Origin of the sequence: Saccharothrix saharensis (genome assembly GCF_006716745.1) — a bacterium.
Classification (GTDB): domain Bacteria; phylum Actinomycetota; class Actinomycetes; order Mycobacteriales; family Pseudonocardiaceae; genus Actinosynnema; species Actinosynnema saharense.
In genome coordinates this window covers 7,656,812-7,713,225 of the sequence record NZ_VFPP01000001.1, presented here as the reverse complement: position 1 = coordinate 7,713,225, position 56,414 = coordinate 7,656,812, and the positions used below count along the sequence as shown (strand labels likewise).

Sequence of the window (56,414 nt, the reverse complement as noted above, 5' to 3'; positions counted from 1 at the left end):
GCTCGACGGCGTCGCCCGCGCCTTCCCGTCCCCGCTGGAGCACCCGTTGCCCGAGGTGACCGGCGTGGACGGCATCCCCCAGCCACGCCTGGAAGCCGACCCGAACGGCCCGCTCGTGGCCGAGGTCGTGCGCACGGCGGTGGACTCCTACGTGGGCCGCGTGTCGCTGGTGCGCGTGTTCTCCGGGACGCTGCGCCCCGAACGCCCGGTGCACGTCTCGGGCCACGGCATGGCCGACCGCGGTCACGAGGACCACGACGTCGACGAACGGGTCGCGCACGTCTACTCGCCGCTGGGCGCGAACCTGCGCGAGGTGCCGTACTGCGTGGCGGGCGACCTGTGCGCGTTGACCAAGCTCGGCTCCGCCGAAACCGGCGACACGGTGTCCGCCCCCGAGAAGCCGCTGCTCGTGGCGCCGTGGGAGATGCCGGAACCCCTGCTGCCGGTCGCCGTCGTCCCGCGCAGCCGCAGCGACGAGGACAACCTGGCCCGCAACCTCGGCAAGCTCGTCGCGGGCGACCCGACCCTCCGGCTGGAGCGCAACGCCGAGACGCACCAGCTCGTCCTGTGGTGCATGGGCGAGGCGCACGCGGACGTCGTCCTGGCCCGTTTGCGCGCCGGTGGCGCGGAGGTCGACACCGAGCCGGTGCGCGTGGCGCTGCGGGAGACGTTCGCGGTCCAGGCGAAGGGCCACGGCCGGCACGTGAAGCAGTCCGGCGGCCACGGCCAGTACGCCGTGTGCGACATCGTCGTCGACCCCCTGCCCCGCGGCTCGGGCTTCGAGTTCGTGGACAGGATCGTCGGCGGCGCCGTCCCCCACCAGTTCATCCCCAGCGTCGAGAAAGGCGTGCGCGCCCAACTGGAACGGGGACTGCAAGGCGGCCACCCGGTCGTGGACGTCCGCGTCACCCTCGTGGACGGCAAGGCCCACTCCGTCGACTCCTCCGACGCCGCCTTCCAGACCGCCGGCGCCCTGGCCCTGAAGGACGCCGCCACCACCGGCCGCACGTGCCTGCTCGAACCCCTCGACGAAGTGACCGTGCGCCTGCCCGACGACCACCTGGGCACCGTCCTGGGCGACCTCTCCAGCCGCCGCGGCCGCGTCCTGGGAACGGAAGCCGAAAGCCCCGGCTACACCCTCATCCGCGCCGAGGTCCCCGCCACCGAACTGCTCCGCTACGCCGTGGAACTGCGCTCCCTGACCTCGGGCACGGGCACCTACACCCGCCGCTTCAGCCGCTACGACCCCCTCCCCCAAACCCTCGCCACCCAAGCCAAATGACCCTCACACACCAACCGACCGCACGCGCCCACAAGGCTCGATTCGACATGGCTTCGGCCGGCCTGAAGTGCTCGTCAGGGCCCCATGTCGAATCGAGCCGGACTCGCACCGAGCCCTGAACGTTGAACTCACACGTCCTGAACGTAGGACTCTCGGGACCTGAGCGTTCGACACTCGGGACCTGAGCGTTCGACACGCCGGGTGGTCAGGTGTTCTGGGGGAAGCCCAGGTTCACGCCGCCGTGCGAGGGGTCGAGCCACCGACCGGTGACCACCTTCGTGCGGGTGAAGAAGTGCACCCCCTCCGGCCCGTACGCGTGCGAATCCCCGAACAGCGAGTCCTTCCACCCCCCGAACGAGTAGTACGCCACCGGCACCGGGATCGGCACGTTCACCCCCACCATCCCGACCTCCACCTCGTTCTGGAACCGCCGCGCCGCGCCACCGTCGTTGGTGAAGATCGCCGTCCCGTTCCCGTACGGGTTCGCGTTGACCACCTCCAGCGCGTCGTCGTACGTCGCCACCCGCAGCACCGACAGCACCGGCCCGAAGATCTCGTCCCGGTAGATCGACATCTCCGTGCCGACGTGGTCGAACAGCGTCGGGCCGAGCCAGAACCCCTCCGCCGCCCCGTCGATCGCGTGCGATCGGCCGTCCACGACCAACGAAGCACCTTCCGACCGCCCAGCGTCCACATAGGACAGCACACGATCGCGGTGCGCACCCGTCACCAACGGCCCCATCTCGCACCCAGGACGGCGGCCGTCCCCCACGTGCAGCACCCGCACGCGATCCACGATCTTCGCCACCAGCTCGTCCCCGACCGGGTCGACCGCGACCACCACCGAGATCGCCATGCACCGCTCGCCCGCCGAGCCGAACCCGGCCGACACCGCCGCGTCCGCCGCCAGGTCCAGGTCCGCGTCCGGCAGCACGACCATGTGGTTCTTCGCCCCACCCAACGCCTGCACGCGCTTGCCGTGCCGCGTGCCCGTCTCGTACACGTACCGCGCGATCGGTGTCGACCCCACGAACGACACCGCCTTCACGTCCGGGTGCGCCAGGATCCGGTCCACCGCGACCTTGTCGCCGTGCACGACGTTCAGCACGCCGTCGGGCAACCCGGCCTCCGCGAACAGCTCCGCGATGAAGTTCGCCGCCGAGGGGTCCTTCTCCGACGGCTTGAGCACCACCGCGTTCCCGCAGGCGATCGCGTTCGGCACGAACCACAGCGGCACCATGGCGGGGAAGTTGAACGGCGAGATCACGCCCACGACGCCCAGCGGCTGCTGGATCGAGTACACGTCGACCCGCGTGGACGCGTTCTCGCTGAACCCGCCCTTGAGCAGGTGCGGGATGCCACAGGCGAACTCCACGGCCTCCAGCGCGCGCTGCACCTCCCCGGCCGCGTCGGACAGCACCTTGCCGTGCTCGGCGGTGACGATCGCGGCCAGGTCGCCCTTGCGCGCGTTCAGCAGCTCCCGGAACGCGAACATCACGTTCGACCGCTGCGCCAACGATGCGTTGCGCCACGACGCGAACGCTTCGGCAGCCGTCGCGACCGCGTCGTCCACCACGGACTCGTCGGCGAAGTCGACCCGGCTCGTCACCTGCCCGGTGGCGGGGTCGTACACGTCACCGGAGCGCGCGCTCTCGCCGTTCCACGGCTTGCCGCCGATACGGTGCGTAACGGTGTTCACAGCACGTCCTCCAGGATGCCGAGCGCTTCCTCGACCTCGTCCTCGGTCAACGTCATCGGCGGCGCGAGGCGGATGACGTTCCCGTACAGGCCGCCCTTGCCGACCAGCAGGCCCCGTTCCCGCGTGCCCTCCAGCACCGCGACCGCCCCCGCCGGGTCGGGCGCGCCGTCCGGGCCGACCATCTCGATGCCGATCATCAGGCCCTTGCCGCGCACGTCACCGACCGCGGGCCGGTCCGCCGCGATGTCGCGCAACCCGTCCAACAGCCGTTCGCCGAGCTTGGCGGCGTTGGCCTGCAGGTCGTGGTCGAGCAGGTAGTCCAGCGTGGCCAGCGCGCCGGCCGTGGCGATCGGGTTGCCGCCGAACGTGGACAGCGAGTTGGCCGTGAGGCAGTCCATCACCTCGCCGCGCGCCACCACGCCACCGATCGCCAGGCCGTTGCCCAGCCCCTTGGCGAACGTCATCGCGTCGGGCGTCACGCCGTGCGCCTGGATGCCCCAGAAGTGCTCTCCGGTGCGTCCCCAGCCGGTCTGCACCTCGTCGGAGACGAGCAGGATGCCGTACTCGTCCAGCACTTCCTTGAACGCGCCGAACAGCCCGTCCGGCGGCGAGGAGAACCCGCCCACGCCCTGGATCGGCTCGACGATCATGCACGCCACGTCGCCCGCGGTCGTCGTCTCGATCACCTCGCGCAAGTCCGCCACGCACGCCTTGACGTAGTCGGCGTCGGACAGGTCCTTGAACGGGCTGCGGAACCGGTAGCCGCCGTGCACCCAGCTGACCTTCACCGGGCTCAGCGAGGACGCCGACCAGCCGCGGTTGCCGGTGATCGCGACCGTGGCGAACGCGCGGCCGTGGTAAGAGTTGCGCAGCGCGAGGACCTGGTCGCTGCGGCGGTACCGGGTGGCCAGCATGAGCGCCGTCTCGTTGGCCTCGGTGCCGGAGTTGGTGAAGAACACCTTCGCGTCCGGGATGCCGGACAGCCCGGCGATCTTCTCGGCCAGCTCGACCTGCGAGCGGATCAGGTAGAGCGTGGAGCTGTGCAGCACGCCGGTGGACAGCTGGGACCGGATCGCGTCGGAGATCTCGGCGACGTCGTAGCCGACCGCGTTGGTCAGGATGCCGGCGAAGAAGTCCAGGTAGGTGCGACCTTCGCGGTCCGTGACGCGGCGTCCGCTCGCGCTCGCGAGCTCGATCGGCCGCTCGTAGTAGAGGGCCATCCAGTCGGGCATCACCGCGCGGTGCCGGGCCAGCAACTCCTCGTGTTGTCCCATCGCGTCCTCCGGTCGTAGGTCCCTGAAGGAGGAGTGTGGTCGGCGGTGCCGGGGGCCGCCATGGACAACCTGTACCCCTTTCCGGCCGGGCGCATTACGTTGTGTCCATGTACCCCACGGTCGCCGAAGCGCTCGCCCTGCCCGTGGTCCGGCGCGGCGAGCCCGCCGTGGTCGCGGGCGCGGGCGGGATGGGCCGCCGGGTGCGGTGGGTGCACGTCGCCGAGGTCGCCGACATCGCCCACCTGCTGCGCGGCGGCGAGCTCGTGCTGACCACCGGCATCGCGCTGCCCGACGACCCGGACGGGCTGCGCCGCTACGTCGCCGATCTCGCGTCCGTGGGCGCGTCCGGGCTGGTCGTGGAGCTGGTGCGGCGGTGGAGCGACGAGGTGCCCGGCGCGCTGGTGGCCGCCGCCGAGCAGCACGGGCTGCCGCTGGTCACGCTGGCGCGGGAGACCCGGTTCGTGTCGGTGACCGAGGCCGTGGTGTCGTTGATCGTGGACGCGCAGCTCGCCGAGCTGCGGGCGGCCGAGCAGGTGCACGAGACGTTCACCGCGTTGACCGTGGCGGGCGCGGAGCCCGCCGAGGTGCTGCGCGAGGTGGCCCGGACCGCCGGGCTGCCGGTGGTGCTGGAGACGCTGGGGCACGAGGTGCTGGCCTACGACGCGGCCGGACAGGACCCGACCTCGGTGCTGGCCGACTGGGGTCAGCGGTCGCGAGCGGTGGCCGTGCCGGAGCGGACCGCGTACCACGAGCAGGCCGGGTGGCTGGTGACCGTGGTCGGCGCGCGGGGCGCGGACTGGGGTCGGCTCGTGCTGCTCTCCCCGGAACCGCCGCCGCACCGGCACGTGGTGGTCGCCGAACGGGCCGCGTCGGCGTTGGCCGTGCACCGGTTGGTGGCGCGGGACCGGGAGTCCTTGGAGCGGCAGACGCACCGCACGCTGCTCACGCAGCTCCTCGGTCAGCCGCCGCACGACCTGCCGACGCGGGCCGCGGCGCTCGGCGTGCCCCTGGACCGGCGGCAGCTCGTCGGGGTGGCGATCCGGCCCGGCACGGCGAGCGTGCCCGCGCAGGCGTTGGCGTCGCAGGAGGTGCTGCGGGACCTGGCCGAGGCGACGGCGTTGGCGGCCCGGCGGGTGACCGTGCCCGCGCTGGTCGGCGTCGTGGACGACACGAGCGTGCGGGCGTTGCTGTCGTTGCCGCCGCAGGCGGGGCTGGACGGCGTGCTGCGGCGGTTGGCGCGCGAGGTGCACCGGCGGGCGGCGGCGACGCAGCACGCGTTGCCGGTGGTGGTGGCCGTCGGCACGACCGTGACGGCGTTGCCGGACGTGCGGCGGTCGCTGGGCGAGGCGGCGCACGTGGCGGGCGCGGCGCTGCGCTCGTCGGGCACCCGGCTGTACCACCGGCTGGACGACGTGCGGCTGCGCGGCCTGCTGCACCTGCTGCGCGAGGACGAGCGGGTGGTCGCGTTCGCGGATCGCGAGTTGGGGCCGTTGCTGGCGCGGGACGCCAACCAGGGCACCCGGCTGGTCGAGCTGCTGCGGTGCTTCTGCGAGCACGGCGGCAACAAGTCCGCCGCCGCAGCCGCCGCCCACCTCTCGCGGACCGCGTACTACCAGCAGTTGAGCCGGATCGAGCAGGTGCTCGGGGTGTCGCTGGAAGACCCCGAGTCGGTGCTCTCGCTGTACGTGGCGCTGTTGGTGCACGAGATGGGCGAGCGGGACCCTCAGCTGCCCCGCCCGCCCACGTCCGCGACTTAGCCGACCGGCAGCTTGCCCAGCTCGCCGCCGAGGTCGGGCGCCTGGCCCACCGAGGCCGCGGGCGCGATGGGCAGCTCCGGGACGCCCGGGAGCTGCGGGACGCCGGGGACCTCGGGCAGGGCGCGACCGTGCGGCGCGAGCGCGTCGGCCGCCACCGGCAGCGGCGGCGCGTCGGGGACCTGGAGCGCGGCGGGCGCGGCCACCTGCGGCGCCCGGACGTCCGACGCGCCACCGGGCAGCGGCGCGGGCAGCTTCACGGCCTGACCGCTGAGCAGGTCGGTGACGGGCTTGGTGGCGTCGACGCCGACCTCGGGTGCGTTGCCGACGGTGCCGATGGTGCCGTCCACGATCTCGGCGGGGCCTTCGGCGGCGGACGCGGCGGACGCGAGCAGCGGAGAAGTACCCACGGCGAGCAGGGCGGCGGCACGCAGGAGTCCGCGCGTGCGGTATCCGGACACGGTTTTCCTAACCTGGTTGGGGACCTGCAAGTTGACCTACTCCCCATCGACCACCCCACCCCCACCCCTTGACCGCTCGATCAGGTGACTGACGCTCCGTGTCCCAGTCCCACCCGATCGAGTCACACTGACCGGGTGGCCGAGTTACTCAACGGGGTGAACGGGCCGGTGCACGGCCCGGTCGTGCAGGCGGGAGCCGTCCACGGCGGCGTCCACGTCCACCCCGCACCCCAGCCCTCGTCCCCGATCAACCAACTGCCGCCCGCCGGGCCGCACTTCGTCGGCCGCGAGCACGCCCTCGACCTCCTGTCCGCGCGGGTGGACCGCCAGGCCACCCTGCTGATCACGTCGATCGTCGGCGCCGCGGGGATCGGGAAGACGACGTTGGCCGTGCACTGGGCCCGCCGGGAACGCGCCCGGTTCCCCGACGGTCAGCTCTACGTGGACCTGCGGGGCTTCGACCCGGCCGGCCCGGTCGACCCGGCCACGGCCGTGCGCGGCTTCCTCGACGCGTTCCAGGTGCCCGAGGAGCGCATCCCGGTGGACCTGGCGGCCCAGGTCGCGCTCTACCGCAGCCACGTCGAGGGCAGGCGGATGCTGATCCTGCTCGACAACGCGCGCGACCCCGACCAGGTCCGACCGCTGCTGCCGGGGAGCCCCACCTGCGTCGTGCTGGTGACCAGCCGCAACCGCCTCGGCGGCCTGGTGGCGCGCGAGCAGGCGACGCCGCTGGCGCTGGACTTCCTGTCCGTCGCCGAATCCCGCGAGCTGCTCTCGGCCTACCTGGGCGCCGATCGCGTCCGGGCGGAGCGCGAGGCGGTCGACGCGCTGGCCGAGCGCTGCGCGAGGTTGCCGATCGCCCTGGCCATCGCGGGCAGCCGGGCCGCCACGGAGCCGTACCTGGAGGTCGACGAGCTGGTGACCGAGCTGGCCGAGCTGTCCACCGGGGACGGCCTGGACGTCCGGGCGGTCTTCGACTCGTCCTACCGGACCCTGTCCGCCGAGCCGGCGAGGCTGTTCCGCCTGCTGGGCCTGCACCCCGGCGCCGACATAGGGGTGCCCGCCGCGGCGAGCCTGGTGGGCCTGCCGGTGCGACGGACCCGGCGGTTGCTGGACGAGCTGACCGGCGCAGCTCTGCTGGAAGTGCGCTCACCCGGCCGTTACCGACAGCACGACCTGCTTCGCGAGTACGCCGCCGAGCGTGCTGCGGAGGAGGAGACGACGGAGGCCAGGCAGACGGCGATCACGCGGGTCCTCGACTGCTACCTGCACACCAGTTTCGCCGGTGAACGGCAGCTCTACCCGTACCGCGACGCGATACCGCTCGATCCCGCCCGGGCGGGCGTGGTGCTGCCGGAGGTGCCGGACCTGGCCGCGGCCTGGGACTGGTTCACCGCCGAGCACGGCAACCTGCTCGCGGCGGTCGACCTCGCGGTCCGCGAGGGCTTCACCGGTCACCGGTGGCGGCTGCCCTGGACCTTGTCGTCGTACTTCGGGCGCAGCGGCCGGTGGCGGGACTGGGAGGCCACCCAGTTGGAGGCGTTGACGGCCGCCCGCGCGTTGGGCGACCGGGAGGTCGAGGCGTTGGCGCTGCGCGTGCTCGGGCGCGTGCACACGCTCAGCGGGCGTTACGGGGACGCGGTCGACGTCCTGGACCGGGCGCTGGCGATCCCCGTCGGGGACGCCGGCCGGGCGCACGCCCACGAGGCGATCAGCCTGGCGCACGAACGGCGCGGCGCGATGGACGACGCCCACTCCCACGCCCGGACCGCCGTCGCCATCGCCGACGCGACCGGGCACCGCGCACGCCGGGTCAACGCCCGCATCCAGCTCGGCCGAGCGCTGGTCGGGCTGGGCCGGCTGGACGAGGCACGCCACCGCCTGGGCGAGGTGGTCGACATGACGGCCGGCTCGGGTGACCGGATCGGCCATGCCGACGCGACGGAAGGGCTGGGGCGCGTCCGCCACCGCCTGGGTGACTTCGAGGGCGCGGTACGACGGTTCGGGCAGGCGCTCGAGTGCTACCGGGACTTCGGCGACCGCTGGTCGCAGGCGTACGCGCTGTGCCGCCTCGGCGACTCGCACGCGGCGCTCGGCCGGCACGGCGACGCGCGGCGCGCCTGGCGGGAGTCGTGGGAGCTGTTCACCAGGATCGGCCACCCCGAGGCCGAGTCGGTGCGCGGGCGCACGTGAAAGCCCCGCGGTCCGGCGTTCGGGTGCCGGGAACCGCGGGGCCGCCCGCCCCCTTGGCGGATCGTGGGCCGCGCGGGCCCGTGTCGGGGAGACGTTAGGGCGACACGGGCCCGCGGCGGCTTCTTCCCCCCGGAAGGGCTAGGGGTTCGTGACCCCCAGCGTGTAGCTGCCGGAACCGCTGTACGCGTGCACGCGGTAGCGGTAGTAGCCGGCGGTGCCGTTGTAGTTCACGGTCTCGTTCGCGGCCGGGCTGTCGCCCTTGGCCACGACCGACCAGGCGCTGCCGCTCCACTTCTCCAGGTACAGGTCGAAGTCGGCGCCGCTCGGGCCCACCAGGCAGCCGACGTGCGCGCCGGACACCGTGGACTGGTAGTAGCTGTTGTTCGGCTGGTACGCCTGGCCACCCGCGGCCAGGGAACCCCGGTAGGTGGTCTCCGAGCCCTGGCAGCCGGTCGGCGGGTCGGGGTTGCCGCCGCCACCGGTGATCAGGGACAGGCCGTAGACCTGGAGGATCTCGTTGACCGGCTGGAAGTAGGTGGTGCCGCCGGTGCGGCAGTTGCCGGAACCGCCGGAGGTCACGCCCTGCGCCTGCGTGCCGGCCAGCAGCGAGCCGCCCGAGTCGCCGGGCTCGGCGCACACGGTGGTCTGGATCAGGCCGGTCACCGTGCCCTGCGGGTAGCTGACCGACGAGTTGCGCGCCTGGATCGTGCCGCAGTGCCAGCCCGTGGTGGACCCGGAGCGGCACACCGCCGCGCCGACCGGCGCGTCCTGCGAGCCCGCGACCGACACCGTGCCGCCGGAGTAGTTGTTCACCAGGCCGCGCGGGGTGTTGCCGGCCGCGACCTGCACCCACGCGTAGTCGTTGCCGGGGAAGCTCGACCCGCGGAACGTGCCGCTGGGGTTCGACGTCGTCGCGCCGGTGGAGCCGCAGTGCCCGGCGGTGACGAACCCGCCGTTGACGGAGAAGCCGACCGAGCAGCGCGAGCCGCTGCCGATGTTGTAGGCGTTGCCTCCGATCACGTCGATCAGCGGGCGGGGCGCCTCGGTGGTGGCGGTGTAGCGGACGGCCGACGCGGAGACGCCGGCGGACGCGACGAACGCGCGTGCGGCGGCGAGCCGGCCGGGCTGCGACTTGACCACGACGGTGTTGGTGGGCAGGTCGACGTACCAGCCGGGCACGGACTTCGGCGCCTTGGCCACGTTCGCGTCCAGCGCCGACTTCACCGCGTCCAGGTCGCTCTCGCTGCGCTGGACGAGCGTCGTGCGCACGCCGCCCTGCTTCGCGTCGGCCGCACGGGTCACGCCGACGGTCAGCGTGCCGGACGAGTCGATCCACGCGCCGCCGAACGTGCCGTCCAGCCGCTTGCGCAGGGAGCGCGCGGTGTCGGCGGAGCGTTCGTCGGCGGCCAGCCGGGCACGCGCCCGGTCGGCGTCCAGGCCGAGGTCGCGCTGGATCGCGGCCAGGATCTCCGCGTCCTGGCCGGCCGGCGCGGCCTGGGCCGCGGTCGGGTGCAGGAGTCCCGCCGCGACGAGCGCCGCGGCGAGCGCCAGGGGTCTCAACAGTGCTGACATGGGGAATTCTCCTCGAGGGAGGGCAGGGATTCCCCGTGAAACTAGGTCCGCTCGACCTGTCGCGGTAATACCGGTTTGGTCATAAGACGGGGTGATGGTCGCCGCCGCACGGCGTCACGAACCGACGGCGACCACCGCGGGTGACGCGGATCAGACCAGCGCTTGATGCGGCACCGCGCCGTACTCCGGGTGCCGCGGGAGCCAGTCCGCGTAGCGGGTGCTGCGCTCGGCCGTCTCCCGGTAGGCCTCGGCGGCGTAGCGCAGCACCTGCGGCCCGAACGCGGCGGCCGGGCCTTCCGGGTCCCAGCCCATCAGGTGCCGCCAGCGCAGCGGCGCGCCCGCCAGCGGCATCGAGACCAGGCCGGGCGTGCGGCGGAACGTCGGCTGGCACAGCGCGACCGCGTCACCGGTCGACGCCAGGTCGATGCAGCTGTTGATGTCGACCTCGTACATGGTCCGCGGGGTGAAGCCCGCCCGGCTGCAGGCGGCCACGAAGCAGTCGCCGAAGCACCCGTCACCCGGTACGACCGCCCACTGCGTGTCCCGCAACGCGCCCAGCTCCACCTCCTCCAGCACGGTGAACGGGTGGTCCTCGGGCATCAGCACGAACACCGGCTCGACCGCGATCACGTGCCAGGTCAGCCCGTGCTCCGACGGCGGCGGCGCGTCGCCGCACACGCCGACCAGCACGTAGTCCAGCCGACCCGCGGCCACCATCGCCGACAGCTCCTCGCCCGACCACGACACCTGGGTGGAGACGTGCGCGCCGGGGTGCGCCTCGGTCAACCGGTGCACCAGCCCGCCGAGCATCGGCCCGTTCACCGCGCCGACCCGGTACCGGTCGCCGGGCACGGTGTCGTCCACGAGGCGCAGCGCGTCCTCCTGGAGCCGGGAGAACGCGGGCAGCAGCACGCGTGCCCGTTCCAGCACCAGCTCGCCCAGGGCGGTCGGGCGGGCGCCCCGGTGGTCGCGCTCGAACAGCCGGCCGCCCAGCAGCGCCTCGATCCGGTGCAGCTGGGCCGTGAGGGCGGGTTGCGCCAGGCCCAAGGAGGAGGACGCCTTCGACAGGCTGCCCGCCTCCGCGATCGCGCAGACGACCCGCAGGTGCCGCAGTTCGAGCTTCATCCACCGGACGTTAGGTCACCGCTCGCCCGCCAGTCGAGAGCCGGCCGCGGCCCTCCGCACCGGCCCGGACCAGTGGCCGGAGTGGCAATGGACAGAGTGTGCCTTGATCATGGCAAGCGTGGACACTTTGCCACTGCCGACGCGCGCGGGCCGACCGGAGGATGCCGGGATGGAAATCGCGCCGATCCGCCCGCACGAAGGGTGTTTCCCGAGCGTAACAGGGAAGTGACCGATGGCCCTTGACTCCGCAACCCAGGTCACAGCCGATTCCGACGGCCGCGTCGAGCTGCGTGATCATTCCGCGATCGCGGACAGCCCGCACTACAACCCCGACCTGGCGCCGGTGCCGCTGGAGCGGCGCACCTGGTCCACGTACAACTTCTTCGCGCTGTGGATGGGCATGGCGCACAACATCCCCAGCTACACGCTGGCGGCGTCGCTGGTGGCACTGGGGATGGACTGGGTGCAGGCGTTCCTGACCATCACCCTGGGCAACCTGATCGTGCTGGTCCCGATGCTGCTCAACAGCCACGCGGGCACGAAGTACGGCATCCCGTTCCCGGTGTTCGCCCGCGCGTTCTACGGGGTGCGCGGCGCGAACCTGGTGGCGCTGCTGCGGGCGTTCATCGCGTGCGCCTGGTTCGGCATCCAGACCTGGGTCGGCGGCAAGGCGCTGCACGTGATCGTGGGCCGGCTGGCGGGCGACGGGTGGGTGAACGCGCCGGTCGTGCTGGGCCAGGTGTGGACGCTGTGGCTGTGCTTCCTGGCGTTCTGGGTGGTGCAGATGCTGATCATCTGGCGCGGCATGGAGGCGATCCGCCGGTTCGAGAACTGGACCGCGCCGCTGGTCAGCGTCGGTTTCCTGGTCCTGCTCGGGTACGTGGCGGTGAAGGCGGGCGGGTTCGGCCCGATCCTGTCGGAGCCGTCGAAGCTCGGCTGGGGCGCCGACTTCTGGAAGGTGTTCTTCCCGTCGCTGATGGGCATGATCGCGTTCTGGTCGACGCTGTCGCTGAACATGCCGGACTTCACCCGGTTCGGCGGCAGCCAGCGCAAGCAGGTGGTCGGCCAGATCCTGGGGTTGCCCACGACGATGTCGTTCATCGCGATCGTGGCCATCCTGACCACGTCCGGCGCGATGGCGCTGTACGGCGAGGCGATCTGGGACCCGGCGGAGCTGGCGAGCCGGTTCGACAGCACCGCGGTCGTGCTCGTCGCGTTGGTGGCGCTGGTGCTGGCGACGGTGTCGGCGAACCTGGCGGCGAACGTGGTGAGCCCGTCCTACGACTTCTCCAACGCCTTCCCGAAGAAGATCACGTTCGCGGTCGGCGGCCTGATCACCGGCGTGATCGGCATCGTGATCCAGCCGTGGCGGCTGATCTCCGACCCCGGCATCTACATCTTCGCCTGGCTGGGCTTCTACGGCGGCCTGCTGGCCTCCGTGGCGGGCGTGTTCGTCGCCGGCTACTGGGTGCTGAACAAGACCCGGCTGGAGCTGCCCGACCTGTACCTGGCCGGGCGGGGCGCGTACTGGTTCACGGCGGGCTGGAACTGGCGGGCGGTCGTCGCCACGCTGGTGGGCTCGGTGCTCGCGGTCGGCGGCGCGTACAACGGGCCGTTCCCGGCCGACGGCCTGATCCCGTTCCTCAAACCGCTCTACGACTACAACTGGGTCGTCGGCCTGGTCGGCGGCATGCTCGTCTACCTGGCGCTGGCGCCACGGAGGGAGAACGCGTGAGCAACGTCATCCGAGCCGGTCTGGTGCAGCAGAAGTGGACCGGCGACAAGGGGTCGATGATCGCGAACGCGGTCGAGGCGGTCCGCTCCGCCGCGTCGCAGGGCGCGCAGGTGGTGTGCCTGCAGGAGTTGTTCTACGGCCCGTACTTCTGCCAGGTGCAGGACGCGGACTACTACTCCTACACCGAGGGCATCCCCGACGGCCCGACCACGGACCTGATGTGCGAGCTGGCCGGGCAGCTGGGCGTGGTGCTCGTCGTGCCGATGTACGAGGAGGAGCAACCGGGGGTCTACTACAACACCGCCGCGGTGATCGACGCCGACGGCACCTACCTCGGCAAGCACCGCAAGAACCACATCCCGCAGGTCAAGGGGTTCTGGGAGAAGTTCTACTTCAAGCCGGGCAACCTCGGCTACCCGGTGTTCGACACCGCGGTGGGCAAGGTCGGCGTCTACATCTGCTACGAGCGGCACTTCCCGGAGGGCTGGCGGGCGCTGGGGCTGAACGGCGCCCAGATCGTGTTCAACCCGTCGGCGACCAGCCGCGGCCTGTCGGAGTACCTGTGGCGGCTGGAGCAGACCGCGGCGGCGGTGGCCAACGAGTACTACGTCGGCACGATCAACCGCGTCGGCGTGGAACCGCTGGGCGACAACGAGTTCTACGGCCAGTCCTACTTCGCCGACCCGCGCGGCCAACTGGTGGGCGAGGCGGCCTCCGACACGGAGGAGGAGATTGTGGTCCGCGACCTGGACATGGACCTGCTGGCCGAGGTGCGCGACCTGTGGGCGTTCTACCGCGACCGCCGCCCCGACACCTACGAGGGCCTGGTGAAGCCGTGAGCACTCTGATCAAGGGCGGCACGGTGGTCAACGCCACCGGCGCCGTGGCGGCCGACGTGCTGGTGGACGGCGAGAAGATCGTCGCGCTGCTCGCGCCGGGCTTCCCGGTGCAGGCGGACGCGACGATCGACGCCACCGGCAAGTACGTGATCCCCGGCGGCATCGACGCGCACACCCACATGGAGATGCCGTTCGGCGGCACGTTCTCCGCCGACACGTTCGAGACCGGCACGATCGCCGCCGCGTGGGGCGGCACCACCACGATCATCGACTTCGCCGTGCAGCCCAAGGGTTCCTCGCTGCTGTCCACCCTGGACAAGTGGCACGGCAAGGCGGACGGCCGGTGCGCGGTCGACTACGGCTTCCACATGATCGTCTCCGACGTCACGGACACGTCGTTGAAGGAGATGGAGTCCTGCATCGACGCGGGCGTGAACACGTTCAAGATGTTCATGGCCTACCCCGGCGTCTTCTACGCCACCGACGGCGAGATCCTGCGCGCGATGCAGAAGGCCCGCGAGACCGGCGCGACGATCATGATGCACGCGGAGAACGGCATCGCGATCGACCAACTGGTCGCGCAAGCGCTCGCGCAGGGCCGCACGGACCCCGTCGAGCACGGCCTGACGCGGCCCGCCGAGCTGGAGGGCGAAGCCACCTCGCGCGCCATCACGCTGGCCAAGGTCACCGGGTCGCCGCTCTACATCGTGCACCTGTCCGCCGCGCAGGCGCTGGACGCGGTGACGAAGGCGCGCGACACCGGGCAGAACGTGTTCGCCGAGACGTGCCCGCAGTACCTGTACCTGTCGCTGGAGGACCTGGCGAAGCCGGACTTCCAGGGCTCGAAGTACGTCGCCTCTCCCCCGCTGCGGCCCAAGGAGCACCAGTCCGAGCTGTGGCGGGGCCTGCGCACCAACGACCTGTCGGTGGTGTCGACCGACCACTGCCCGTTCTGCTTCAAGGACCAGAAGGAGCTGGGCCGGGGCGACTTCTCCAAGATCCCCAACGGGATGCCGGGCGTCGAGCACCGGGTGGACCTGCTGCACCAAGGCGTGGTCGCCGGTGAGATCACGCTGGAGCGGTGGGTGGAGATCTGCTCGACCACGCCCGCGCGCATGTTCGGCCTGCACCCCCGCAAGGGCGTCATCGCGCCCGGGGCGGACGCCGACATCGTCGTGTACGACCCGAGCGCACAGCAGGTCATCTCCGCGGCCACGCACCACATGAACGTCGACTACTCGGCGTACGAGGGCATGGAGATCACCGGCAAGGTCGACACGGTGCTGTCCCGCGGCCGGGTGGTCGTGGACGCGGGCGGGTTCCACGGCGCGGCCGGGCACGGGAAGTTCCTGGCCCGCGAGCTGAACCAGTACCTGGTGTGAGGGGTGGACGTGGACTTCGGGGTAGTGCTCCAGACCGACCCGCCCGCGCGGGACGTCGTGGCCGGCATGAAGGCCGCCGAGGACAACGGGTTCCGCTACGGCTGGACGTTCGACTCGGTCGTGCTGTGGCAGGAGCCGTTTGTCATCTACTCGCAGGTGCTGGCGGCGACGAAGGACCTGGTCGTCGGGCCGATGGTGACCAACCCGAGCACCCGGGACTGGTCGGTGACGGCGTCGTTGTTCGCCACGCTGAACGACATGTTCGGCAACCGCACGGTGTGCGGCATCGGGCGCGGCGACTCGGCGCGCCGGGTGATCGGGCAGAAGCCCGCCTCGCTGGCCGCCCTGGGCCGGGCCATGACGGTCATCAAGGACCTGGCCGAGGGCAAGGAGGTCGAGCACCACGGCACGCCGGTGCGCATCCCCTGGGTGCGTGACGGCAAGCTGGAGGTGTGGATGGCCGCGTACGGGCCGAAGGCGTTGAAGATGGTCGGCGAGCAGGCGGACGGGTTCATCCTCCAGACCGCGGACGTGGACATCGCGCGGTGGACGATCGGGAGCGTGCGCGAGGCCGCGGTGGCCGCGGGCCGCGACCCGTCGACGATCACCATGTGCGTGGCCGCACCCGCGTACGTGGGCACGGACCTGGCGCACCAGCGCGACCAGCTTCGCTGGTTCGGCGGCATGGTCGGCAACCACGTGGCCGACCTGGTCGCCCGGTACGGCGACTCGGGCGCGGTGCCGACCGCGCTGACCGACTACATCAAGGGCCGGGAGGGCTACGACTACAGCCACCACGGCAGGGCCGGCAACCGGTCGACGGACTTCGTGCCGGACTCGATCGTGGACCGGTTCTGCCTGCTCGGCCCGGCGTCCGCACACGTGGACCGGTTGCAGGAGCTGCGCGAGGTCGGCGTGGACAACTTCGCGCTGTACCTGATGCACGACGACAAGGACAAGACCCTCGGGGCCTACGGCGACGAGGTGGTCGGCCGGGTGTGACCGAACGCCGGTGAGGAGAGGAAGGCGCGCCACGCGGTCGGTGTGAAGGCCAGGCGTGGCGCGATCTTCTTCGAGTCCCGCACGCCGACGACCTCCGGGGCGAACGCCACCTCCACGCACTCCGTGTTCCCGCCGCCGCTGTAACTGCTCTTACGCCACTGCCGGGCCTCCGGAGCCACGCTGTTCCTCCCGCAGTCGGTCAAAGCGATCCGCCCACTCGGCGAACACCGACCGCGATTGTTCCTCACTCAACGCCACCCGGTCGAGGTCATTGCAGGCGCGCTCGAACTGGATGGTGGTCTCGACCTCGTCCGAGAACAGCGACACCGGCCCGCTCTCCACGTACGACACGGGTGAGTGCTCGGTGAAGGTCATGAAGGTGAAAGCCGCGATCAGCGATGCGGGTAGCTGACGCGCGAGGGTCACGAGCCGCACCCCGCCGCGGAACAACAGTTGCAGCATCTGCTCGTACATCACCTGTGGACCGCCCACCACGTTGTGCAGCGCCGGTTCGAGGATGAAGAAGCGCCCTTCCGGTGGCCGAGGCCGATCGAAGATCCGTTGGCGGGCCATCCGCTCGGCGACGCCGTGCTCGGAGTCGGGCGAACCGATCAATGCGGCGGCGTAGTCCACGGTCTGGAGCAGCCCTGGGATGGTGACGAGCTGGTACGACCAGATGACCTGGGCCGTCTGCTCGTGCAGCAGGAGCGCACGCAGGCTGTCGGGCATCGCGATCTTGTGCGGCCGGACGAGGTGGCCCGTGTTCCGCTCCTCGGCCAACTCCATGATGTGGTCGTAGGTCGCCTGGTCGGACCGGAGGTGGCCGACGTAGCGGGCGATGTCCAGCGGGCTCGTGCCGCGCAGCCCGCGTTCCACCTTCGAGATCCGGGCTTCCGACCAACCCAGCTCCTCGGCCAGGTCCGTGAACCTCACCGTCGACCGGCGGCGGGCTCGGCGGAGGGCATCGCCCAGCTCGCGGCTGAGCGCGTTCGACGCGCGTGACTCCATGCGGGCACGCTAGGGCGTCCTACGAGCCGGTTCCAGCCAGGACGCGGGCATTCCGCCCAAGAGGTCAGGGCGGTACCGGCGGGCCACGGTTGACCCGATCGGGTGGTCTCCCGAGCGCGGGAGCACCCGGGATTGTCGGACCCCGTTGCTAGCGTCGCCGCATGATCCTCCCCACCGAGACCGAAGAGGCCCGATTCTGGGCGATGCTGGAAGACGCGTGGGCTTCGCTCGGCCCGGAACCGAACGAGGTGCGCCGGGCGCTGGCCAAGCGTGACGTGTCCGAGGACGCCTTCGAGGAGGCCGCCGAGCTGGAAGGACACCTCGAAAGCGTGCTGCGGGCGTTGGCTCAGGCGTGCGAAGGGTTGTCCGCCGAGGAGCTGACCGCGCTGGACCGGGTGGCCGAGCGCAAGCTGTACGAGATCGACCGGGCCGACCTCCAAGAGGTCACCGACGGCTCGGACGACGGTTTCCTGTACGCGCGCGGCTTCATCCTCGCGCTGGGCCGGGAGTTCTACGAGGCCGTGGCACGCGATCCTCGCGTGGCGGTGGTGGACGCCGAGTGCGAGGAGTTCTGCTACTTCTTCGCCCACCTGCACGACGCACGATTCGGGGGTTACCCGGAGACGGGGTCGGGGATCTCCCGGGAATCGGTGTCGAACCCGGCGGGGTGGCCGCGGTAGCGGGTACCGTCGAACGCGTGATCGACTTCGAGAAGCAGTCCGTCTTCAAGCTGGCGCCGTGCCGGCCCGAGGACATCGCGTCGCAGGTGTCGCCGATCCTGATCCAGGGCGAGCAGATCGTGTCGAGCTTCAAGACGGTGCGGGACTTCGTGGTGTTCACCAACAAGCGGGTGATCGCGGTGAACGTCCAGGGCATGACCGGCCGCAAGAAGGACTTCACGTCGCTGCCCTACAGCCGGGTGCAGGCGTTCTCCATCGAGACGGCGGGCACGTTCGACATGGACGCCGAGCTGGACCTGTGGTTCAGCGGGCTGGGCCAGGTGCGGCTGGAGTTCAAGGGGCACGCCGACGTGCGGCTGCTCGGGCAGATGATCGCCACGTTCATCCTCTAGCGGGCGGGTTCGCCGGCGCGCGACCGGGAACCCGCCCACGCCGAACCACCCGGTCGCGGTGTGGCGGGCCCGTCACACCTCGTGCGGCAGCGAGTTCCAGGCCTCGACGAAGACCTCGCGGGGGATCGGCTTGACCGGGTCGTCGTGCGGGTCGATCGGCTCGTCGGTGAGGCCGCCGAACGCGTCCTCCATCCGCCGCCACGAGTAGCGGTGCACGCCGCCCGCCGAGGGCAGCTCGATCTGCCGGATCGCGATCAGCTCGCCCTCGTGCTCGACGGTCTCGTAGAGCGCCCGCGCGCCCTCGTCCACCCAGCCCTCGACGTCCACGAACTCGAAGTACGCGCGCGGCCGGTCCGACTCCTCCAGGGCGCGGTAGAACGAGACGACGTCGTCCATCCGGCTCGAGATCCCGATCATCGGACCGAACGGGTCGTGCCGTCCCACCCGGCCGACGCGCCGGGCAGCAGGTCGGCGAGCTGGACCGGGTACACGGTCGCGTCGGTCGACGCGAGCTCCTGCACCGTCCACCACCTGTGCCTGCGGATCGTGCGCTGCTCGATCTCGTTGAACCGCGAGGTGTCCACTTCGACCGCCTCCACCTTCCCGATGAAGAACCACTCGACCGCCGCGTAGTTCAGCCCGTCGAAGGCGAACACGGCGTGCCTCTTCCACACCGGACCCACCAGCTCGTCGCCGGAGACCTCCAGACCGGTCTCCTCGTGCAGCTCCCGCACCGCAGCGGCCCGGACGTCCTCCCCCGGCTCGACCCCACCGCCGACCGTGAACCAGAACAGCTCGTCCGGTCGGGTCGGGTCGAAGCCCTCGAACAACAGCACCCGGTCCTGCGCGTCCAGCAGCACGACCCGCGCCGACACGCGCTGGGTCAACGCGGACGCCTCGACGTCGCCGCCGGGTTCGGCGATCTCGAAGTAGGACGGCGTGGGCGCGGTCCCCGCGAGCCGCAGCCACCGCACGGACCGCCGCCGGCGCAACGCCAACGTGTCGCGCACGGCGTCGTTGTGCACCCGCCGGGCCAGCACGACCCGCTGCTCGGCGTCGGACAGCTCGGCCGCCAGCTCCGGCTCCAGCACGGACCGGTCCAGCCCCTCCAGCAACGCCGAGAGCCGGTTCTCCGCCGCCTCCCGGTCCGGCCTCGCCGCCCGCTCGGCCCGGTCCGCCGCCGCCCGCAGGTCGGGCTTGCCGCACACCGCGGCCACCGCCCGCGTCACCACGGCGCGCCGCGCCAGGGCCGCGTCGAGCGCCGCCCAGGCCGCGTCCGTGCGCACGTGCAGCCGGTCCAGCCGGTTGGCCGTGCCGAGCGTCCACGGCCCGACCAGCACGGCCACCGCCAACAGCACCAGGAACGTCGTCGCGACGCCGGAACTGGTCACGCCTCACCCACCCGACGGGGGTCTGCCGCCATGGCGGTCTCATACACCCGCAGCACCTGGTTCGCGACCACCGACCAGTCGAACATCATCACCCGCTGCCGCGCCGCGTCCACGTAGTCGGCCCGCCGCGCGGGGTCGGTCAGCAGCTCGCGCAGCGCCCCGGCCAGCGCGGACGGGTCGCCGACCGGGGTCAGCACGCCCGCCTTGCCGTCGTCCAGCACGCGCCGGAACGCGTCGAGGTCGCTGGCCAGCACGGCCGCGCCCGCCGACATCGCCTCGGTCAGGATGATCCCGAAGCTCTCCCCACCGGTGTTGGGCGCGCAGTAGACGTCCACACTGCGCAGCGCGCGCGCTTTCGTCTCGTCGTCCACCATGCCGAGGAACACCATCCGCGACGCCAGCTCCGGCCCCGCCTGCTTGCGCAGCTCGTCGGCGTCACCGCGCCCGACGACCAGCAGCCGCGCGTCCGGCAGGTCGAGCTCGCGGAACGCGTCGAGCAGCACCGGCATGCCCTTGCGCGGCTCGGTGAACCGGCCGACGAACCCGACCGTGCCGCCGGGGCGCGGGTAGCCGTCCAGGGGCGCGGCGTCGGCGAAGAACCCGACGTCCACCCCGTTGGGGATCTCCACCGCGTCGCCGCCCAGGTGCTCCACCTGCACCCGGCGGGCCAGCGCGGACACCGCGATGCGGGCGGTGACCTTCTCCAGGAACGGCTGCAGCACCGCCTGGAACGCCGACAGCATCTTCGACCGCGGCGTGGAGGTGTGGAAGGTCGCCACGATCGGCCCGTCGGCCACCATCAGCGCCAGCATGGACAGCGAGGGCGCGGTCGGCTCGTGCAGGTGCAGCACGTCGAAGTCGTGCTCGGCGATCCAGCGTCGGACCCGGGCGAACGACACCGGGCCGAACGACAGCCGGGCCACCGACCCGTTGTAGGGGATGCCGACCGCGCGGCCGGCCGCCGTGACGAACTCCGGCACCGGCGTGTCCTCGTCGGCGGGCGCCAGCACGTCCACCTCGTGCCCCAGGCCGCGCAGGGCACGGGCCAGGTCGACCACGTGCGCCTGCACGCCCCCCGGTACCTCGAAGGAGTACGGGCAGACGATGCCGACCCTCACGCGGACTCCCCCCGGCGGGCCAGCACCCGGCGCAGCGCCTTCTGCCTGCTCTCGGGCAGGTCGGCCAGCCACAGCTGCTGCATCATGTGCCAGTCGGTGGGGTGCGCGGCGATGTCGGCGGCGAACACGTCGGCGATCTGCTGGGTCGCCGCGGCCACGCCCGCCGTGCCGGGGACGCGGATCGGCGGGTGCAGCCGGATCACCCAGCCGTCCTCGGTGAACCACAGGCCGGCCGGGATCAGCGCCGCCCCGGTGGTCGCCGCCAGGTGCGCGGGACCGGCGGGCATCAGGGTGCGCTCGCCGAAGAACGTCACGGGCACGCCGCCGGCGGTGAGGTCGCGGTCGGCGAGCAGGCAGACGACCTGGTTCGCGCGCAGCCGCTCGGCCAGCACGAGCGCCGGGTTGCGGTCGCCGCCGGTCAGCGGTACCACCTCGAAGCCCAGGCTCTCCCGGAACGCGATGAACCGCCGGTACAGCGACTCGGGCTTGAGCCGCTCGGCGACGGTGGTGAACGTGCCGCAGTGCCCGACCAGCCAGACGCCCGCCATGTCCCAGTTGCCGCAGTGCGGCAGCGCGATGACCGCGCCCCGGCCCTCGTTCAGCGCCGCGTCCAGGTTCTCGACGCCGGTCATCGTGCGGTCCAGCTCGGCGTAGAGCTCCTCCTGGTCCAGCGACGGCATCCGGAACGCCTCGCGCCAGTACCGCGCGTACGAGCGCACGGCCAGCCGGACCAGCTCGTCCAGCTCGGCCTCGCCCGCCTGCGGCACGACCCGCCGCAGGTTCGACCGCAGCTGCCGCACCCCGCCGCCGCCGCGTGTCGCGGCCCGGTCGGCGGCCGCGTCGAACAACGCCCGCGCCACCTTCTCCGGCAGCAGCCGCACCAGGCGCCACCCGGCCGCGTAGCCGAGGTCCGCCAGGCCGCCCTTGAGGTCCCGAGCCTTCACTTCCCGAGCTCCTTCGCGGCGCGGCTCACGGCCAGGATGCGCTGGAGCACGGTGATCGTCACCAGCGCGGCCAGCAGGTACAGCGCCACCGGCAGGATGTAGGGCACGCCCAGACCGTGCAGGCCCACACCGACCAGCGCCACGATGAACCGCTCCGCGCGTTCGGCCAGCCCGCCGTCGGCGGAGAGCCCGGACGCCTCGGCGCGCGCCTTCACGTACGAGGTGACCTGCGCGCCGACCAGCGACACCAGGGTCGCCGCGGCCAGGCCGTGCTCGTCCGCGCCGAACGCCCACCAGGCGATGGCGGCGAACAGCGCGCCGTCGGCGATCCGGTCGCAGCTCGCGTCCAGCACGGCGCCGAACTTCGTGCCACCGCCCTGCGCGCGCGCCATCGCGCCGTCGATCAGGTCGAACAGCACGAACGCGGTGACCAGCGCCGCGCCGGTGAAGAGCTGCCCGCGCGGGATGAACCACAGCGAGGCGGCGACGGAGCCGACGGTGCCCAGCACCGTGACGGTGTTCGGGGTGAGGCCGCGACGCAGCAGCCAGGCCCCGATCGGATCGGTGACGCGCGAAACCGATGCGCGGGCGAAGATGTTCAGCATGGGGTGGCGGGGCACCTACCGACTCCGACGACGTGGTCCCCGGCAGCCTAACCGCCCAGCTCAGCCGAGCTTGCGGTGGTCCCTGGAGATCTGCTCCAGCAGGTCCTCCAGCGCGTCGCCGCGCACCGCCAACCGTTCGAGCCGGCCGAACAGTCCCAGGTACTCGCGCACGTCGTGGGGGTCGGTGATGGTCGCATTGCCGGTCAGCACGCTCAACGTCACCACCCGTTCGTCGTAGACCTGGAACCCGTGCAGGGCGACCAGGTTCGCGTCCGCGGTCCACGGCACCACGCCCAGCTGCACGTTTGGTCTTCGGATGATCTGCACGAGGTGGTCGATCTGCTCGCACATCAGGTCCGCCGAGCCCATCCGCCAGCGCAGCGCGCTCTCCGCGAGGAGGAAGACGAACCGCTTGCCCAGGTCGTCCATGCGGGCACGACGGGCGCGCAGGGTGGCGATGGCGGTGTCCTGCTCGTGCGGCGGCGTCGTGTTCAGCACCACCCGCAGGTAGTTCTCGCTCTGCAACAGCGCGGGCACACCCGCGTTCTGGAAGAAGCGGCTGGTGGTGGCACGGGCCTCGATGCGGGCCACGGTCTGCTGGTGCCGATGCGCGCCCCGGTGCAGCACCACGCGGCGGGTCTCCGCCTCGGCGTGCAACTGACGGGCCAACTCCACCAGCTCGACCCTGGTCTCCCTGGTCGCGGACAGCTCGGCGACCAGGCGCTCCACGTCGGTCACGGACGGGAGGAGCATGCCGTTCTCTATCTTCGACAGCTTGGACTGGCTCATCCCGGTAGCGCGCGCCGTGGCCGTGCCGGTCATCTTGGCCTCGGTGCGCAGCCTTCGTAACTCGCGCGAGAGCCGTTCTCGGGCCAGCCGCGAACGCTCAGGTGCGGTCATGCAACGCACCGTATCGACGCCTCACCCCTCTTGACGATCGGCCAGGAAGGTGTCTGCGGCCGTGCCGGGCGTCCCCGCGGGTGATCTGGAACACGTATCCGGCGTTCCCGGGCGAACGCACGTGCAGCGGGGCGTGCAGGTGCTCTTGCAGCAGGTCCCGAGCCTGCGGGTACGCGCGTCGCGACGGTCCGGCGGGGCTCGGGCGCGCGGTCAGAGGGTGACCCGGAGCAGGACCAGGTCTTTCTGCACCAATCTGATCTCGATACCGGTGATGTCGGCCCGGGGCAGCCCGGTCGTGGCGGTGGGCCGGGTGGTGGAACCGGGACCGGCGGTCCAGGTCGCGACCTGGGTCCGGGTGCCGTCGGCCGCGACCACGTGCAGGGAGTAGGCGAAGACGGGCGGCGGGGGGCCGTCCGGCACGGCGTACGAGCACAGCACCTCGATCCGGGTGCCCCACGCCTCGTCCACCAGCCGCACGCTGGCCGTCACCGGGCTGGGCATCGTCTGGTCCAGCGTCACGTCCGGCGCGGGCGGCGCGGCGGACGTGGCGGTCGTGGCGTCGGGGGCGGCCGGTCGCACGGCCAGCGCGACCGCCGCCCCCAGGAACGCCGCCACGACCAGCGCCGCGGCCACCAGGACCCGTGTCCGCCACCGGCGCGACCGCTCCGCCGCGACCAGCCCGGTGAGCAGCGCGGGCGGCGGTTCGTCGGCCTCCTCGTCGGGCTCCAGCAGGTCGAGCGCGCGGTCCCGGGGCACCACCGAGAGGATGCCGGGCACGCCCGCGAAGGACGCCACGTCCCCCGAGCACTCCGGGCACCCGGCCAGGTGCTGCTCGAACTCCCGCCGTTCGCCGGGCGACAGCGAACCGAGGACGTACGCGGCACCCCAGTCCCGGTACGGATCGACTGGCGTGCTCAACGTCCGGTGACCCCTTTCTCCTCCAGCGCCAGCCGCAGCGCCCGCAGACCGTAGTGCAGCCGGGACTTCACGGTTCCCTCCGGCAGGTCCAGTGCGACGGCCAGCTCGGCTACCGACTGGCCCATGTAGTACGCACGCACGATCACCGCGCGGTGCTCCGGCGTCAACTGGGTGAGCACGTCGGCCACCAACCAGGCGTCCAACGCCGCGTCGCTGTGGTCGGACCGCGCCCGCTCGGGCAGCCGCTCCGACCCGACCTCCCAGCGGGCGCGGGCGCTGCGCCGCTCGTCGATCACCACGTTGCGGGCCACCGTGTAGAGCCACGCCCGCGCCGCCGCCGCGCCCTGTTCCAGCACCTTGGGGTTGCGCCACGCCCGCAGCAGCGCTTCCTGCACCACGTCGCGGGACAGCTCGTCGTCCCCGGTCAGCCGGCGTACGTACCGCCACAGCGCGGGCGCGTGCTCGTCGTGGAGGGAGCGCAGCAGGGCCATGTGACTGTCGTTGATCGCGCACCTCCTCGGCTAGTCCTGGAGCAGCGGTTCCCCCGCGCGGAACGCGGGCCGTCGCTTGGCGAGGAACGCCGCCGTGCCCTCGCGCATGTCCTCGGTGCCGAACGCCGCGCGGAACGCGTCGAGCTCGAACGCCAGCCCGGCGGCGACGGCCGTGCCCCGGGCGGCGTTCACCGCGGCCTTGGCCAGCGACACCGCCGTGGCCGAGTTGCCCGCGATCCGGCCGAGCACCGCGCGTGCGGCGGCCAGCATCTCATCGCGGTCGTCGAACACGGCCGTGACGAGACCGAGCCGCAACGCCTCGGGCGCGTCGACGTGCCTGCCGGTGTAGATCAGCTCCCGCGCGACCGCGGGACCGACCAGGCGCTGGAGCCGCACGCACCCGCCGAAGCCCGGGATCAGGCCCAGCACCACCTCCGGCTGGCCGAACACCGAACGGCGGGTCGCGTAGGCGAAGTCGCACGCCAGCACCACCTCGCAGCCACCGCCGAGCGCGTAGCCGTCCACGCACGCCACGACCGGGCACGGCACCTCCTCCAGCAGCAGGGTGACGCGTTGGCCCAGCGCGCCGAACCGCTCGCCCTCGTCCGGCGTCATCACGGCCATCTCGCGGATGTCCGCGCCCGCCACGAACGCCGGGCCGGGCGCTCCGGTGAGGACGATCCCGCGCGGCGCCGGACCGGCGAGGACACCGGACAGGTAGTGGTCGAGCTCGGCCAGCACGCGGCCGGACAACGCGTTGCGCGCGGCCGGCCGGGACACGGTGACCGTCGTGACGCCGTCCCGTTCGTCGATGAGCAAGGTCGAGTAGTCCACGCCGGTCTCCTCACGAGTCCCAGATGGCGCCGAACGCGGGCACGCCCCGCGCTTCCAGCTCCTCCACGACGTGCCAGGTCGTCTTCTTGTTCGAGATGCAGATCACCGCTTCGGCGTCGAACTCCCGGTGGGCGCGCAGCGCCAGCTCCACCAGGTCGGGCTTGCCGTCGCGGACGGTGTCCCAGACCAGGGCGTCCGGCTGGACGGCCTCGATCTCGTCCACCAGGTCGTCGCCGTAGGTCTCGCGCGGCGTGCGGGTGGACCACACCAGGCGCGCAGGCGTCTCCCCCGACAGCAGGTGGGGCAGGCACGGGCCGATGCCGCTGCCGGTCGCCACCCACACCACCCTGGTGAACAGCCGGTCGATGTTGCCCACCCCGGCCGTGGGCACGCCCTTGACCCACAGGTGGGTCGGCAGGTCGTCGATCAGCGAGCCGGTCCAGTCGCCCGCGCGGGAGATCGTGAGCCGGAACCCGCTGCGGCCGGGCGTCGGCACGTTGGCGAACGAGTGCCACTCCAGCAGCGGGCGTCGGCTCACCGCGGTCGACGACCCGGCGAACGGCGTCACGCCGTAGTCGAACGACACCAGCGCGACGTGCCGCGACGGGCGGGTGATCAGCACCGGCACGCGGCGCAACCGCGTCCACGGCAGCACCACGCTCCCCACCACCAGCAGGAGCGCCCAGAACGCGGTGGAGCCGACGAAACCGGGTTGCCGCGCCGAGTCCGCGGCGAACAGGGCGAGCACGGTCCAGCCCGCGAAGCGGTGCACGCGCTCGAACACGTCGTGCCGCCGTGCGCGCAGGTTCGGCAGGGCGAACACGACCATCGCGACCATCAGGGCGAGGACCGCCCACGTGAGCGGGTCGTCGCGGACCACCGCCAGCACCGCGAACCAGGCGGTGGCGGACACGGCGGCGCCGACGTGCAGCCCGCCGAAGTGGTAGACCTTGCCCAGCGTCCAGCGCACCCGCAGCGGCCACGACGTCGGCGCGCCGGTCGCGAGCCGGAACAGCAGGTTGATCACGTGCTGCTGGCGGACCAGCACGGCCAGGGCCACGTTGAGCACGACCAGGTCCGCGAGCGCTCGCGCGTCGTCCACGCCGAACGCCGCGACCGCGTTGGCCCCGACGACCGCGGCGGCGAGCCGGTTGTGGTGGGTGAACGGGCGCCTGCGCAGCCTGAGCCGCCACGCCGACGGCGCGTCGGTTCGCGTGGTGGTCATGCGACGGTCACCAGTGACGTCAGCGCGGCCCGGTCCACCTTGCCGCGTTCGGTCAGCGGGAGGTCGTCCACCGCGACGACCTGTGACGGCACGCAGTAGTAGGGCAGGGCGCGTGCCACGGCGTCCGTGGCCGCACGGACGTCCACGGTGGCGGGGCTGACGAAGCCGACGAGCCGGCCGTCGTGCAGGACGGTCGTCGCGCGGGCGCAGCCGTCGGTCGTCTCCAGCGCGGAGGTGACCGCGTCCAGCTCGACGCGGAAACCGCGCACCTTCACCTGGTCGTCGGTGCGGCCGTGGTGCTCCAGCTCGCCGTCGGGCGTCCAGCGGCCCAGGTCGCGGGTGCGGAACATCAGGTGGTCGCCGCCCAGGAACGGGTCGGGGCGGTAGCGCTGGGCGGTCAGCACGTCGTTGCCGAGGTAGCCCGCCGTGACGCAGGCGCCGCCCGCCCACATCTCGCCGACCTCGCCGATCGGGCACGGCCGCAGGTCCTGGTCGAGCACGTAGACCGTCGTGTTCGGGATCGGGCGGCCGATGGTCAGCCGGCCCGTCGCCGGGTCGTAGCGCTGGACGGTGTTGACGATGGTGACCTCCGTGGGGCCGCAGGCGTTGTGGAACGCGGCGCGCGCGGACCAGGCGTCGGCCAGGGGTTGGGGGCAGCGCTCGCCGGCGACGGCGACCACGCGGACGTCGGGGCACGCGGCCGGGTCCACTGTGGACAGCACACCGGGCGTGGCGATGAGGACGGTGGCGGTCCTCGCGGTCGCCGCGATGTCGCGGCCGCGGAGGACCGCCGTGGCGCCGTGGGCGAGTGCGCCGAACAGTTCCCACACCGCCATGTCGAAGGCGATGTTGAGCAGGTGCGCGACCCGGTCGCCCGGTCGGACGCCCAGGTCGCCGGGCGCGGTGAGCAGGACGTTGCACAGGTTGGCGTGGGTGACGCGGACGCCGTTGGGCACGCCGGTCGTGCCGGAGGTGAAGATGACGACGGCCGTGTCGCCCGGTGCCGCGGTGGGTGGGCCGACGCGGCGGTCCGGGAGCGCGTCGAGGGCGAGGACGTTCGGTGCGGACAGCTCGGGGGCGTGCTCGGTGGTGGTGAGGACGACGGTGATGCCGGCGGTGCGGATCACGTGGGCGAGGTGGGGTGCCGGGGTGATCCGGACGTCCTGCGGCACGTAGGCCGCGCCGACCTTCAGCACGGCCAGGATGCCGACGACCATGTGGATCGAGCGGGATAAGAAGACGCCGACGTGATCGCCCGGGCGCACGCCCGCGTCGAGGAGTTCGGCGGCGGCGACGTTCGCGCGGTGGTCGAGTTCGCCGTAGGTCAGGCAGTCGCCCTCGTGCTCGACCGCCCGCGCGTGCGGCGACCGTGCCGCGTGGGCTTCGAAGGCGTGGTGGATGCGGTGGAACGGCGGGGTGGCGCTCGGACCCCGGCCGAACCGCAGGAACAGCGGGCGGTCACTCGGGGGCAGGTCTTGCACCGCGGTGGGCTCGGTCATGGCCGTCACAGGGTGTGCACCTCTCGTCAGCCGGGCGTTATCACCCGGTCTGAACGAGACAGCCCCACCCGCCGTTCAACCCGACCCCAAAAAACCTGCGCGCGTCGAACGCCGAGGTCCCGCGTGTCGAACGCTCAGGCCCATCGTGTCGAACGCTCAGGACCCCTGAATTCCACGCTCAGGTACCCCGCACCCGAACCCGAGCGTCGAATTCGGGGGTCGCGAGCGTTCGACACGCGGGACCTGAGCGTTCGACTCGCGTATCAATTGGTGGTGGACCAGGCGTCGGCCAGCAGTTGCCTGGTTTCGCCCAGCAGTTGTGGCAGGACCTTGGTGTGGCCGATCACCGGCATGAAGTTGGCGTCACCGCCCCAACGCGGCACGACGTGCTGGTGCAGGTGGGCCGCGATGCCCGCGCCCGCCACCACGCCCTGGTTCATGCCGATGTTGAACCCGTGCGGCCCGGCGGCGGACCGGATCACCCGCATCGCCTTCTGGGTGAACGCGGCGAACTCCGCCGTCTCCGCCCCGCTCAGGTCCGTGTAGTCGGGCACGTGCCGGTACGGCAACACCATCAGGTGCCCTGGGTTGTACGGGTACAGGTTCAGCACCGCGAACACCAGCTCGCCCCGCGCCAGGATCAGCCCCTCGGCGTCGTCCAGCCCGATCACCCGGCAGAACGGGCACCCCTCCGGCTCGTCGCCGACGGCCTTGCCCTCCCCGCGCACGTACGAGAGGCGGTGCGGGGTCCACAGGCGCTGCAACGCGTCGTCGACCCCGACCCCGTCCTGCTCCTCGTACCCGCCCCGCTCCTCGTACGACCCGGTCACTGGACGAGTTCCGCCGTCGGCGAGGCGTTCTCCCGCCGGGCCACCCAGTCCACGACCGTCTGCACGGCCCGCTCGACCGGCACGCCGTTGATCTGCGTGCCGTCGCGGAACCGGAACGACACCGCGCCCTGCTCCACGTCCTTGCCGCCCGCGAGCAGCATGAACGGCACCTTCTGCGTGGTGTGGTTGCGGATCTTCTTCTGCATCCGGTCGTCGGAGGCGTCCACCTCGACCCGGATGCCCTTCGCCTTGAGCTGCCCGGCCACCGCGAGCAGGTGGTCGACGTGCTCGTCCGCGATCGGGATGCCCACCACCTGCACCGGCGCCAGCCACGCCGGGAACGCGCCCGCGTAGTGCTCGGTCAGCACGCCGAAGAACCGCTCCACCGAGCCGAACAACGCGCGGTGGATCATGACCGGGCGCTGCCGGTTGCCGTCCGGGCCGGTGTACTCCAGCTCGAACCGCTCGGGCAGGTTGAAGTCGACCTGGATGGTGGACATCTGCCAGGTGCGGCCCAGCGCGTCCCTGGCCTGCACGGAGATCTTCGGCCCGTAGAACGCCGCGCCGCCCGGGTCCGGCACCAGTTCCAGGCCGGAGTCCTCGGCCGCGACGCGCAGCGCCTCGGTGGCCTTCTCCCAGACCTCGTCCGAGCCGACGGACTTCTCCGGGTTGCGGGTGGACAGCTCCAGGTAGAAGTCGTCCAGGCCGTAGTCGCGCAGCAGCCCGAGCACGAAGGACAGCAGCGACTTCAGCTCGTCCTGCACCTGGTCGGGGGTGCAGAAGATGTGCGCGTCGTCCTGCGTCATGCCCCGCACGCGGGTCAGGCCGTGGATCACGCCGGACTTCTCGTACCGGTACACGCCGCCGAACTCGAACATGCGCAGCGGCAGCTCGCGGTAGGACCGACCGCGCGACTTGAAGATCAGGTCGTGGAACGGGCAGTTCATCGGCTTGAGGTAGTAGTCCTGGCCGGGCTTGCGGACCGTGCCGTCCTCGTTGAGCTCGGCGTCGAGGTGCATCGCCGGGTACATGCCGTCGCGGTACCAGTCGAGGTGCCCGGAGGTCTCGAACAGGTTGCCCTTGGTGATGTGCGGCGAGTAGACGAACTCGTAGCCCTCTTCGGTGTGCCGGGCGCGCGAGTAGTCCTCCATGGCCTTGCGGATGACGCCACCCTTGGGGTGGAACACCGCCAGGCCCGAGCCGATCTCGTCCGGGAAGCTGAACAGGTCCAGCTCGACGCCGAGCTTGCGGTGGTCGCGGCGCTCGGCCTCGGCCAGCAGCTCCAGGTGGGCGTCCAGCGCCTCCTGCGACTCCCACGCCGTGCCGTAGATGCGCTGCAGCTGCGGGTTCTTCTCGTTGCCGCGCCAGTACGCGGCGGCCACGCGGGTCAGCTTGAACGCCGGGATGTGCTTGGTCGTCGGCACGTGCGGGCCGCGGCACAGGTCGCCCCACACCCGCTCACCGGAGCGCGGGTCGAGGTTGTCGTAGATCGTCAGCTCGCCGCCGCCGACCTCCATGATCTCTGAGGAGTCGACGACGGCGTCGGACGATTCGGCTTTGATGTCCACCAGTTCGAGCTTGAACGGCTCGGAGGCGAGTTCGGACTTGGCCGCGTCGACCGACTCGACCACGCGGCGGTCGAACCGCTGCGCGCCCTTGACGATCGCCTTCATCCGCTTCTCCAGCGCGGCGAGGTCGTCGAGCGTGAACGGCTTGTCGACCTGGAAGTCGTAGTAGAAGCCGTCCTTGACCGGCGGGCCGATGCCCAGCTTGGCCTCGGGGAACTGCTGCTGCACGGCCTGGGCCAGCACGTGCGCGGCGGAGTGCCGGATGACGCTGCGGCCGTCGTCGGTGTCGGCGGCGACCGCCTCCACCTCGACGTCGACCCGCGGCGTCCACGACAGGTCGCGCAGGTGGCCCTCGGGGTCGCGCACGACCACGACGGCGTCCGGACCCTTGCCCGGGAGCCCCGCTTCACGCACCGCCGTCCCCGCGGTAGTCCCCGCCGGCACCACCACGCGCGGTGGGGCGAGAGCGGCTGCGGGACGTGGCTGGGACACGGTGACTCCTCGGTGTGGGTAGGTCCGTCGACCCTGATGTTATCGGTGCTCACCGAGTCCTTTTCCGGCGCACCGGGTCGGCCGCCCCGGTGTCCCGCGGATCACCCGGTCGGGCGGGCGCTCAGCCGCGGATGAGGGCGGGCAGCGCGTCGGCCGAGGTCACGGCGCGTCCGGTGGTGCGCTGGTAGCGGCGGACGAGGTCGCGGTGGCGGACCCGGTGGCCGAGCCGGCGTTCGGCGGTGAGCAGCGGGTGGCGGCGCGGGGGCGGGAAGGTCGCGGCCAGGTCGGCGAGCAGGGTGGCGCGGTCGACGCGGGCGGTCTCGAGCACCCAGGCGACACCGGGGTCCAGGGCGGTGAGGGCGAGGGCGAGGTGCTCGGGGCGGTGCTCGCGCTCGCGGCGGGCCAGGGCGAGGCCCAGCGAGGCCGAGTAGGACGCCTGGGCGTCCAGGCCGAGCGGCGGGGTGAGGCGGGCGCAGCGCCGCCGTGCCGCCGCCGCGCCGAACGGGAGCAGCGGCTCACGGCCGGGTGGGCGGTCCAGCGCGGGCCCGCCGCGGCCGAGCAGGCGGTCCAGGTCGACGCCGAGCGGGGCGAGCAGCGCGCGGTCGGCGGCTCCACCGGCACCGAGGGGCGCGGCGAGGTGCGCGGCGTCCCGGACGGCGGCGGGCGTGGCGCCGTGGCGGACGAGGACGTCGGCGACGGTGCCACCGGCTGACGCGCCGTCTGAGAGCGCGGCGAGCAGGTGTTCGCTGCCCGTGCGCGGGTGGCCGAGGTCCCGTGCCAGTCGCAGCGCGCGGTCCATGGTGCGGTTCAGGTCGGGGTGGTCGCCTCGGAACACCGGTCAGTCCTCTCGGCCGTGCTTGCGGTGGACGGTCTGCTTGGTGACGCCCAGGCGGGTGGCGATGTCGCGCCACGACCAGCCGGCCCGACGGGCGGCGGCGACGTGCTCGGCTTCCAGTTGCTCCACGAGGCGGCGCAGGCGGGCCACGGCGCGCAGGCCGGCGTCGGGGTCCTCGCCGTGCGCGGCCGGGTCGAGATCGGCGATCGCAGCCATGTCGTCAACATATGCTGACGCATGGGCGCCGTCAACACTTGCTGACGATCTCGTTCACAGCCGGCGGACAGCCGACGATCAGGTTCCCCTCAGGTCGATCACGCACCATGGCGCTCACCAGCACCGAAGAGCAGGAGTCCGCCATGTCGGAACCCGACCGACCACCACCCGCCGACCCCCAGCCGACCGCCGCGGCGAGCGAGCAGGCCGCACCGGCGCAGGACCACCACCCGACCGCGCCCGGCAGGGGTGCGGTCGTCGGCCGGGTCGTCCGGCACCGGGCCACCCAGTTGGTCGCCGTCGGCCTGCTCGGGCTCGTCCTCGGCGGCGGGATCGTGGCGCTGGCCGACCGGGACCACCACCCCCGCTACGGCGTCGGGGCCGACCGGCCCGGTCACTCGCGGTTCGACGAGCGCGGTGAGCGGGGGGACCGGGGCGACCGCGGCCCGGACCGCCCGTCGGGACGCGACTCCGAGCACTGAGGTCAGGACAGGAAGCCGCGCAGCAGCAGGGCCGTGCCGTCCAGGTGCTCGGCCATCGCCCGCCGCGCGGCCTCCGGCTCGCCCGCCACGATGTGCGTCACGATCCGCTCGTGCTGCTCGTTGGAGTGCGCCAGGTTCGGCGGCAGCAGCGGTATCCGGTCCAGCAGGGCGTTGACCCTGGTCCGGGCGTCGGCGACGGCCGCGGTGAGCGACGGCGAGCCGGTCGCCTCGGCGATCGCCAGGTGCAGCCGCGAGTCCTTGCGCCGGTAGGAGTCGACCGACGCGTCACGGCACTCGGCCAGGCGCGCGAGGAGGTTGCGCCGCTCCACCGGGCTCAGCGCCCGACCCGCCGCGCACTCCGCCGCACCCGTCTCCACCGCCGCCCGCAGCGTCACGGCGTCCGCCAGCTCGGCGGGGTCGGCCCGGCGGTCCGGCGCGGGCGCGGGCAGCGGCGAGTTCACGAACGTCCCGCCGTAACGACCGCGCCGGGACTCGACGTACCCCGCGTCCTGCAGTGACCGGATCGCCTCCCGCAGCGTCACACGACTGACACCCAGCCGGGTGGCGAGGTCACGTTCCGCGGGCAACCGCTCCCCCGGCCCGACCACGCCGAGCCGGATCGCCTGCATGAGCCGCTCCACGGTCTCCTCGAACGCGTTGCCCGCCCGCACGGGGCGGAACAACGCGTCCTGCACCGGCATCACAGCGGTGTCACGTAGGCACCGGCGATACCGCCGTCCACCAGGAAGTTCGACGCGGTGATGAACGACGAGTCGTCACTGGCCAAGAACGCCACCGCCGCCGCGATCTCCTCCGGCTCGGCGAACCGGCCCAGCGGCACGTGCACCAGCCGCCGCGCGGCCCGCTCCGGGTCCTTCGCGAACAGCTCGCGCAACAGCGGCGTGTTCACCGGTCCGGGTGAGAGCGCGTTCACTCGAACGCCCTGCCGGGCGAACTGCACGCCCAGTTCACGGCTCATCGCCAGCACCCCGCCCTTGGACGCCGTGTACGAGATCTGGGACGTCGCCGCTCCCATCGTGGCCACGAACGACGCGGTGTTGATCACCGATCCGCGCCCCCGCTCCAGCATGTGCGGGATCGCGTACTTGCAGCACAGGTAGACCGACGTCAGGTTGACCTTCTGCACCCGGTCCCACGCCTCGATCCCCGTGGTCAGGATCGAATCGTCGTCGGGCGGCGAGATGCCGGCGTTGTTGAACGCGACGTCCACCGACCCGTAGGTGTCCGCGGTGGTCCGGTACAGCGCCGCCACCTGCTCCTCGTCGGTCACGTCGACCTGGACGAACAGCCCGCCCACCTCGTCGGCCGCGGCCTTGCCGGACTCCGCGTCGACGTCCGCGACGACGACCTTCGCCCCCTCGGACGCGAGCCGCCGCACCGACGCCAGCCCGATGCCGCTGCCGCCGCCGGTCACCACGGCCACCCGGCCCTCGAGTCGCACAACCATGTCTCTCCCAATCAGTGAGCGATGAAGACGTTCTTGGTCTCGGTGAACGAGTCGAGGGCGTCCGGTCCCAGCTCGCGCCCCAGCCCGGACTGCTTGAACCCGCCGAACGGCGTCCAGTACCGCACCGACGAGTGCGAGTTGACCGACAGGTTCCCCGCCTCGACGGCACGCGACACGCGCAGCGCCCGCCCCACGTCCCGCGTCCAGATCGACCCGGACAGGCCGTAGGCGCTGTCGTTGGCCAGCCGCACGGCGTCCTCCTCCTCGGCGAACGGCAGCACGGCCACGACCGGCCCGAAGACCTCCTCCACGGCAACGCGGTCACCGGGCGCGACGGGCGCGAGCACCGTCGGCGGGAACCAGAACCCCGCGCCGGACGGGGCCGACCCGCGGAACGCCACGGGCGCGTCGGACGGCACGTAGGACGCGACCTTCTCCCGGTGCGCGGCCGAGATCAGCGGCCCCATCTCGGTGGCCTCGTCGCCCGGCGCGCCGACCACGACGCCCTTGACCGCGGGCTCCAGCAACTCCATGAACCGGTCGTAGACCGACGCCTGCACCAGGATGCGCGACCGCGCGCAGCAGTCCTGCCCCGCGTTGTCGAACACCCCGTACGGCGCGGTGGCCGCCGCGCGCTCCAGGTCGGCGTCGGCGAAGACGATGTTGGCCGACTTGCCGCCCAGCTCCAGCGTCACCCGCTTCACCTGCTCCGCGCAGCCGGCCATGATTTGCTTGCCGACCCGGGTGGACCCGGTGAACACGACCTTGCGCACGGCGGGGTGCGTGACGAACCGCCGACCCACCACCGGTCCGGCACCGGGCAGCACCTGGAACACGTCCGGCGGGATCCCGGCCTCCAGCGCGAGTTCGGCCAACCGCAGCGCCGTCAGCGGCGTCAGCTCGGCGGGCTTGAGCACCACCGTGTTGCCCGCCGCCAACGCGGGCGCGAAGCCCCACGCGGCGATCGGCATCGGGAAGTTCCACGGCACGATCACACCGACCACGCCCACCGGCTCGTGGAACGTCACGTCGAGCCCGCCCGGCACCGGGATCTGCCTGCCGAACAGCCGCTCCGGCGCGGCCGAGTAGTAGTGCAGCACGTCGCGGACGTTCCCGGCCTCCCACCGCGCGTTGCCGATGGTGTGCCCGGCGTTGAGCACCTCCAGCGCGGCCAGCTCCTCCACCGCGCCGTCGACCGCCTCGGCGAACCGGCGCAGCAGCCTGGCCCGGTCACCGGGGGCGACCGCGCGCCACGCGGGCAGCGCCGCCGACGCGCGGGCGATCGCCGCGTCGGCCTCCTCCAGCGTCGCCAGCGGCACCGAGCGGACCACGTCCTCGGTGGCCGGGTTGATGACGTCGAACGTGGTCACTTCACACTCCTGTCGCGGGTGGCGGCCACAAGCGCGGCGAACAAGCGGTCGTCCTCGGTGTCGGCCTCGGGGTGCGACTGCACGCCGAGCACGAACCGCGCGCCCGGCAGCTCCACGGCCTCCACGGTGCCGTCCGGCGCGCCCGCCACGACCCGCAGGCCGTCGCCGAGGCCGTCCAACGCCTGGTGGTGATGGCAGAACACGGTGGTGGCGAGGCCGACGACCGAGGCGAGCACCGAGCCGGGCGCGACCGTGATCCCGGTGTGCTCGAACACCGCGGGCGCCGGGTTGTGGCCCTCGACGTGCTGGACCAGCGTGCCGCCCAGCGCCACGTTGAGCACCTGCATGCCCCGGCACACGGCCAGCAGCGGCAGGTCCAGCTTCAGCGCGGCGCGGGCCAGGCTCAGCTCGACCGCGTCGCGCTCGGGCCGCGCCGGTCCCGTGCGCGGGTCGCGCGGCCGCCCGTACAGCGCGGGGTCGACGTCCGCGCCGCCCGCCAGCACCAGGCCGTCGAGGAACGCGACGCTGTCCGCGTCCCAGTCGCCGACCGGCGGCAGCAGCACCGGGTTGCCGCCCGCGCGCACCACCGAGTCGAGGTAGTCGCGGTGCAGCACGGCCGCTTCCACGTCCCAGACGCCGAACCGCGCGCGTTCCAGGTAGGTGCTGACGCCGATCAGCGGCCGCGCCCTAGAGCCGTTCGAAACCACGGATGCGCTCCCAGTCCGTCACCGCCGAGTCGAACGCGGCCAGCTCCACCCGGGCCGCGTTGAGGTAGTGCTCGACCACGTCCTGCCCGAACGCCTCGCGCGCGACTTCGCTGCGGGACAGCAGGGACGCGGCGTCGCGCAGCGTCGTGGGCACGGTCGGCTTGCCGGAGGCGTAGGCGTTGCCGACGAACTCCTCCTCCAGCGGCAGCTCGTTGTCCACGCCGTGCAGGCCGGCCGCGATCAGCGCGGCGACCGCCAGGTACGGGTTCACGTCCGCGCCGGGCACCCGGTTCTCGAACCGCAGCGACTGGCCGTGCCCGACCACGCGCACCGCGCACGTCCGGTTGTCCCTGCCCCACGCCACCGCGGTCGGCGCGAAGCTGCCCTGCGCGAACCGCTTGTACGAGTTGATGTTCGGCGCCAGGAAGCAGGTGAGCTCGCGCAGCGCCGCCAACTGACCCGCCATGAAGTGGTCCATGAGCCGCGACCGGCCCCGGCCCTCGGCGAACACCGGCTCGCCGCCCGCCGAGCGCAGGCTCAGGTGGATGTGGCAGGAGCTGCCCTCGCGCTCGTTGTACTTCGCCATGAACGTGATCGACTTGCCGTGCTGCGCCGCGATCTCCTTGGCGCCGGTCTTGTAGATGCTGTGGTTGTCGCAGGTCGCCAGCGCCTCGGTGTAGCGGAACGCGATCTCGTGCTGGCCGGGGTTGCACTCGCCCTTGGCCGACTCGACCACCATGCCCGCGCCCGCCATGTGGTTGCGGATGGCGCGCAGCAGCGGCTCGATCCGCGCCGTGCCCAGCAGCGAGTAGTCGACGTTGTACTGGTTGGCGGGCGTGAGGCCGCGGTACCCGCGGTTCCAGGCGTCCTCGTAGGTGTCGTCGAAGACGATGAACTCCAGCTCGGTGCCGACGAACGCGCTCAGGCCCCGTTCGGCGAGCCGGTCGAGCTGGCGCTTGAGGATCTGGCGCGGCGAGGCCACCACCGGCCCGCCGTCCTCCCAGACCAGGTCGCACATGACCAGCGCGGTGCCCTCGTGCCAGGGGACGCGGCGCAGCGTGGACAGGTCCGGCTTCATCACGAAGTCGCCGTAGCCGCTGTCCCACGACGACATGGCGTAGCCGCCGACGGTGTTCATCTCCACGTCCACGGCCAGCAGGTAGTTGCAGCCCTCGGCGGCGTGCGGCAGGACCTCGTCCACGAAGTAGCGCGCGGCGCAGCGCTTGCCCTGGAGACGGCCCTGCATGTCGACCACGGCGACCAACACCGTGTCGACCTCCCCGGCGTCCACGAGCACGCGCAACTCCTCCACGGCGAGCATCCGCAGTACCTCCAAAGGTATGACAGCGAGCCATTGGACGTTTCATCCTGACACCTTCGAGTGAAGGCCGCCACACCCGATTCGGGACCCGACCCAACCCGGGTAGCGGTCTCGCGCGAGGCCCCGACTCGCTACGGTCCACAGCACGGCGGCTCACCGGAGGAGGGTCGGGTGGACACGCGCGCGTGGCAGTCGATGCAGGCGAAGCTGGCGCCGAACCCCGCCGCGGCCCTGGGGCGCTCGTACGTGTGGGGCGGGACGTTGGCCACTCTCGTCGCCACGGTGTTCGTGCTGACCGCCTTGGCACTCCTCCTCGGGCTCACCGAGCCGCCGATCACCGCGGAGTCTCTGACCAGGCAGAACACCTGGATGATCATCCTCGAGGTGGTGTGCCTGCGCGCGACGTGGAACGTCGTCAGCCACGGCAACAACTTCTTCCTGGTCAACCGGCGGTTGGGGTGGGTCAGCGTTGCGTCGGGCGCGATCGCGTTCGCGTTGGTCTTCCTGGCCCTGGTGCGGGAGCTCCGCACGCTGCCGCACTCCGGCGGCGTCCTGGAAGGCGAGTTCACCTGGCGATCCGCGGTGCAGGTCGGCGTGCTGTGGTGCGGCCTGCTCCTGCTCCGGAAGGGCAACTCCCTGTTCGCCGCGTCCAAACGGCTGATGACCGGGACCGTGCGGAAGCCGCGCGACCTCACCGGCGTGGACTACGGCCTCTACCTGAGGACGTTCGACGAGGACCGCCGACTCTCCGGCGTGCAGCGGTTCTCGCCGATCAAGCGTGCGCTGCGGAGCCTCTTCGTCGTGGAGATGTCGGAGGAGGAGTTGCTGATCGACGCGTTGTCGCCGACAGACGCGACCATGGTGACGGTCGGCAGACCCGGCGAGGTGATGCCGCACATCGGCGCGTGGCGGGTCTACCTCCCGCTCGAGGAGTGGCAGGCTCCGGTGCGGGAGTTCATCCGCGGCACGTGGTGCTCGTGCTCGGCTGGGGCCCGGGCACGCTGTGGGAGCTGGCGGAAGCGATGCGCGTACTGCCGCCGGAACGGCTCATCCTCGTCGTGACGATGGACCGCGAGGCGTACGAGCGGTTCCGCATCGCAGCGGCCGGGACGGTGGGCGCCCACGCGTCGCGGAACCCGCGGGACAACGGTGAGGAGTGGACGCCGCCCCCGCTGCCCGCTTACGCGGGGGACGGCGGGATCCGTTCGGCCGTGCGCGCGCTGATCTTCTTCTCGCCGGACTGGCGGGGTCACTTCGTGCCGGTGCGCCGGTACTCCCCGATCCACAACTCGCTCCGCATCGCGGTCACCAGGGCCGTGCACCCGGCGTTCGTCCGGTTGGGCTACTCGCCGAGAGGCCCGCTCCGCCTCATCCCTGTTGACACCATCAGGTGATCCACGCCACTCTCCGTGCAAAGGAGCGCGTCTGACCCATTAGGGAGCGCAGATGGCGAAGCACGTCGAGTACGAGAAGGTGGGCAGCGACTACCTGGAGCACCGGCAGCTCAAGCGGGGTGCGGCGGGCTGGGTGCTGTTGGCGGGGCTCGGGGTCTCGTACGTCATCTCCGGCGACTTCGCCGGGTGGAACTTCGGCCTCGCCCAGGGCGGCTGGGGCGGCCTGCTGGTCGCGACGATCCTCATGGGCGCCATGTACACGTGCATGGTGTTCGGCCTGGCCGAGCTGGCCGCGGCGCTGCCGGTCGCGGGCGCCGGGTACGGCTTCGCGCGCCGGGCGCTCGGACCGCTGGGCGGTTTCGCCACGGGCGTCGCGATCCTGGTCGAGTACGCCATCGCGCCCGCCGCGATCGTGGTGTTCATCGGCGACTACGTGCAGGCGCTCGGGCTGTTCGGGCTCACCAGCTCGTGGCCGGTCTACCTGGTCTGCTACGCGATCTTCGTGGGCGTGCACCTGTACGGCGTCGGCGAGGCGTTGCGACTGATGTTCGTGATCACCGGGGTCGCGGTGGTCGCGCTGGTCGCGTTCGTGGTCGGGATGGTGCCGCGGTTCGACTCCGCCAAGCTGTTCGACATCGGGGACGGGAGCTTCCTGCCGTTCGGGGTGACCGGCGCGCTGGGCGCACTGGTGTACGCGATCTGGTTCTTCCTCGCGGTCGAGGGAGTGCCGCTGGCGGCGGAAGAGGCGCGCGACCCGAAGAAGGACATGCCGCGCGGGATCATCGGGGCGATGCTGGTGCTGCTGGTGTTCGCGGCGGCGATCCTGGTGTTCGCGCCCGGCGGCGCGGGCTCGGCGGCGTTGATGTCGTCGGGCAACCCGCTGCCCGAGGCGGTGCGCGCGGCGTACGGCGGCGACAACGCGCTGGCGCAGGTCGTGAACTACGTGGGCCTGGCCGGGCTCGTGGCGTCGTTCTTCTCGATCATCTTCGCGTACTCGCGGCAGCTGTTCGCGCTGTCCCGGGCCGGTTACCTGCCGCGCTGGCTGTCGAGGACCGGCAAGCGCAGGACGCCGTACCTGGCGCTCATCGTGCCCGGCACGATCGGGTTCGTGCTGGCCGCGATCCTGAAGAGCGGTGCGACCCTGATCAACGTCGCGGTGTTCGGCGCGGCGCTGTCGTACGTGCTGATGATGGTGTCGCACATCGTGCTGCGCGTGCGCGAGCCGGGGTTGGCGCGGCCGTACCGGACGCCGGGCGGCGTCGTCACCACCGGGGTGGCGCTGGTGCTCGCGGTGGCGGCGGTCGTGGCGACGTTCTTCGTGGACGAACTGGCCGCCGGCATCACCGCGGGCATCGTCGTGGTGGCGTTGGCCTACTTCTGGTTCTACAGCAGGCACCACCTGGTGGCCGCCGCGCCGGAGGAGGAGTTCGCCGCCATCGCCCAGGCCGAGCAGGAGCTGAAGGACTGACCGACCGGCAACAGTCCGGAACCGGTTGACTCGCCGTCATCACGGTTCCACCGATCGTGGAATACAAGTCTTCTCGCGAGTGGGAACCCCTTGACAACAGAGGTCCCGCCCACGAGGAGGAGAACGATCATGAAGCGCAGCGCGTTCACCGCCGCGGCGGCCATCGCGGCACTGCTGTCCACGGCCGCCCCGGCGCTCGCCGCACCCACTCTCGAAGACCGGGTTTTGGCTCTGACAAACGGGGAACGCTCCGCCGTGGGCTGCCCGGCCCTCACCACCAACGCTCAGCTCGCGGCAGCGGCCAAGCGGCACAGCGACGACATGGCACGCACCGGCAACTTCAGCCATACCGGCTCGGACGGCAGCACAGCGGCGCAACGCGTCACCGATGCGGGGTATCACTTCCGGCTGATGGCGGAGAACATCGCCGCCGGCCAGGGCACCGCGGAGGAGGTCGTGAGCGCGTGGATGAACAGCGAGAGCCACCGGGCCAACATCGTGAACTGCGAACTGCGCGACCTCGGCGTGGCCCACACCGCCGACGGCAGCAACAAGATCTACTGGACGCAGGAGTTCGGCGTCACGGGCTGACCCCGCCGCCGGGTTCGCACCCGCCGTCGCCGACGGGTGCGAACCTCCGGGCGGGCGTCAGCAGTAGACCGAGGCGAACAGCCCGATGACCTCCTCCGCCGGCACGTCGGCGGGCAGGGGGTTGTAGGACAGGGTCGCCCGCCTGCCGTCGTCGGCCCGCGTGGCGTAGGTGCGGTAGCCGATCAGCTCACCGCCGTGACCCCACACCGAACGGCCGCACGGCAGGTCGAACCGCTGCAGGCCCAGTCCGTAGGCGAAGATCGTGTTCGTCGCCACGGTCCGCCGCATGGCGTCGAGGGACGCCGCGCTCGTCAACCGGCCGCTCAGCAGCGCGTCGAAGAACCGGTTCAGGTCCCCGGCGGTGGAGATCATCTCGCCCGCCGCCCAGTCCAGGGTCGGGTTCATCAGCGTCGCGTCGACGAGTCGCCCGTCCACCTCGCTGTAGCCGCGGGCGTGGGGGTGCGGCAGGCCGGGCCACGACCCCGGCACGACCGTGTGCGCGAGGCGGAGCGGGCGCAGGATGCGGGAGCGCACCTCGTCGCCGTACGTCCGGCCGGTCACGCGCTCGATCAGCATCCCGGCGACGATGTAGTTGGTGTTCGAGTAGCGCCACCCCTTCCCGGGGTCGAAGTGGGACGGGTGGGCGAACGCCACGTCCAGCAGCTCTTGCGGCCGGTAGGTGCGGAACCGGTCCGCACCGCGCCACCGGTTGGTCGAGTAGCCCTCCTCGTGCGCGTAGTCGTACAGGCCGCTGGTGTGGTTGAGCACCTGGCGCACGGTGGGCCGGTCGCCGTTGAGGCCGCGGGGCACGCCGGTGACGTACCGGTCCGCGGGATCGTCCAGCCGGACCTTGCCCTCGTCCACGAGTTGCAGCACGACCGTGGCGACGAACGTCTTGGTGGCGCTGCCGATCCGGAAGTGGCCGCCGACCGACGCCTCACCCGCCGCGTCCGCCCGGACCCCGGCGGAGTCCTCGACGGTCAGCAGCGCGCCGGAGGCCCACCCCTGCCGCACCCACCCGTCCAGCGCGGGAAAGGTGCCGGTCACGGCCAGCAGCACGCCGGCGATCGCAGTGTTGATCATCACGAGGGCCACGCTAGGAGGCGGCGCGGCGGCCGACCATGAGGAGCGCCACCCGGTCTGCTGGGGAAAACCACAGTCGGGATGTGCCCCGCCGTGACGCCCCTGGCAGGATCGGGGCGTGAGTGACATTCAACGTGTTGGAGTGGTGGGATCGGGCCTGATGGGCTCCGGCATCGCCGAGGTCTGCGCGCGGGCCGGGCTGGACGTGCTGGTGTCCGAGGTCAGCCCGGAGGCCACCGAGGCCGCGCGCGGGCGGATCGCCTCGTCGCTCGGCCGGGGTGTGCGCAGCGGCAAGCTGTCCGCCGAGGACCGGGACGCCGCACTGGAGCGCCTGCGGTTCACCACCGACCTCGCCGACTTCGCCGACCGGAACCTGGTCGTGGAAGCCGTCGCGGAGAACGAGCAGGTCAAGACCGAGGTGTTCGCGGCGCTGGACAAGGTCGTCGTGGACCCGGACGCGATCTTCGCGTCCAACACCTCCTCGATCCCGATCATGAAGCTCGGCATGGCCACCGGTCGCCCCGAGCAGGTCATCGGCGTGCACTTCTTCAACCCGGTGCCGGTGCTCAAGCTGGTGGAGCTGGTGCCGTCGCTGCTGACCGGCGACAAGACCAAGGCCAGGGCCGAGGCGTTCGTGACCGGGGTGCTGCACAAGGAGGTCATCCGCTCGCAGGACCGCGCCGGGTTCGTGGTCAACGCCCTGCTGATCCCCTACCTGCTGTCCGCGATCCGGATGCTGGAGTCGGGGTTCGCCAGCGCCGAGGACATCGACAACGGCATGGTGCTCGGCTGCGCGCACCCGATGGGTCCGCTGCGCCTGACCGACCTGATCGGCCTGGACACCACCAAGGCCATCGCCGAGTCGATGTACGAGGAGTTCAAGGAGCCGCTGTACTCGCCGCCGCCGTTGCTGCTGCGCATGGTGGACGCGGGGCTGCTGGGCAAGAAGAGCGGGCGCGGGTTCCACAACTACGCGTCCTGACACCGACGCCGCGCCCGGACCGGGCGTTCGCGGGGCCGTCGACCCGAGTGGTCGGCGGCCCCGTTCGCGTATCCGGGCCGCTTTACCACAGCGCGACCACCGGCGCCACGCGAAGGACGGCACGAACAATTAACACCAACGTCTTGAATGGTGGACTGCATTAGCCGGCAAACGACCGACCGTACCTCGGGCGAAGGTCGGGGCAAAATACCACGATCCGTCATCGAACTGCTGCGCGTGATTAGTGCGAAAGACTGACGGCACCCTCGTCAAGAGGCCGTTCGGAGTAGTCTTGATTACCGTGCCGGCCCTGGTGACTACTGATCGACAGGACCTGTGACCAGCCTTTAGAGTGCCCTACGTCACGCTACGGCCGCCTGGTGGACAAGATTGCTTCGCCTAGCGTAACTTTCGACTCGCCCCCCACGAGGAGAACCCCGCCTTGGACCCTCAAAAAGTAGCCATACGCGATTTCACGGGTCGCCAGCTCAGCGCCCTGCTGCATTCTCTGGGCATCACGGAGAACCCCGTCAAATCCGTGGGACTGCTCGCGGACGCGCTCGGGCCCGGCGGTCTCCGGCCGGTTTCCACCAGCCCGGCCTGGCCCTCGGACGTGGCCGACGACCACACCCCGGTGGAGTTCTCCACGGCGTTCGCCGCGGGCGAGGCACCGGTTCTCCGCACCATCGTCGAACCCACCGCGACCAGGCCTTCCCGTGCCGCCAACACGGCCGAGGCGCTCGCCGCGCTGGACCGGATGAAGCGCCGCGGCACCCTCGACACCCGTCGTTTCGACGCGGTCAAGGACCTGTTCCTGCCGGCCCACCCGGAACGTGATTTCACGTTCTGGTACTCGTTGGTGTTCCGGCCCGACGAGGCGCCTGCGGTGAAGGTGTACTTCAACCCTGAAGTACGGGGCGAAGCCGCCGCCGAGGAGTTGGTCCGGGCCGGGCTCGACCGGACCGGTTTCGCCGCCGGTTTCCCGGCGCTGCGGGCGCACGCGGTGACCCGACCGGGACTGGACAGGTATTCCTTCTTCGCGCTCGACCTCGTCGAACAACGGCGCGCCCGGGTGAAGGTCTACATCTCCCACCACGCCGCCGATGTAACGGACGTCACGCGTGCCGCGAAGGCCGCGCGCGGGGTCGATGTGGACAGGCTGCCCGATTTCTGCCTGCTCACCGGCGGCAACACCGGAACGTTCGACAAGCGCCCCCTGATTTCCAGCTACACGTTCCTGGACGGCGACGCCGACGCGCCGAGCGGTTATTCCCTGTACGTGCCGATCCGGGACTACGTGGCCGACGACGAGGAAGCCCGCCGCCGGGTGCTCGCGGTGATGGCCAAGTACGACCTCGACCCGACGCCGTTCGACAGCGCGCTGCGCACCATCGCCCGACGGCCGCTGGACGAGGGAGTCGGCCTGATCGCCCACGTGTCGCTGCGCATGGGCAGGCCGCGACCCGGCATCACGGTCTACCTCTCGTCCGAGGCCTACGACGTGGCCTCACCCCGTTCGATCAGCCTGGCAGGCTAGGAGCCACCCATGCCCACGATGGAGCCGTACCGCATCAAGGTCGTGGAGCCCATCCCGATCACCACGCGCGCGCACCGCGAGCGGGCGCTGGCCGCCGCCGGGTACAACCCGTTCAACCTCGCCGGCACCGACGTGACCATCGACCTGCTCAGCGACTCGGGCACCGGCGCCCTGTCGGCCGAGCAGCAGGCGGCGGGCCTGCGCGGTGACGAGACCTATGCGGGCGCGCGCTCCTACTACCGGTTCCACGACGCGGTGCAGGACCTGACCGGCTACCCGCACGCCTTCCCCGTCCACCAGGGGCGCGCGGCCGAGCGGATCCTGTTCACCGCGCTGCTCAAGCCGGGCCAGGTCAGCGTCAGCAACACGCACTTCGACACCACCAGGGCGAACGTCGAGATCCTCGGCGGCACGGCCGTCGACCTGCCGTGCCGCGCCGCCGAGGACCTCGACGACGACGCGCCGTTCAAGGGCGACATCGACCTGGACGCGCTGGAGACCATCCTGTCCGGGCCGCGGGACGTCGCCTTCGTGCTGCTCACCATCACCAACAACGGTGGCGGCGGGCAGCCGGTGTCGATGGCGAACATCAAGGCCGCGGGTGAGATCGCCCGCCGCCACGGCGTGCCGCTCTTCCTCGACGCGGCGCGGTTCGCCGAGAACGCGTGGCTGGTCACGCAGCGGGAGCCCGGTTACGAGAACCACACCCCGCGGCAGGTCGCGCAGGAGGCGTTCCGGTTGGCCGACGGGTGCGTGGCGAGCCTGAAGAAGGACGGCATCGTCCACATGGGGGGGTTGCTCGCGGTCCGCGACCCCGAGCTGGCCGCCCGGTGCGAGCTGCTGCTGATCGCGACCGAGGGCTTCCGCACCTACGGCGGCCTGTCCGGTCGCGACCTGGAGATGCTGGCGCAGGGGCTGCAGGAGGTCACCGACCCGGAGTACCTGCGGGCGCGGGCCGACGCGACGGCGTACGTGGCGGAGCTGGCCCGGGCCGCGGGCGTGGACAGCGTGCGGCCGACCGGCGTGCACGCGGTGTACCTCAACGCCGGGCGCCTGCTGCGGCACCTGCCGCCGAGCCGGTTCCCGGGGTTCGCGCTGGCCACCGAGCTGTACCTGGCGGGCGGCATCCGGTGCGCGGAGCTGGGCTCGCTGTACCTCGGCGAGCTGGACGACGAGGGCGAGCTGCTCAAGCCCGCGCCGTACGAGCTGGTCCGCCTCGCCATCCCCCGCCGGGTGTACACCCAGAGCCACCTGGAGTACGTCGGCGAGACGTTGGCGGAGATCGCGAAGGACCCGGAACGGGTGCCGGGGTACCGGTTGACGCACGTGCCGAAGCTGCTGCGGCACTTCAACTGCCGGCTCGAACCGGTGGTGTAGCCGGGGCGGGTGACCGGACCCCGGTCACCCGCCGCCTCACGCCATGGCGTCCAGCCGGTCCATGGTGTGCTGGATCAGGCTCACCAGCACGGTCTTGGCGGACTCGCGGTCCCGCGCGTCGCACAGCACGAGCGGGATGGCGGCGTCCACGTCCAGCGCCCGCCGCACCTCGTCGACCTCGTAGCTGTGCGCGCCCTCGAAGCAGTTCACCGCGATGATGAACGGGATGCCGCGCCGCTCGAAGAAGTCGATCGACGGGAAGCTGCTGTCCAACCGGCGCGTGTCGACCAGGATCACCGCGCCGATGGCCCCGTAGGCCAGCTCGTCCCACATGAACCAGAACCGGTTCTGGCCAGGCGTGCCGAACAGGTACAGCACCACCTCGGGGTTGATGGTGATGCGGCCGAAGTCGAGCGCGACCGTGGTCGTCTCCTTCGACTCCAGGCCCAGCACGTCGTCGACGCCGACACCGGCCTCGGTGAGCAGCTCCTCGGTGTGCAGCGGCGGTATCTCGCTGACCGAGTTGACCATCGTCGTCTTCCCGGTGCCGAAGCCGCCGGCGATGACGATCTTCACTGGGGTGGGTACGAGCAGTTCCCCACCCGGCCGCTCAGATTCCACGGACACCATCCAACACCGCTTGGAGCAGGTTCCGGTCCGGCACTTGCGGGACTCGGGAGGGGTCTCGGATCACGACGTCACCGCGTTGGATGAGGTCGCTCAACAGCACCTTGACGACCACCAGCGGCACGTCGAGGTACGCGGCCACCTCGGCCACGGACAGCGGTCGCCGGCACAGCTCCATGATCTCCATGTGCTCGACCGACAACGCGTCCGGGTCCGACGGCGACGGCATCGCGCGCACCTGGGTCACCAGGTGCAGCTCCGGTCGCAGCGGCCGGGTCCGGCCGCGCACCATCGCGTACGGGCGGACCAGCGGGCCCGCGGCCTCGTCGTACCACCAGTCCTCGCGGCCGGCCATCAGGACGACCTTCGGGCGGCGGGCAGGCTCGCCGCGGTCGTACCGCGCGGCGCCGACGACAGGTACGTGCCGACCCGCTTGACCAGCATGTTCATCTCGTAGGCGATCATGCCCATGTCGGAGTCCTCTTCGCCCAGGACGGCCAGGCAGGCGCCGTGACCGGCCGCGGTGACGAAGAGGTAGGCGTGCTCCATCTCGACGATGGTCTGCCGCACGGCGCCGCCGCCGAAGTGCCGTCCCGTGCCGCGGGCCAGGCTCTGGAACGCCGACGCCATCGCCGACAGGTGGTCCGAGTCGTCCTTCGACAACCCGGGCGAGCGGCCCAGCAGCAGACCGTCGGCCGAGAGGACCACCGCGTGCCGAGCTCCGACCACCCGGCCGACCAGGTCCTCCAACAACCAGTTCAGTTCGTTGTGCTGGCTGGTCATGTCGTTCATCGGGTTGCCTTTCCGGTTTCCAGTCGTCCGGCCACTGCTGATCAGGGTTCGAGGTCGTCGGGTGTCCGACGGGCGTCGCGTGTGCCCCGTTGGAACGCCGACAGGCCCTTGCGGACCCTCTCGGCGGACTTCTCGGAATCGACCTCGGGGAGCGGTTCGGGCGAAGGGTGGAAATCGTTGCGCACCAACTGCGGCGCCAGGTTCTGCTGGCGGCGCCGGCGTGGCAGTTCGGGTCGGTCGGCGGCGGTGGCGGCCGAACCCGGATCTTCGGCGGGCCACTCCGAGGTGGCCCGCTTCCGCTGCGGCAGCTCCAGCTCACCGCTGCGTTGCGGCAGCTCGAGCTCGCCGCTGCGCTGCGACAGGTCCAGCCCGCCGCTCAGTCGTTCGACCTCTGGAAGGGGATGTTCGTTGGCCGCGGCCTCGGCCTGGGCCCAGAACCCCTCCAGGTCTCGGGAACTGTCGGGAAACCTGGCGTCTCGCACTGAGTCGTCGCCCTGCTCCGGGATGTCGTGGAAGGTGCGGCGGGGGAGCTGCCGAGTCTCGGCGGGCTCCGTCGCCGTGGTGGGGCCCGCGACGATGGCGGACGGGATCAGGACGAGCGCCAGCGTGCCCCCGTAGGGCGAGTCGCGCAGCTCGACGTGGATGCCGCGCCGGGCGGCCAGCCGGGCGACGACGAACAGGCCGAGCCGCGACTCGCCGCGCAGGCGCATCGCGTCGAACTCCGGCGGGTCGGCCAGCATCGCGTTGTGCTGCTCGCGGTCCTCGGGGTTGATGCCCAGGCCGTGGTCCTCGATCTCCACCACGATGCCCTGCGGCACCTCGCTGGCGTGCACCTGCACCTGCGACCGGGGCGAGGAGAACGCGGTGGCGTTGTCCACCAGCTCGGCGATCAGGTGGATGGTGTCGGCGACGGCCGCGCCGACCAGCGCGGTGTCGGGCACCGGGTTGACCTTGACCCGGACGTACTGCTCGGTCTCGGCGACCGCGGCGCGCAGCACGTCGAGCAGGCGCACGGGCTTGCGCCACTGCCTGCCGGGCTGCTCGCCCGCGAGGATGATCAGGTTCTCGGCGTTGCGGCGGGCGCGGGTGGCGAGGTGGTCGAGCTGGAACAGCGCGTCGAGCTGCTCGGGGTTCTCCTCCTCGCGCTCCAGCTTGTCCAGGATCTTCAGCTGGCGGTGCACCAGGCCCTGGTTGCGGTGCGCGATGTCGAGGAAGACCCGGTTCACGCCCTCACGCGCCTGGCTCTCCTTCACGGCCGCGGCGACGGCGGTGTACTGGGCGGCGTTGAACGCGTCGGCCACCTGGCCGATCTCGTCGCTGCCGTAGTCCAGCGGCGGCACCTCGACCTCCACGTCGACGTGCTTGCCCTCGCGGAGCCGGTCGACGATGTCGGGCAGCCGCTCGTGCGCCAGGGTCAGCGAGTCCTTCTTCAACGCGGCCAGGCGCGTGATCAGGGCCCGGTTGACCAGGCGGTTCGACGTGCGGATCGCGATCAGGATGCCGATGATCACGGCGAGCAGCGCGACCAGGCTGCCGATCAGCACGGTGCGGAACTTGCTCTCGCCGCGGGCCATGGTGACGCTGACCGCGCCGGACGCCTGCTCGCTGACCAGCGCGACCAGCTCGTCGGAGATGGGGCCGCTGACGTTCTGCCACTCCTGCAGCGACCCGGCGTTGGACGGCTTCGGGCCGTTCTGGATCAGCCTGCCCTCGAACTCGACCAGCCGCTTCCACTGGTCGCCCTCGATCATGAACTGGTAGTGCTCGCGCACCTCGGGGCGTGCGTAGGGGGCGATCGAGTCGTAGGACGAGTGGTAGGCGCCGACGAGGTTGGCGAACTCGATGTGCTCCTCGGGCGTGAACGACCCGGCGGCCAGGGCGCTCGACGCGAGCGAGGTCGCGCGGGACATCCAGTCGGCGGCCTTGAAGGCCTCGGTGGAGATGATGGCGCCCTTGACCGACTCGTGGTCGGGCACCACGCGGGCCTGCACGCTGAACAGCGCGTCACCGGCGTCGAGGAGGCTGTTGTAGTACGTGTAGATCTCGCTCTTGGACGCGCGGCCCGCGTCGAGCGCCGACCGGCGCTGGGGCAGCTGGTCCAGCAGCACGTTCAGCGCGTTGATCTTGTCGACGATCTCCTGCGGCGCCTGGGACGCCAGCTCGTCGAACGCCGCGCGCATCCCCTCGACCGCGCGGTCGGTCTCCGCCTGCTGCACCTCGAGGTCGCTGGTGCCGCGGTCGGGCTGGCTCAGCGCGGTCATGCTGAGCTCGCGCTCCTTCTGCAGCGAGGCGAACGTCTGGACCGCCGGGATCGACGCGTCCTTCACGCCGGAGGCGACCGCGCGGAGGTAGAAGCCGTCGAACAGGGTGTACGACGAGAACAGCGCCCACATGATGAGAAGGACGATGCTGGGGACGACGACGACACCGGTGAGTCGTGAACGGATCGTCTTGTAGTTCGTCTCCGTGGTGCTCTTCTGCTTCACAGCGCTCCGCAGCCTCGTCCGTTGCCTGGTCAGGCGCAGCACTAGGAACGCTGCCTCTTCTTCACCTGATCGGCGACGGAACGGTAACACTCGAAGATCATTATTACGAAGAGACAGCGATCACTTGCGCGACGCGACGATGAGGTTACCCAGTCGAGTGATGCCCCGAACAGGGGGCCGATGTGAACTTCTCGCCACCGGCCCCCCGCGTTTCACGGCTTCGGCACCGAAACGGCGTCGTACGTCGTCGTGGGCGTGGGCGGTGTGGTGAAGCGGGCGTTGGGCAGGTAGAGCCGTCCCGCGAACGACGCGACCGTGGTCGGCACGTCGAACCGCGGATCGGTGACCTTGGTCACGAGCCGACCGCTCGAACCATCCCTGGCCAGGGAAAACACGGCCAGGGTGTTCAGCCGGTTCTGCACGACGTAGAGCGTGCGGCCCTCGACCAGGAGCCCGTCGCCGTTGGTCAGCACCTCGCCGCCGAGGTCGACGACGGCCGTCACGCCGGTCCGCGGGTCGACCCGGTGCAGTTGCCCGGTGTTGCTCTGGACGATCACCAGCGCTTTGCCGTCGGGCGTCTCCGCGATGCCGTTGGCGTTGTTGACACCCGGCGTGAGGACGAAGTCGCCGGAGAGGGGAATCTCGGTGTGCGACTCCGGCAACGCGCCGTGCCGACCGAACGCGACGCGATACAGCACCGCCTTCCGCGAGTCGGTGAAGTACGCCGCGTCGTCGGTGATCACCACGTCGTTGACGAATGTGTTCGCGTCCGAAGCGAACCGGTAAGACTTGAGGACCGCTCCGCTCCGGGCGTCGACCACCCGCCCGTCACCACCCCCGCCACCGGCCACGAACACCCTCTTGCGCCGATCGACCTTCACCCCGACCGACGCCGTACCGGGCCCCTGGCTGAACACCTCACCGCGCCCGGTGCGGAGGTCGACGCGGAACAGGTCCCCATCGGCCCGCGACCCGAAGTACGCCGTGGGCGCCGCGCCGATCGCGATGCCTTCGGGCAGGAACCCGTCGGGCAGGGGGAACTGGGTGGGGAACGGGTGCGCTTGCGCTGCGGCGGCGGGCGCGGCGGTGACGAGGGAAGCCCCCAGCACCACTGCGGCCAGCACACCGAGTGTGCGATGCATGACCACTCCTTCTCGGCTCGTGAGCACTTGCTCGTGAGACGCCCCGGAGTGTTTCCCGGCGATCAGCCGGAGGTGAAGCCTCGACAGCGAACCGACAGGGTCGTTCACAGCCGTGGATACCGACCCGGACGGAAGCCCTCAGCACCGACCGGCTCGCACTCGACGACGCGGCACCGGTGACGGGTTCACCGAGGCGATCAGTGCCTACCCGTGCGCGGTCGGTTCGATGCGCAAGATAGGGGTCGAGTCGAGATAACGAAAAGGTAACGGTCAGGTCGCGGACTGGGCGCGGTACGTATGCCACTGTGTCCACCGCCCACCGGCGGTCGGGGTTGAACGCACACATGCGCGTACCTACGACGAGGTGACACATCCATGATGCGAAACCAGGGGCGGCACCGCTTCTCCCGGCGCACGAAGCTGACTGCCGGCGTGACCGGGTTGGCGCTCACGATCGGCCTGGCCGTCGCGATCAGCACCACCGGCGATCAGGGGACCGCCCAGGCGGACGGGGCCGACATCTCCCTGTTCGTCGACATCACGAAGCAGCAGCGCAACGTGCGCGCCCCTCGGCCACAGCGCGGCGCGAGCACCGGCACGTTCACCGTGGACTGCGGCCGCAACGAGAACGGCCACTTCAACCCGGACAACTTCATCGCGCAGCCGGGGGTCCGCAACGGCGCGGAACACCTGCACGACTACGTGGGCAACGTGTCGACCGACGCCGACTCCACGAACGAGAGCCTGCTCGAAGCCGACACCACCTGCAAGAACGGCGACAAGTCCGCCTACTTCTGGCCCGTGGTCCGGATCGACCGCGAGAACGAGGACGGGGAACCCGGTCAGCCCGCCGGCGCCGAGGTCGAGTGCCCCGACGTGCGGCGCAAGCTGCGCACCGTGCCGCGTCAGGCCAAGGCGGAGGTGGACCGCAACCTCCAGGCGATGAAGGACCAGATCGCGGGGGCGAACACCAAGCTGAAGGCCGCGGCGAACGTCGAGGACCCGAACTTCGTCAACAACGCCGTGCTCCGGCCGTTGCGGGACAAGCGGACCGCGTCCCTCGACCGCATCGCGCAGGCCATCGACCGGGTCGCCGAACGGCCGCGCGGGCTCAGGAGGCTCGCGCCGTGCACGGTGAAGGACGGCGACGGCGACGACGCCAAGGTCGCCGAGGCGGCTCGGGAAGCCGAGGCGGACGCGCCGGAGAAGGGTGACGGCAAGAGCGCCAGTGACGAGAACGAACTGCCCGGCAACGAGGGCGAGATCCAGCGCCCCGAGGTCGTGGACATCACCTTCCGCGGCAGCCCCGTCGGCAAGGTCGAGCCGATGCCGCAGTTCCTGCGCGTGTTGTACGGCGACGCCAAGGTCTCCACGAACGGCCCGAAGAACGCCCGCAAGTCGTGGACGTGCACCGGGTTCGAGGACAAGGTGCTGATCGACAAGTACCCGATCTGCCCGCAGGGCAGCAAGGTCAAGCGCATCCACGACTTCGCGAGCTGCTGGGACGGCAGGAACACCGACAGCGCCAACCACCGCGACCACATCGTCTACCCGGACGGGAACGGCAAGTGCCCGCGCGGCTTCAAAGCCGTGCCGCAACTGCGGATCAGCCTGACCTACGACATCCCGCGGGACGTGCAGGTGGCCGGGCAGTACGCCGTCGACGCCTTCCCCCAGGAGGAGCACAACCCGTTCTCCGACCACGACGACTTCGCCAACGTGATGTCCGAGGAGATCATGAACCGGTTGGTGCAGTGCGTGAACTCCGGCCGCCGGTGCCGGGAATGACGACGATCCGGGGCAGCGGGTGAGGTGAGGAGACCGCCACCCCCGGCCTGCGCGGCGGCTGGTCGGGGGTGGCACCCTCCGCGCGTTTCCCGCGTGGATCACGCGGTACCCCCGGGGACGCGAACCGCCGACCGGGGAGGTCTTCGACGGCACGCGTCCGCCCGGCCGGGCCGATGGCGGTCTTCGGGGCCGTGGTCGGCGCGGCGATCCCGGTCTTCGGCCTGGCGAACTTCCCGCTCGACCGGCCGTTCACCTGGCTGTGGTTCGCGGTCGGCCTGGGATCATCGGCTTCGACCTGTGGCCGCGTTCAGCCGCAACGGCGCGACCGGGGGTCGTCGAGCAGGACCGCCGGTGGGTCCGGTCTCACCCTGCCTGCAGGGCCAGGTACAGGTCCACCCGTTCGGTGAACTCCGAGAGGTCCACGCCGAGCAGGTCCTCCACGCGCCCCACCCGGTACCGCAGGGTGTTCACGTGGACGTGCAGGCGGGCGGCGGCGGCCGTCCACGAGCCCGAGCAGTCCAGGAACACCCGCAGCGTGCCGACGAGGTCCGAGCCGTGCTCGGCGTCGTAGTCCAGCACCGGGCCCAGCAGCCTCCGGCGCAGGGAGCGGCGCAGCTCCTCCGGCACACCGGCCAGCAGCAGTTGGTGCAGCGCGATCTCCTCCCCCGCCACCACGCACGTGCGGCCGGTCCGCCGTTCTCCCAGCCGCCGGGCGTGCGACGCCTCCTCCGCCGCACCGCGCAGCCCCGTGTGCCCGACCGGTGAGGAGATGCCGACCAGCACCCGGGCCGAGCGCAACCCCGGTTCCAGTGCCCGCAACGCCGAGCGCACCCCTTCGGTCCACGACCCGGACGGCGCCAGCGCGTACACCTCGCCGCCCACGGCGGCCACCAGGAACGTCGAGGTGACCGACGCCAGCACCTCCTCCACCAGCGCCACGGCCTGCTCGGCCTGTCCGTTCGACACCGACGCCGCCAACACCCGGAGCGGCGCGTCCGGGTCCCACCCGACCGCCGCGATCCGCGCGGCGACGTCGCCACCGGCGAACACCTGCCGCAGCAGGGGCCCGGCCGCGCGGTTCTCGATCTCCCTGCCCTGCACGACCCGCGCCCGCTCCACGCCGACGAGGCTGGCCAGCTCGGCGGCCACCTCGTCGTGCGTGCGGTCGCCGGACACCAGGAGGATCCACGAGGTCAGCCGCGCCCCGCCGCGCGCGGACACCGGAAGCAGCGTCGTGCCGCGCACGACCTTGGGCAGCCGGTCGGCCCGCAGGAACTCCCGCACGAACGCCGTCGCCTCCGGCAGGTCCGGCCCGGCGACGACGCGGCCCGTGCACGCCAGCACCCAGCAGGGCGCGTCCAGCTCCGCCGCGCCGGCCGCCACCAGCTCGGACAACCCACCGCCGTCGGCGACCACGGTCAGCAGCCGCCGGTGCCGGCCCAGCAGCACGCCCGCGTCGCCGACCCGTTCGGCCGCCAGCTCCAGCACCACCCGTTCGGTGATGGCCGCGAACGACAGGTCGACCGGTACCTCCAACAGCGGCACGCCGTGCCGTTCGCACGCCTCCACCAGCGCTCCGGGCAATGCACCGGCGGCATCGGGCGAACTGGCCGCCAACGCCGCGACCCCGGCCGCCGCCAAGGAAGCGACGAACTTTTCACAATCGGCGGCGGTGCGGTGCCACAACAGCCCGGTGAGCACCAGCTCGCCACCGGACAGGTAGCGGGCCGGATCGGGCAACTCGGTGCCGTAGAGCCTGGTCACCGGCCTGTCCACGGAGTCGGTGCCGCTCACCAGGCGCAGGCGGAGTTCCGGCATCCCGAGCAGGCTCCGAACCAGCAACACAGGCGCCTCCTCGGCGTCACTTTCCCGATTTACCATCGTCCGATCGTGTTTGTAGGAAAGCACAAATCCTCTCGCCGTAGGAGCCTGGGATTCATGGGCTCCGCCGTAGCCGATCACCGTCCCCCGTCTGTGTACTGGCCCACACACCGCGCACCCCACCCACCGAGGTAGCCGATGGATTTCCTCCGTCCCGACACCCTCGCCGAGGCGTTGGCCCTGAAGGCGCAGCGCCCGGACGTCGTGCCCATCGCGGGCGGCACGGACGTGATGGTGGAGCTGAACTTCGACCACCGCCGCCCACCCGCCCTGCTCGACCTGACCCGGATCGCCGAACTGCGCTCCTGGGACGTGGACGGCGACGCGGTGCGCATCGGCGCCGGCGTCCCCTACACCCGGATCATCGACGAGCTGGGCGAGCGCCTGCCCGGGTTGGCGATGGCGTCCCGCACGGTCGGCTCGCCGCAGATCCGCAACCGCGGCACGGTCGGCGGCAACCTGGGCGCCGCCTCACCCGCCGGTGACACGCACCCCGTGCTGCTCGCCGCGGACGCCACCGTGGAGGTCGCCTCGACCAGGGGCACCCGGCTCATCCCGGCCACCGGGTTCTACCTGGGTGTCAAGCGCAACGCGCTGGAGCCGGACGAGCTGATCACGGCGGTCCGCGTGCCTGCCACCGGGGCCCCGCAGCAGTTCGCCAAGGTCGGCACGCGCAACGCCATGGTCATCGCGGTGTGCTCGTTCGCCGTCGCGCTGCACCCCGTGCGGCAGCGGGTCGGGGCGGCGGTCGGCAGTGCCGCGCCCACGCCGCGCCGGGCGAGCGCCGCCGAGGAGTTCCTGTCCGCCGAACTGACCTCCACCGACCAGTGGGAGTCGCCGAAACCGCTGCTCGACTCGGTGAAGCGGCGGTTCGGCGACCTCGTGGCGCAGGCCGCGAGCCCCATCGACGACGTGCGCGGTTCGGCCGCGTACCGCAAGCACGCCCTCGCCGTGCTGGCCCGCCGCACGCTCGACTGGGCCTGGCGCGACTACGCCGAGAAGGTGGCCTGACCATGCGCGTGAACGTGACGGTGAACGGCGAGCCGCGGCAGGCCGACGACGTGTGGGAGGGCGAGAGCCTGCTGTTCCTGCTGCGCGAGCGACTCGGCCTGCCCGGTTCGAAGAACGCCTGTGAGCAGGGCGAGTGCGGCTCGTGCACGGTGTACCTGGACAACACGCCGGTGTGCTCCTGTCTGGTGGCCGCGGGCCAGGTGCAGGACCGCGAGGTTCGGACGGTGGAGGGGTTGGCCGACGGCGACCGGCTCGACCCCGTCCAGGAGGCGTTCGTGGAGGCCGGCGCGGTGCAGTGCGGTTTCTGCACCCCCGGTCTCGTGGTCGCCGCGCACGACCTGCTCGACCGGGTGCCGCGGCCGAGCGACCCGGAGATCCGGGAGGCGCTGGCCGGGAACCTGTGCCGCTGCACGGGCTACGAGAAGATCCTCGACGCCGTGCGCCTGGCCGCCACCCGCAAGGCGGACCCGGAGGGCGCGACCCGATGACACCGACCGTCCTCGACGGCGTCGCGGTGGCCACGGTGGACGCCGCGGGCACCGAGCACGCGTTCGGCCACGTCGTCATCGAGAACGGCCGGATCACGGCCGTCGGGCCCGGCCAGGCACCCCGGCCGACCGGCCCCCACACGTGGGTCGACGGC

Annotated in this window: 55 protein-coding genes (2 of these 55 running past the window's edge); 21 read left to right on the top strand and 34 right to left on the bottom strand. The window is 71.7% G+C overall.

The genetic code is table 11. The features are described from left to right. A protein-coding gene (locus FHX81_RS35165) for an elongation factor G-like protein EF-G2 (protein ID WP_141982800.1) crosses the window boundary here: on the top strand, positions 1-1,282 show its 3' portion. Its footprint begins 776 nt before the window's first position; 1,282 of the gene's 2,058 nt are visible here — the last part of the coding sequence; the start codon falls outside the window, past its left edge; it ends in the stop codon at positions 1,280-1,282. A gap of 205 nt (positions 1,283-1,487) precedes the next feature. On the opposite strand, the gene FHX81_RS35160 is transcribed toward FHX81_RS35165, so the two are convergent. After that, positions 1,488-2,981 (bottom strand): CoA-acylating methylmalonate-semialdehyde dehydrogenase, encoded by a 1,494-nt coding sequence (locus tag FHX81_RS35160; protein ID WP_141982799.1) that lies wholly within the window; start codon positions 2,979-2,981, stop codon positions 1,488-1,490. After that, positions 2,978-4,255, bottom strand: coding sequence for an aspartate aminotransferase family protein (locus FHX81_RS35155; RefSeq protein WP_141982798.1), 1,278 nt, complete (start codon positions 4,253-4,255; stop codon positions 2,978-2,980). Before FHX81_RS35155 ends, FHX81_RS35160 begins: the two co-directional genes overlap by 4 nt. 107 nt (positions 4,256-4,362) lie before the next feature. Between FHX81_RS35155 and FHX81_RS35150 the strand changes: the two genes are divergently transcribed. Beyond that, positions 4,363-6,012 (top strand): PucR family transcriptional regulator, encoded by a 1,650-nt coding sequence (locus tag FHX81_RS35150; protein WP_141982797.1) that lies wholly within the window; start codon positions 4,363-4,365, stop codon positions 6,010-6,012. On the opposite strand, the gene FHX81_RS35145 is transcribed toward FHX81_RS35150, so the two are convergent. Beyond that, on the bottom strand, positions 6,009-6,470 hold the full coding sequence (locus FHX81_RS35145) for a hypothetical protein (RefSeq protein WP_141982796.1): 462 nt from the start codon (positions 6,468-6,470) through the stop codon (positions 6,009-6,011). The two genes, FHX81_RS35150 and FHX81_RS35145, sit on opposite strands and share 4 nt — an antisense overlap. A gap of 135 nt (positions 6,471-6,605) precedes the next feature. On the opposite strand from FHX81_RS35145, the gene FHX81_RS35140 reads away from it, so the two are divergent. Continuing rightward, on the top strand, positions 6,606-8,663 hold the full coding sequence (locus FHX81_RS35140) for an ATP-binding protein (protein ID WP_170232287.1): 2,058 nt from the start codon (positions 6,606-6,608) through the stop codon (positions 8,661-8,663). Between the two features lie 138 nt (positions 8,664-8,801). On the opposite strand, the gene FHX81_RS35135 is transcribed toward FHX81_RS35140, so the two are convergent. Together FHX81_RS35135 and FHX81_RS35130 are read right to left on the bottom strand one after the other, a co-directional pair. Continuing rightward, positions 8,802-10,235 (bottom strand): S1 family peptidase, encoded by a 1,434-nt coding sequence (locus tag FHX81_RS35135; protein ID WP_141982794.1) that lies wholly within the window; start codon positions 10,233-10,235, stop codon positions 8,802-8,804. A 150-nt stretch (positions 10,236-10,385) separates the two neighbouring features. Further along, on the bottom strand, positions 10,386-11,360 hold the full coding sequence (locus tag FHX81_RS35130) for a LysR family transcriptional regulator (protein ID WP_141982793.1): 975 nt from the start codon (positions 11,358-11,360) through the stop codon (positions 10,386-10,388). Positions 11,361-11,592: 232 nt separating this feature from the next. Between FHX81_RS35130 and FHX81_RS35125 the strand changes: the two genes are divergently transcribed. Genes FHX81_RS35125 through FHX81_RS35110 form a run of 4 tightly spaced genes read left to right on the top strand, consistent with a single transcriptional unit; the run spans position 11,593 to position 16,318 of the window. Further along, complete coding sequence (locus FHX81_RS35125) at positions 11,593-13,095, top strand: NCS1 family nucleobase:cation symporter-1 (protein ID WP_141982792.1); 1,503 nt, start codon at positions 11,593-11,595, stop codon at positions 13,093-13,095. Continuing rightward, on the top strand, positions 13,092-13,934 hold the full coding sequence (locus FHX81_RS35120; protein WP_141982791.1) for a nitrilase-related carbon-nitrogen hydrolase: 843 nt from the start codon (positions 13,092-13,094) through the stop codon (positions 13,932-13,934). The genes FHX81_RS35125 and FHX81_RS35120 overlap by 4 nt, the downstream gene beginning before the upstream one ends. After that, positions 13,931-15,316, top strand: a complete 1,386-nt coding sequence (gene hydA / locus FHX81_RS35115) for a dihydropyrimidinase (RefSeq protein WP_141982790.1) — start codon at positions 13,931-13,933, stop codon at positions 15,314-15,316. Before FHX81_RS35120 ends, hydA begins: the two co-directional genes overlap by 4 nt. A 9-nt stretch (positions 15,317-15,325) precedes the next feature. Next, the gene (locus tag FHX81_RS35110; protein ID WP_141982789.1) at positions 15,326-16,318 is read left to right on the top strand and encodes a TIGR03842 family LLM class F420-dependent oxidoreductase; all 993 of its coding nucleotides are present in this window, start codon (positions 15,326-15,328) and stop codon (positions 16,316-16,318) included. On the opposite strand, the gene FHX81_RS35105 is transcribed toward FHX81_RS35110, so the two are convergent. Together FHX81_RS35105 and FHX81_RS35100 are read right to left on the bottom strand one after the other, a co-directional pair. Further along, positions 16,288-16,428 (bottom strand): DUF397 domain-containing protein, encoded by a 141-nt coding sequence (locus FHX81_RS35105; RefSeq protein ID WP_342787265.1) that lies wholly within the window; start codon positions 16,426-16,428, stop codon positions 16,288-16,290. The genes FHX81_RS35110 and FHX81_RS35105 overlap by 31 nt on opposite strands. A 40-nt stretch (positions 16,429-16,468) precedes the next feature. Continuing rightward, complete coding sequence (locus FHX81_RS35100; RefSeq protein ID WP_141982788.1) at positions 16,469-17,326, bottom strand: DUF5753 domain-containing protein; 858 nt, start codon at positions 17,324-17,326, stop codon at positions 16,469-16,471. 161 nt (positions 17,327-17,487) lie between these two features. Between FHX81_RS35100 and FHX81_RS35095 the strand changes: the two genes are divergently transcribed. Further along, positions 17,488-18,006, top strand: a complete 519-nt coding sequence (locus FHX81_RS35095; RefSeq protein ID WP_141982787.1) for a DUF4240 domain-containing protein — start codon at positions 17,488-17,490, stop codon at positions 18,004-18,006. 17 nt (positions 18,007-18,023) lie between these two features. Further along, positions 18,024-18,398, top strand: a complete 375-nt coding sequence (locus tag FHX81_RS35090; RefSeq protein WP_053714859.1) for a PH domain-containing protein — start codon at positions 18,024-18,026, stop codon at positions 18,396-18,398. Between the two features lie 72 nt (positions 18,399-18,470). Here the strand turns inward: FHX81_RS35090 and FHX81_RS35085 are convergent, their stop codons facing one another. From FHX81_RS35085 to FHX81_RS35015, 15 genes are all read right to left on the bottom strand, one after another. Next, entirely contained in the window at positions 18,471-18,815 is a 345-nt protein-coding gene (locus FHX81_RS35085) for a hypothetical protein (RefSeq protein ID WP_141982786.1), read from the bottom strand. Next, positions 18,812-19,789 (bottom strand): NUDIX hydrolase, encoded by a 978-nt coding sequence (locus FHX81_RS35080; RefSeq protein ID WP_141982785.1) that lies wholly within the window; start codon positions 19,787-19,789, stop codon positions 18,812-18,814. Before FHX81_RS35080 ends, FHX81_RS35085 begins: the two co-directional genes overlap by 4 nt. Continuing rightward, a complete protein-coding gene (locus FHX81_RS35075) occupies positions 19,786-20,907 on the bottom strand; it encodes a glycosyltransferase family 4 protein (RefSeq protein WP_141982784.1) in 1,122 nt (373 codons plus the stop codon). The genes FHX81_RS35080 and FHX81_RS35075 overlap by 4 nt, the downstream gene beginning before the upstream one ends. Further along, positions 20,904-21,851, bottom strand: a complete 948-nt coding sequence (locus FHX81_RS35070) for a phosphatidylinositol mannoside acyltransferase (RefSeq protein WP_141982783.1) — start codon at positions 21,849-21,851, stop codon at positions 20,904-20,906. Before FHX81_RS35070 ends, FHX81_RS35075 begins: the two co-directional genes overlap by 4 nt. Continuing rightward, positions 21,848-22,456 carry a phosphatidylinositol phosphate synthase gene (gene pgsA / locus FHX81_RS35065; protein WP_141982782.1) on the bottom strand — a complete coding sequence of 203 codons (609 nt, stop codon included), beginning with the start codon at positions 22,454-22,456 and terminating at the stop codon, positions 21,848-21,850. Before pgsA ends, FHX81_RS35070 begins: the two co-directional genes overlap by 4 nt. Before the next feature lie 60 nt (positions 22,457-22,516). Next, positions 22,517-23,356: a helix-turn-helix domain-containing protein gene (locus FHX81_RS35060; protein WP_141982781.1), complete on the bottom strand. Its 840-nt coding sequence runs from the start codon at positions 23,354-23,356 to the stop codon at positions 22,517-22,519. 210 nt (positions 23,357-23,566) lie between these two features. Beyond that, positions 23,567-24,274, bottom strand: coding sequence for an anti-sigma factor family protein (locus FHX81_RS35055; protein ID WP_141982780.1), 708 nt, complete (start codon positions 24,272-24,274; stop codon positions 23,567-23,569). Next, the gene (locus FHX81_RS35050; RefSeq protein WP_141982779.1) at positions 24,271-24,765 is read right to left on the bottom strand and encodes a sigma-70 family RNA polymerase sigma factor; all 495 of its coding nucleotides are present in this window, start codon (positions 24,763-24,765) and stop codon (positions 24,271-24,273) included. The genes FHX81_RS35055 and FHX81_RS35050 overlap by 4 nt, the downstream gene beginning before the upstream one ends. A 30-nt stretch (positions 24,766-24,795) precedes the next feature. Further along, positions 24,796-25,599 (bottom strand): enoyl-CoA hydratase/isomerase family protein, encoded by an 804-nt coding sequence (locus FHX81_RS35045; protein ID WP_141982778.1) that lies wholly within the window; start codon positions 25,597-25,599, stop codon positions 24,796-24,798. A gap of 10 nt (positions 25,600-25,609) precedes the next feature. Next, complete coding sequence (locus tag FHX81_RS35040) at positions 25,610-26,824, bottom strand: ferredoxin reductase domain-containing protein (protein ID WP_141982777.1); 1,215 nt, start codon at positions 26,822-26,824, stop codon at positions 25,610-25,612. After that, positions 26,821-28,323 carry an amino acid adenylation domain-containing protein gene (locus tag FHX81_RS35035; protein WP_141982776.1) on the bottom strand — a complete coding sequence of 501 codons (1,503 nt, stop codon included), beginning with the start codon at positions 28,321-28,323 and terminating at the stop codon, positions 26,821-26,823. Before FHX81_RS35035 ends, FHX81_RS35040 begins: the two co-directional genes overlap by 4 nt. A 263-nt stretch (positions 28,324-28,586) precedes the next feature. Then, positions 28,587-29,153: an HIT family protein gene (locus FHX81_RS35030; protein ID WP_141982775.1), complete on the bottom strand. Its 567-nt coding sequence runs from the start codon at positions 29,151-29,153 to the stop codon at positions 28,587-28,589. Beyond that, positions 29,150-31,213 (bottom strand): threonine--tRNA ligase, encoded by a 2,064-nt coding sequence (gene thrS / locus FHX81_RS35025; protein WP_246108125.1) that lies wholly within the window; start codon positions 31,211-31,213, stop codon positions 29,150-29,152. The genes FHX81_RS35030 and thrS overlap by 4 nt, the downstream gene beginning before the upstream one ends. 121 nt (positions 31,214-31,334) lie before the next feature. Further along, complete coding sequence (locus FHX81_RS42725) at positions 31,335-32,048, bottom strand: Clp protease N-terminal domain-containing protein (RefSeq protein ID WP_141982774.1); 714 nt, start codon at positions 32,046-32,048, stop codon at positions 31,335-31,337. A 3-nt stretch (positions 32,049-32,051) separates the two neighbouring features. After that, complete coding sequence (locus FHX81_RS35015) at positions 32,052-32,264, bottom strand: helix-turn-helix domain-containing protein (RefSeq protein WP_141982773.1); 213 nt, start codon at positions 32,262-32,264, stop codon at positions 32,052-32,054. Between the two features lie 143 nt (positions 32,265-32,407). Here FHX81_RS35015 and FHX81_RS35010 point away from each other — a divergent pair, with 143 nt between their 5' ends. Then, the gene (locus tag FHX81_RS35010) at positions 32,408-32,746 is read left to right on the top strand and encodes a hypothetical protein (protein WP_141982772.1); all 339 of its coding nucleotides are present in this window, start codon (positions 32,408-32,410) and stop codon (positions 32,744-32,746) included. Between the two features lie 2 nt (positions 32,747-32,748). Here FHX81_RS35010 and FHX81_RS35005 read toward each other — a convergent pair whose 3' ends face one another. The 5 genes from FHX81_RS35005 to FHX81_RS34985 are packed head-to-tail and all read right to left on the bottom strand — an operon-like array spanning position 32,749 to position 37,612. Then, complete coding sequence (locus FHX81_RS35005) at positions 32,749-33,447, bottom strand: FadR/GntR family transcriptional regulator (protein WP_170232286.1); 699 nt, start codon at positions 33,445-33,447, stop codon at positions 32,749-32,751. Further along, positions 33,447-34,214: a 3-oxoacyl-ACP reductase gene (locus tag FHX81_RS35000; RefSeq protein ID WP_141982770.1), complete on the bottom strand. Its 768-nt coding sequence runs from the start codon at positions 34,212-34,214 to the stop codon at positions 33,447-33,449. The genes FHX81_RS35005 and FHX81_RS35000 overlap by 1 nt, the downstream gene beginning before the upstream one ends. A gap of 11 nt (positions 34,215-34,225) precedes the next feature. Further along, positions 34,226-35,584 carry an aldehyde dehydrogenase family protein gene (locus FHX81_RS34995; protein WP_141982769.1) on the bottom strand — a complete coding sequence of 453 codons (1,359 nt, stop codon included), beginning with the start codon at positions 35,582-35,584 and terminating at the stop codon, positions 34,226-34,228. Further along, complete coding sequence (locus FHX81_RS34990) at positions 35,581-36,291, bottom strand: gamma-glutamyl-gamma-aminobutyrate hydrolase family protein (RefSeq protein WP_141982768.1); 711 nt, start codon at positions 36,289-36,291, stop codon at positions 35,581-35,583. Before FHX81_RS34990 ends, FHX81_RS34995 begins: the two co-directional genes overlap by 4 nt. Further along, the gene (locus FHX81_RS34985) at positions 36,272-37,612 is read right to left on the bottom strand and encodes a glutamine synthetase family protein (protein ID WP_141982767.1); all 1,341 of its coding nucleotides are present in this window, start codon (positions 37,610-37,612) and stop codon (positions 36,272-36,274) included. Before FHX81_RS34985 ends, FHX81_RS34990 begins: the two co-directional genes overlap by 20 nt. A gap of 171 nt (positions 37,613-37,783) precedes the next feature. Here FHX81_RS34985 and FHX81_RS34980 point away from each other — a divergent pair, with 171 nt between their 5' ends. From FHX81_RS34980 to FHX81_RS34965, 4 genes are all read left to right on the top strand, one after another. Further along, entirely contained in the window at positions 37,784-38,674 is an 891-nt protein-coding gene (locus FHX81_RS34980; protein WP_141982766.1) for a hypothetical protein, read from the top strand. Beyond that, complete coding sequence (locus FHX81_RS34975; RefSeq protein ID WP_170232285.1) at positions 38,635-39,006, top strand: hypothetical protein; 372 nt, start codon at positions 38,635-38,637, stop codon at positions 39,004-39,006. Before FHX81_RS34980 ends, FHX81_RS34975 begins: the two co-directional genes overlap by 40 nt. 52 nt (positions 39,007-39,058) lie before the next feature. After that, positions 39,059-40,474 carry an ethanolamine permease gene (gene eat, locus FHX81_RS34970; protein WP_141982764.1) on the top strand — a complete coding sequence of 472 codons (1,416 nt, stop codon included), beginning with the start codon at positions 39,059-39,061 and terminating at the stop codon, positions 40,472-40,474. 129 nt (positions 40,475-40,603) lie between these two features. Further along, positions 40,604-41,065 carry a CAP domain-containing protein gene (locus FHX81_RS34965; protein WP_141982763.1) on the top strand — a complete coding sequence of 154 codons (462 nt, stop codon included), beginning with the start codon at positions 40,604-40,606 and terminating at the stop codon, positions 41,063-41,065. Positions 41,066-41,122: 57 nt separating this feature from the next. Here the strand turns inward: FHX81_RS34965 and FHX81_RS34960 are convergent, their stop codons facing one another. Then, positions 41,123-42,148, bottom strand: a complete 1,026-nt coding sequence (locus FHX81_RS34960; protein ID WP_141984302.1) for a serine hydrolase domain-containing protein — start codon at positions 42,146-42,148, stop codon at positions 41,123-41,125. A 118-nt stretch (positions 42,149-42,266) separates the two neighbouring features. Here FHX81_RS34960 and FHX81_RS34955 point away from each other — a divergent pair, with 118 nt between their 5' ends. The 3 genes from FHX81_RS34955 to FHX81_RS34945 all read left to right on the top strand — a co-directional run bounded on the left by FHX81_RS34955 (position 42,267) and on the right by FHX81_RS34945 (position 46,044). Further along, on the top strand, positions 42,267-43,130 hold the full coding sequence (locus FHX81_RS34955) for a 3-hydroxybutyryl-CoA dehydrogenase (protein WP_141982762.1): 864 nt from the start codon (positions 42,267-42,269) through the stop codon (positions 43,128-43,130). A 538-nt stretch (positions 43,131-43,668) separates the two neighbouring features. After that, complete coding sequence (locus tag FHX81_RS34950; protein ID WP_211363643.1) at positions 43,669-44,667, top strand: tryptophan dimethylallyltransferase family protein; 999 nt, start codon at positions 43,669-43,671, stop codon at positions 44,665-44,667. 9 nt (positions 44,668-44,676) lie between these two features. Further along, entirely contained in the window at positions 44,677-46,044 is a 1,368-nt protein-coding gene (locus FHX81_RS34945; RefSeq protein ID WP_141982761.1) for a tryptophanase, read from the top strand. 36 nt (positions 46,045-46,080) lie between these two features. Here the strand turns inward: FHX81_RS34945 and FHX81_RS34940 are convergent, their stop codons facing one another. From FHX81_RS34940 to FHX81_RS34920, 5 genes are all read right to left on the bottom strand, one after another. Continuing rightward, entirely contained in the window at positions 46,081-46,674 is a 594-nt protein-coding gene (locus FHX81_RS34940; RefSeq protein WP_053718069.1) for a GTP-binding protein, read from the bottom strand. After that, entirely contained in the window at positions 46,655-47,026 is a 372-nt protein-coding gene (locus FHX81_RS34935; protein WP_053718070.1) for a DUF742 domain-containing protein, read from the bottom strand. The genes FHX81_RS34940 and FHX81_RS34935 overlap by 20 nt, the downstream gene beginning before the upstream one ends. Continuing rightward, a complete protein-coding gene (locus FHX81_RS34930; RefSeq protein WP_211363642.1) occupies positions 47,026-47,463 on the bottom strand; it encodes a roadblock/LC7 domain-containing protein in 438 nt (145 codons plus the stop codon). The genes FHX81_RS34935 and FHX81_RS34930 overlap by 1 nt, the downstream gene beginning before the upstream one ends. 41 nt (positions 47,464-47,504) lie before the next feature. Further along, positions 47,505-49,949 carry a sensor histidine kinase gene (locus FHX81_RS34925; protein WP_141982760.1) on the bottom strand — a complete coding sequence of 815 codons (2,445 nt, stop codon included), beginning with the start codon at positions 49,947-49,949 and terminating at the stop codon, positions 47,505-47,507. Between the two features lie 212 nt (positions 49,950-50,161). Next, positions 50,162-51,091 (bottom strand): SMP-30/gluconolactonase/LRE family protein, encoded by a 930-nt coding sequence (locus tag FHX81_RS34920; RefSeq protein WP_141982759.1) that lies wholly within the window; start codon positions 51,089-51,091, stop codon positions 50,162-50,164. A 375-nt stretch (positions 51,092-51,466) separates the two neighbouring features. On the opposite strand from FHX81_RS34920, the gene FHX81_RS34915 reads away from it, so the two are divergent. Further along, positions 51,467-52,879 (top strand): DUF1996 domain-containing protein, encoded by a 1,413-nt coding sequence (locus FHX81_RS34915; protein WP_141982758.1) that lies wholly within the window; start codon positions 51,467-51,469, stop codon positions 52,877-52,879. A 363-nt stretch (positions 52,880-53,242) separates the two neighbouring features. Here the strand turns inward: FHX81_RS34915 and FHX81_RS34910 are convergent, their stop codons facing one another. Beyond that, a complete protein-coding gene (locus FHX81_RS34910) occupies positions 53,243-54,724 on the bottom strand; it encodes a PucR family transcriptional regulator (RefSeq protein WP_141982757.1) in 1,482 nt (493 codons plus the stop codon). A 174-nt stretch (positions 54,725-54,898) separates the two neighbouring features. On the opposite strand from FHX81_RS34910, the gene FHX81_RS34905 reads away from it, so the two are divergent. The 3 genes in view from FHX81_RS34905 to FHX81_RS34895 are tightly spaced (at most 2 nt apart) and all read left to right on the top strand, a layout consistent with a single transcriptional unit that may run on beyond the window. Then, positions 54,899-55,771, top strand: coding sequence for an FAD binding domain-containing protein (locus FHX81_RS34905; protein ID WP_141982756.1), 873 nt, complete (start codon positions 54,899-54,901; stop codon positions 55,769-55,771). A 2-nt stretch (positions 55,772-55,773) separates the two neighbouring features. Next, positions 55,774-56,259, top strand: coding sequence for a (2Fe-2S)-binding protein (locus tag FHX81_RS34900; RefSeq protein WP_141982755.1), 486 nt, complete (start codon positions 55,774-55,776; stop codon positions 56,257-56,259). After that, positions 56,256-56,414: the 5' portion of an 8-oxoguanine deaminase gene (locus tag FHX81_RS34895; protein WP_141982754.1), read on the top strand. 1,197 nt of this gene lie beyond the right edge of the window; 159 of the gene's 1,356 nt are visible here — the first part of the coding sequence; its start codon is at positions 56,256-56,258; its stop codon lies beyond the right edge, outside the window. Before FHX81_RS34900 ends, FHX81_RS34895 begins: the two co-directional genes overlap by 4 nt.

What these genes read in the sequence shown, in the direction of transcription:
- FHX81_RS35095 (WP_141982787.1), top strand. Translation starts at nt 17,488, where the DNA reads ATGATCCTCCCCACCGAGACCGAAGAGGCCCGATTCTGGGCGATGCTG.
- FHX81_RS34960 (WP_141984302.1), bottom strand. Translation starts at nt 42,148, where the DNA reads ATGATCAACACTGCGATCGCCGGCGTGCTGCTGGCCGTGACCGGCACC.
- FHX81_RS34900 (WP_141982755.1), top strand. Translation starts at nt 55,774, where the DNA reads ATGCGCGTGAACGTGACGGTGAACGGCGAGCCGCGGCAGGCCGACGAC.
- FHX81_RS35050 (WP_141982779.1), bottom strand. Translation starts at nt 24,765, where the DNA reads ATGGCCCTGCTGCGCTCCCTCCACGACGAGCACGCGCCCGCGCTGTGG.
- FHX81_RS35005 (WP_170232286.1), bottom strand. Translation starts at nt 33,447, where the DNA reads ATGCCGGTGCAGGACGCGTTGTTCCGCCCCGTGCGGGCGGGCAACGCG.
- FHX81_RS34930 (WP_211363642.1), bottom strand. Translation starts at nt 47,463, where the DNA reads ATGAACGACATGACCAGCCAGCACAACGAACTGAACTGGTTGTTGGAG.
- FHX81_RS35150 (WP_141982797.1), top strand. Translation starts at nt 4,363, where the DNA reads ATGTACCCCACGGTCGCCGAAGCGCTCGCCCTGCCCGTGGTCCGGCGC.
- FHX81_RS34915 (WP_141982758.1), top strand. Translation starts at nt 51,467, where the DNA reads ATGATGCGAAACCAGGGGCGGCACCGCTTCTCCCGGCGCACGAAGCTG.
- FHX81_RS35000 (WP_141982770.1), bottom strand. Translation starts at nt 34,214, where the DNA reads ATGGTTGTGCGACTCGAGGGCCGGGTGGCCGTGGTGACCGGCGGCGGC.
- FHX81_RS35060 (WP_141982781.1), bottom strand. Translation starts at nt 23,356, where the DNA reads ATGACCGCACCTGAGCGTTCGCGGCTGGCCCGAGAACGGCTCTCGCGC.
- FHX81_RS35100 (WP_141982788.1), bottom strand. Translation starts at nt 17,326, where the DNA reads ATGGAGTCACGCGCGTCGAACGCGCTCAGCCGCGAGCTGGGCGATGCC.
- FHX81_RS35040 (WP_141982777.1), bottom strand. Translation starts at nt 26,824, where the DNA reads ATGACCACCACGCGAACCGACGCGCCGTCGGCGTGGCGGCTCAGGCTG.
- FHX81_RS34920 (WP_141982759.1), bottom strand. Translation starts at nt 51,091, where the DNA reads ATGCATCGCACACTCGGTGTGCTGGCCGCAGTGGTGCTGGGGGCTTCC.
- FHX81_RS34905 (WP_141982756.1), top strand. Translation starts at nt 54,899, where the DNA reads ATGGATTTCCTCCGTCCCGACACCCTCGCCGAGGCGTTGGCCCTGAAG.
- FHX81_RS34975 (WP_170232285.1), top strand. Translation starts at nt 38,635, where the DNA reads ATGCGCGTACTGCCGCCGGAACGGCTCATCCTCGTCGTGACGATGGAC.
- eat (WP_141982764.1), top strand. Translation starts at nt 39,059, where the DNA reads ATGGCGAAGCACGTCGAGTACGAGAAGGTGGGCAGCGACTACCTGGAG.
- FHX81_RS35135 (WP_141982794.1), bottom strand. Translation starts at nt 10,235, where the DNA reads ATGTCAGCACTGTTGAGACCCCTGGCGCTCGCCGCGGCGCTCGTCGCG.
- FHX81_RS34945 (WP_141982761.1), top strand. Translation starts at nt 44,677, where the DNA reads ATGCCCACGATGGAGCCGTACCGCATCAAGGTCGTGGAGCCCATCCCG.
- FHX81_RS34965 (WP_141982763.1), top strand. Translation starts at nt 40,604, where the DNA reads ATGAAGCGCAGCGCGTTCACCGCCGCGGCGGCCATCGCGGCACTGCTG.
- FHX81_RS34935 (WP_053718070.1), bottom strand. Translation starts at nt 47,026, where the DNA reads ATGGCCGGCCGCGAGGACTGGTGGTACGACGAGGCCGCGGGCCCGCTG.
- pgsA (WP_141982782.1), bottom strand. Translation starts at nt 22,456, where the DNA reads ATGCTGAACATCTTCGCCCGCGCATCGGTTTCGCGCGTCACCGATCCG.
- FHX81_RS35125 (WP_141982792.1), top strand. Translation starts at nt 11,593, where the DNA reads ATGGCCCTTGACTCCGCAACCCAGGTCACAGCCGATTCCGACGGCCGC.
- FHX81_RS35130 (WP_141982793.1), bottom strand. Translation starts at nt 11,360, where the DNA reads ATGAAGCTCGAACTGCGGCACCTGCGGGTCGTCTGCGCGATCGCGGAG.
- FHX81_RS35015 (WP_141982773.1), bottom strand. Translation starts at nt 32,264, where the DNA reads ATGGCTGCGATCGCCGATCTCGACCCGGCCGCGCACGGCGAGGACCCC.
- FHX81_RS35010 (WP_141982772.1), top strand. Translation starts at nt 32,408, where the DNA reads ATGTCGGAACCCGACCGACCACCACCCGCCGACCCCCAGCCGACCGCC.
- FHX81_RS35035 (WP_141982776.1), bottom strand. Translation starts at nt 28,323, where the DNA reads ATGACCGAGCCCACCGCGGTGCAAGACCTGCCCCCGAGTGACCGCCCG.
- FHX81_RS34940 (WP_053718069.1), bottom strand. Translation starts at nt 46,674, where the DNA reads ATGGTGTCCGTGGAATCTGAGCGGCCGGGTGGGGAACTGCTCGTACCC.
- FHX81_RS35085 (WP_141982786.1), bottom strand. Translation starts at nt 18,815, where the DNA reads ATGATCGGGATCTCGAGCCGGATGGACGACGTCGTCTCGTTCTACCGC.
- FHX81_RS35155 (WP_141982798.1), bottom strand. Translation starts at nt 4,255, where the DNA reads ATGGGACAACACGAGGAGTTGCTGGCCCGGCACCGCGCGGTGATGCCC.
- FHX81_RS34985 (WP_141982767.1), bottom strand. Translation starts at nt 37,612, where the DNA reads ATGCTCGCCGTGGAGGAGTTGCGCGTGCTCGTGGACGCCGGGGAGGTC.